This window comes from Mycobacterium sp. 852002-51163_SCH5372311 (assembly GCF_001667115.1).
Lineage (GTDB): Bacteria > Actinomycetota > Actinomycetes > Mycobacteriales > Mycobacteriaceae > Mycobacterium.
The window spans coordinates 1-52,646 of record NZ_LZIJ01000190.1; the positions used below are offsets into that span (position 1 = coordinate 1).

A 52,646-nucleotide genomic window follows, 5' to 3' on the forward strand; every position below is an offset into this window, starting at 1 on the left:
TGCGGTGTTGGGCCGGCTGAATTCCAATGCGCGCGTGGTGCTTTGCGGTGTCATCTCCAGCTACCTGACCGGGGAGCATCCCGGGCCGGCCAACTACGTGAACCTGCTGTCGAAGACGGCTCTGATGCAGGGGTTCAACTCGCTGCACCAGTGGGGCCGCTTCGACGAGGCCTTCGGCAACCTCCGGCAGTGGGAGGCGGAAGGCCGCCTGCGGCATCGGCAGACCATTTTCGAGGGCATCGAATCCTGTGTCGACGCTCTCAACGGATTGTTCACCGGCGCCAACATTGGCAAGACATTGGTCAAGCTGAGCGAACCGGCGACCGGCTAGCCGACGGCGGATCGCCGGTTCTCCTTGAGGTAAGCAGAGCTGCGGGTTACGAACCACGTCGCGAGCGGGCCTACGAGGCGGATGAGTGGCACAAGGACGCCGAAGTCTTTTCTCATGTCTTCCAGTTGCTCGGTGAGTCCTCGGTTCTGGTATCGAAGCAGGCGCTGGCTTTCCTCGGTGTCCACCCAGTCACCGGAGAACCGGGGAGGGTTCCTTCGTACGAAGGCGTCGACCGGAATGGGGCCGATGCCGATGGCGCTCATCAATGCGTTGGTGAAGTCGTGATAGGTCATGCGGCAATTCGGGCCGCCGCCTACGTACAAGGTTTTACAGATCGACCCTTCACAGGCCACCGCGCGAGCGAACGCCGTCCCGGCGTCGGCGGGATGCAGGAACTCGAACCGTGCGTCGGGACTGATCTCGAACATGATGCTGGGGTCCTGCGCCTGCAGGTGGATGGGCGAGACCGCAGCAAGCCGCAAGATGCTCCACTGCAGCCGTGATTGCTGAATTGCCTTCTCGCACGCCACTTTATGGTGCCCGTACTCATCGGTCGGAGAAACGGGCGTGTCGACACACAGCGGCGGCTCGCGATCCTGGATGTCGCCGAAAATGCCCACCGACGACGCGAAGACCAACCGTTTGGCCGTCGGCGATGCCTCCATCTCTTCGATCAGGCTGCGCGTGGCGTCGAGGTTGATTCTGCGGGCGAGTGCCGGCGCTCGTTCGGAGGCGGGCGGGATGATGGCTGCCAGATGGACGACCGCATCGACGGCCTCGAGTGCATGCCGCAGCGATTCCAGAACGGTGATGTCGCCCCAGACGAAGCGTGCTCGTCGGTCGAAGCCGGAGGCCAATTTTCGCGCCCTGCGAGACGCGATGTCGAAGGCGATGACGTCGTGGCCTTCTGAGAGCAACGCATGCAGGGTGTGAAAGCCGATGTTGCCCAGCGCACCTGTCAGCAAGACCTTCATTCTCAACCTCGCTGTGGCTTCGGTGCGGCGAGTTCCCGCAGGGACGACACGAAGAACTCGTCCATCCGCGGGCTCAAATCGGCCAGGGTCGCGGCGCTGGCATGGCCGGCTGAGCCGAAGACGCGGGTGAGCGCGTCGGCTGGGGTGCAGGATCCGATCGTAAGGCACAGGCAGCCAACACCATCCATGCGGAGTTCCTCAATTGCCTTGTGGGCGTCGGCTTCCGCGTAACGTCCTTCGTAGCCGTCGTCGTAGGGAAATCCGTCGGACAGCACGACAAGCAGCCGATTCGGTGTGCCGGCTTCGGTTTTGAGTATTTCGCCCGCGCCGCGAATTCCGGCACCGAGGCGGGTGTAGCCGGAGGGTTGAAGCTGGTTGAGCCGGGCGCGCTCTATGGCGCCGAAGCGTTGTCCGAAAGTCTTGATCGCGGGTAGGTGGACAGCATGTCGGCTGTGTGAGCGGAACGCATACACGGCTACGCGGTCGCCCAGCTCTTCGAGCGTGACGGCCAGTGCGGCTGCCGCCCGCCGCTGGTGGTCGTGGACCGCGAGGCCTTCGGAATCGGTGTCGGTGGCCGAACCGGATGCGTCGAGCAGGATGAGTACGCCGAGATTGCGAGCGAGTTTGCGGCGGTCCAGATAGACGTCTTCCGGCGGTGAATAACCCGATCGCAGATCGATGAACACGTCGATGAGCGCCTCGATGTCGAGCTCGTCACCGTCGGAACGCCCGCGTAACACCTTGGGACCCAGCCCCACCCGGGACAGGCGTCTGCGAAGCACGGCGTCATGGGGAACGCGGGCCGCGGAGATATCAGCGGCAAAGGCCAACGGAAAATCGATGACCCGGCACCACTGTGGCCGATACCGGTGGTGGTGGACATCCCACTCCGGGTAGAGGGCACCGCCTACCCCGCCCGCAACGCCGGGCGTGCCGTCATTTGTGAACTGGATCCGCGTGGGCAGCGGCCGGGCGTGTGGTCCGATCGTGTGTGTTCGCCGACGTGAGCGAACTTGCATCTCTGCCCCGGCGGCGCTGGGTGAAGGCGTACGCGAGTTCCCGAGCAACTTACGGAGGTAGTCCGACAGAGCCCGAGATTTGAAGAGCGGGTTCTCAAACAGCTTGAGGATCTTGCTTTCTCCGAATTGCTCCTGGTCGACATCGCCATCGACATCGCCATCGTCGTCGGCCTCGGGCAGGTCGACGGGATCGAATTCCAGGCGCAGTTGCTTGTCGGTGGCGCGCGCGCCCGGCCCGGCACGCGCTGCCAGCAATCGAGAGGGTCTTATCACGCCGAACCACTGTGGTGGGTCATCGATTCTGACTCGGCCGCATGCCATTTCGAGCGACTCGTCGGCGGTCACAGTACTCGGCTGTCCGTCGGGGCGAAGCGCGGCGGCAAGCGGCATCCGCGTGGCAAGTTCGGTGAGCACCCGGTTCCCCTCCAGCGCCAGATAGCGACGCGCCACCGAGGGCCGTGCCCGTAACGCCTTGACCAGTCGTCGATCAAGACTGCCCGCACCGAGCAGGGCGCTTTGGACCAGCATCTCGCGGCGCTGCCCGGCGACGGAACTGCCGGACGAGACGAATATGACCTGACCGTTCGTGTGCGCAGCCTGGCCTTCCGGCGCCTTGGCCACTGAGACCGATCTGCCGGCGATGCAGGTGGCGAGCAGCCGAAACCTGTCCAGGCTCGCCGAATCGGGAGCCGTCACGTCTGGGGCAGCATGGCATCGACCATTTCGCCCAGCGCGCACACGACATCCCGATCGTCGGAAAGGACTTGGACGATGCTCGATCGCACAGCGCTGCGCAGGCTGAGTCCTTCAGCTACCAGGCTGCCGGCAAGAATCAACATCCGCGTGGAGGACACCTCGCGCAGCGGTGAACCGTCCAGGTTGCGGATGGCGTTGCCGATGTTCACCAGCAAAAGCGCTGTCGCAGAATCGATTCCGGCTTCACGCGCCACCACCTCCGCCTCGATCTCGGCAGGCGGAAAGTCGAGTTCGATGGCGACGAAACGCTGCCGAGTCGACTCCTTGATGTTCTTCAGGACGCTCTGATAGCCGGGATTGTAGGAAATCACCAGCTGGAACCCGGGCGCGGCCGGCAAAGTCGTGGCCATGCGATCGATCGCAAGTTCGCGGCGGTGATCGGCGAGCGGATGGATAACCACCGTGGTGTCCTGCCGCGCCTCTACCACCTCATCGAGATAACAGATGGCGCCCTCGCGCACCGCCCGCGTGAGCGGCCCGTCCACCCAGACGGTTTCGCCGCCTTTGAGCAGGAACCGGCCCACCAGATCCGCCGATGTCATGTCCTCGTGGCCCGCAACGGTGATCAGGCCGCGACCAAGCTCGTGGGCCATGGCCTCCACGAAGCGCGTTTTCCCACAGCCCGTAGGGCCCTTCAACAACACCGGCAGGCCCCGGCGTGCCGCCGCGTGAAAGACCTCGACCTCGTCGCCCACCGCCCGATAAAACGGCGCCTCGGAAGCCGAGCGAATGGCGGCGGGGTGACAGTCCAACATCATTTCCCTCGCTGGAGGGGAACGACCGCCGGTAGCTTGACGCCCTCCGGAAGGACAAGCTTCCCGTCCGGGTTGATGTAGCCGGATCTCTTGCCGGGAACCGGGATTGCCGGATCCGGACAGAGCCGATCTGTCCCGTCGCCACAGATGCCCATGAGGAAATACGAGCGTTTCAGGAGGTCCGCAGGCCAGGGATCTTGGTGCATGGCGAGCCACTGGGCGGGAATGTTGTAGCACACGAAGAAGAACATGCTGCATGCCGCGAAGATCGCCAGGAAGCGGGTGAGCTGCTGCTTCGCAAACCCGCCCTGGACACGTTCCAAACCCCGTTCAACGAATGTCCGGCCGCGGTCGTCGGTGAAGTACCGCAGGGCGCAAAGGCCCGCTTGCACACCGCCCCACATCAGACCTTCGTAGACCGGCCACTGATAATAGGTGCCGGCATTGATCGACAAAGACCTGATCGCACCGGGGTACGTGAATAGTCCCATCGGCATCAGGAACAAGCCTTCGATGACCAAATCGAAGAAAAATGTCCAAACGATCAAAACGCCAATCAACCTGAGATTGCTGATGTTTGGCCATTTTGCTTTGGCTCGGCGCATCACCCAGCAGCCGAGAATCGTGCACAGCAGAACTCCGTACGAATACCCCGGAGCATTCATCAGCAGCGGTTCGGCCATCATGCGGCCCGGCTCGCCGTAGGACTGCCAGCCGGGAATGTGCTGTACCCACGAGCCCCGGTTCCACATCCATGTGTTGTACGTGCTCCAGGTGTTGAAGTAGTTCAGCAGCGGGTCCTGGAAGAACAACAGCCCGCACGCCACCAGGAGCATGCCGTCCGTGGTGATTCGGCGTTCTCGCCGCCAGGGTCTGACGATGAAGTAATAGATGCCGACCGGCAAGCCGGCGATTATGACGGTCGTCCAGGTGATCAGAACCACCTTCATCAACATCGGCGGGTCGCTTGGCCCCTTGGGCACCCGCACGAAGTACGGTCCGGTGATCCAGCGGATCCAGACGTACAACTGGAAAGCCAGGATTACACCGCCGACGATGGCCCAGATCCGGACGGGCTTGGCTGTGGACTGCACTTGAGCACCGAGCGAGGCGGCTTTGCCGAGCGATTCGGTGACCTGGGGCGCATTTTTCCTGTTCGGTAGCACGCTCAACGCACTGTCTCCTTATCCGGCGGGCTTGCTCAGCAGCACAATATACCGATTAGTATCTAAGATACTCAAGAGATTCTTAGATACTGTGCGAGAATCCTGAGATGGAGCAGCGCTGGACGAGGGAGCGGCGGCTTGAGCACACTCGCTCACTCCTGCTCGATGCCGCCGAGAGGGTGTTCGCGGAAAAGGGCTTCATGTCCGCTTCTCTGGATGACATCGCGCATGCGGCCGGCTATACGAAAGGCGCCATCTACAAGCACTTCTCAACGAAGGAAGATTTCTTTTTGGCCGTCAGTGACCGTTACTGGCGCCGTTATTTCGACAACTTCTCCGAAGTGATGTCGACATCGACACGAGTCGGAGCCCGAGAACGCGACGACATTGCCGAGCGGTGGCGCCAATTGAGTCGAGACCGCGGAGCCCAGCACGCGGCTCTGGGCCAAGAGTTCACGTTGTATCTGTTGCGCAATCCCGGAGCGCGGGAAAGGGTGGCAGACAAGAGACGTCAGGTCGCCGAGTCGTTTGCGAAGTACATCGTCCAGGGTGTGGACAGGCTCGGCGGTGCGCTACTGATACCGCCGCTGACATTTGCGCAGCTGCTCATTGCCACGACTGATGCGGTCGTGATCGGAAGTCAACTTGACGACGTCGACCTGTATCGACCGGCCGTTGACATGTACGTCTCGGCGATCAAGTTGCCTTAAGCTCCGGGCGCAATCGTTATGGACTTGGCGTCCAGGTAGCTTTCCAGACCTTCGGGGCCCAGCTCACGGCCGTAGCCGCTGGCCTTGACACCGCCGAACGGCGCGAACGGGTCCATGGTGTAACCCTGGTTGATCCCCAGGGTGCCGGTGCGCACGCGCCCTGCAATCTGCAGAGCTCGGTCGGGGTCAGCGGTCCATACCGATCCCGCCAGGCCGTAATCGGAGTCGTTGGCAATGGCCACCGCGTCGTCTTCGTCGCGATAAGGGATCACGGTGATCACCGGGCCGAAAATTTCTTCGCGCGCAATGCGCATGCCGTTGTCGGCATGGGCGAAAAGAGTTGGCTGCACATAGCATCCGCGGTCGATGCCGTCAGGCATGTCGGTGCCGCCGACGACCAGTCGAGCGCCTTCGCGCTCACCGATCCGGATGTAGTCCAAGACGCGTTCTTGCTGGCGACGGGAGACCAGCGGCCCCAGCTGGGTGTCCGGATCAGTGGGGTCGCCCACCCGCAACCCCGCCATTTCGGAGGCAAGCGCTTCGACGTACTCGTCGTGGCGTCGCAACGGCACCAGAAGACGCGTCAAGGCATTGCAGATCTGGCCGCTGTTGGACAAGCTGGCTGATCGGACCCCGGCGGCGACCTGCTCGGGTACCGCGTCGTCGAGGATGATCGCGGCCGATTTGCCCCCGAGTTCGAGGCTGACTTTGGTGAGATTGGCGGCGCAGGCCGTGGCCACTGCCCGGCCCGCAGCGGTCGAACCGGTGAACGACACCTTGTCCACACCCCGATGGCTCACCAGCAACTGCCCGACGGTGCTGCCGCCGGTCAGGACGCTGACGACACCCGGCGGGAGCTCGGCCTGCTCCAGCATTTCTGCCAAAAGCAGTGCATCCAACGGGGATTCGGCAGCGGGTTTGAGGACCACGGCGCAACCGGCAAGCAGCGCCGGCACCAGTTTGGTGATAATCAGGAACTGCGGCATGTTCCACGGCACGATCGCCGCGACCACCCCGACCGGTTCCTTGCGGATGTGCACGTCCGTCCCGAAGAAACCCGGTCGAGTTTCGTGCCATGGATGCCGTGCGGCCAGGTCGCAAAACGCGCGCATCATCATTGCCGGCAGACCGACCTGTGCACGCCGGGCGAAGGTGATCGGGGCACCGATCTCGGCGGTGATGGTGTCGGCCATCTGTTGTCGCTGTTGGTCGTACACGTCGGCCAATCGGAGCATCATCGCGATGCGCTCCGAGGGCTGGTAATGACTCCATGGCCCCGAATCCAGTGCAGCGCGTGCAGCGTTGACGGCCGCGTCGACATCGGCAGGTCCAGCGGCAGTGACTTCGGCAATAGCTTGACCGGTATGGGGTGACACAACGTGAAAAGTCGTCCCCGATTGCACGCGGTCAGTCACCCGAGCCTCCGATCACACAAATATCTCCGAATATCAACTACTTGTGATTCAGCTGTTGAGCATATACCGTCGGCTTCGACCGACTCCTATGGATCACTGAAGCCGGTGGCTGCCCGGCACCGGGACGGACAGGAGCGCTATGGCTCGATTCCCCAAGCCGCCTGAGGGTAGCTGGACGCAGCACTATCCCGAACTGGGCACCGAGCCGGTGTCCTACGAGGATTCCATCAGCCCGGAGATCTATGCCCTGGAGCGCGAGGCGATCTTCAAGCGGGCGTGGCTCAATGTGGGCCGCGTTGAACAACTTCCACGCAAGGGCAGTTACTTCACCCGGGAGCTCAAGGTGGTCAACACCTCGATCATCCTGGTGCGCACGACATCTGGGGAGATCAAGGCCTACCACAACGTATGTCGCCACCGTGGCAACAAGCTGGTGTGGAACGACATGCCGCTCGAGGAGACCCGCGGCATGTGCCGCCAGTTCACCTGCAAGTACCACGGCTGGCGCTACGACTTGGACGGCAACCTGACGTTCGTGCAGCAGGAAGAGGAGTTCTTCGATCTCGACAAGAGCCGTTACGGGCTGGTGCCGGTGCACTGCGACGTCTGGGAAGGCTTCATCTTCGTCAACTTCGCGAAGCAGCCCGAACAGTCACTGCGCGATTTCCTCGGGCCCATGGTCCTCGCGCTGGAGGGTTATCCGTTCGGCAAGATGACCTCGCGCTGGTACTACCGCTCAACGGTGAAGGCGAACTGGAAGCTGTACATGGACGCGTTCCAGGAGTTCTATCACGCGCCGGTGCTGCACGCGAACCAGTCCCCGACGGCGTATTCGAAGGCGGCGGCCGAGGCGGGTTTCGAGGCTCCGCACTACCGGCTGGAAGGGCCGCATCGGCTGGTCAGTACATCGGGCGTGCGGGCCTGGGAGATGGCGCCCGACATGCGCAAGCCCATCGAGGACATCTGCCAGAGCGGACTGTTCGGGCCGTGGGACAAGCCCGATCTGGGCGAGCTGCCGGCCGGGCTGAATCCGGCGAAATGCGATCCGTGGGGCCTGGATTCGTTCCAGCTGTTTCCCAACTTCGTCATGCTGTTCTGGGGGCAGGGCTGGTACCTGACCTATCACTACTGGCCGACGTCGTACAACAGCCACGTGTTCGAGGGCACGCTGTACTTCCCGCAACCGCGGACCCCGCGCGAACGGGTGGCGCAGGAACTGGCGGCCGTGTCGTTCAAGGAATATGGACTGCAGGACGCCAATACCCTGGAGGCGACCCAGTCGATGATCGAGTCGCGGGTGATCGACCGGTTCGTCCTGAACGACCAGGAAGTCCTGCTGCGTCACCTGCACAAGGAGACCGCGGCTTGGATCGACGATTACCGCCGCACGTCAAAGGCCGGGGTGTGAGCCCAATGCCAATGCTGCCAACGGAATTCGCCGAACTCGAGCCGTTCACGGACTGGTGTCTGCCGTCTGAACCACAGCGCTACGCCAAGCGGCTGGCGAGTTCGATGACGGAGATGAAGGCGTTTTACGACGCGATCACCCCCCGTGCCGAAGAAGCCCTCGCCTTCTGCGACAAGTTCTCTTTGGACGACTTGCCCGAAGATGTCCTCAATCTCATGCACCTGCTGTACTCGATGATCATGGTGTCGTTCCCGGTGGAGTGCTGGAAACAGCCCCGGGTTCCCGACTCAGGGGCTTCCACCTTGGACTGCGTGTCCGAGCCCGTTCCGTGACCGGTACGACCGTCCTGCGCGCGGCCCGATGGGCTGACGCCGACACCGGCGAGGTTCGCTCACCGGCGGTGGTGGTGGTCGACGGTGACCGTATTACCGCGGTCAATCCGGCTGGGCCAGAACCGGATTCGGCCACGGTCATCGACCTCGGAAATGTCACGCTGCTGCCCGGCCTGATGGATATGGAGCTCAACCTGTTCATCGGCGGGCCCGGCGGTCCGGAGGGGCTGCCGGCGCCGATGCACGGCGTCCAGGACGACCCGGCGTACCGCACCCTGCGTGCTGCGGTCAACGCGCGCACCACGCTGCAGGCCGGCTTCACCACGGTGCGCAACCTCGGGCTCATGGTGAAAACGGGTGGCTACCTTCTCGATGTCGCCCTTCAGCGCGCCATCGACCAGGGCTGGCACGACGGGCCGCGAATCTATCCCGCCGGGCATGCCGTCACTCCGTACGGCGGCCATTTGGACCCGACGGTATTTCAGCGGTTGGCTCCCGGGATCATGCCGCTGTCGGTGGCCGAGGGAATCGCCAACGGAGTGCCGGACGTAATCGCCTGTGTCCGCTACCAGATTCGCCACGGCGCCAAGCTGATCAAGGTGTCGGCGTCGGGCGGAGTCATGTCGCACAGCACCGCTCCCGGCTCCCAGCAGTACTCCGACGCGGAGTTTGCCGCGATAGCCGACGAAGCGCATCGGGCAGGGGTGCGAGTGGCCGCCCACGCCGTGGGCGATACCGCGATACAGGCTTGTATCCGCGCTGGTATCGACTGCATCGAACACGGCTTTCTGGCCAGCGACGAGACGATCCAGATGATGGTTGATCACGGCACATTCTTGGTCTCGACCACCTACCTGACCGAGGCGATGGCCATCGACCGAATCGCGCCGGAACTGCGAAAGAAGGCCGAAGATGTCTTCCCGAAGGCAAAGTCCATGCTGCCCAAGGCAATCGCGGCAGGGGTGCGCATTGCCTGTGGCACCGACGCACCGGCCATCCCGCACGGCCAGAACGCCAAGGAACTTCGGGCTCTGGTCGATCGCGGCATGACACCTATGCAGGCGATCCGGGCCGCCACCGTGGTGGCCGCCGAACTGGTCGACGCCGACGACGAACTGGGCCGCCTCGCCCCCGGCTTTCTCGCCGACATCATCGCTGTGCCGGGAAATCCGGCACAGGACATCGCAACCACACTCAACGTCTCGTTCGTGATGAAAAACGGCCGAATCTACAGAAGCCCGACCGAAGGCCCGAGCGAAAGGGTCGAATGATGGCAGAGACCGGCATGGAACTCACCGACCACATCCTGTGGCTGCTCAAGCAGGCCTTCTACCATTCGCTGACCACCATCAATGAAGCGATGCGTGCTCATGGCGTGAGCACGGCGCAGATCGGTGTGCTGCGCCAGCTCGCCAACGAGCCGGGTCTGTCCGGAGCCGATCTCGCCAGGCGGCTGCTGATCAGCCCGCAAGGGGTGCAGGCCGCCCTGACTTCGCTGGAACGACGCGGCCTGGTGGAAAGGAAGAAGGATCCGCAGCATGGGCGCATTCTGCAGTGCTACCTCACCGGAGAAGGCCGCAGCGTGGCCGCGACCGTGGTCAGTAGCGCGCTGTCGGCTCATGAGCAGGTTTTCGGGGTGCTCAGTGCCCAGGAGCAGGAGACCCTGCGCGAACTGCTGGGCCGTGTGGTCGAAAAGGGAACGGGGCACGAGCTTTTCACTGACCACCCCGAAGAGTGACGTCGAGGTTCACCGGCCGTGCCGGGGCGATGTATCTAGTACTTGAGATTAATGACAAGTAGTTGATATCGTTGCCGGGATGCCAGATTCCCCTGCTCTGCCGTACGTCGATTCCGCACGGGCGGACACCGGTGATCTCGACGACGTCGCCACCGCCGAGGTGACGATCGAACTCGGTGGGCGGACCAAGACGGTGACCTACTCGCACGGCGACACGTTGTTGCAGACCGCGCGCATGGCTGGGCTGGCGGCACCGTCGTCATGCGAAGTCGGCAACTGTGGAACATGTATGGCGCGGTTGACCGAAGGCTCCGCGCGGATGCTCAACAACGACGCACTCGACGACGACGAGGTGGCCGAAGGGTGGATCCTGACCTGTCAGGGCCTGCCGACCAGCCGGACCGTGCGGGTGGTCTACGAATGAACAGGACCTGCGATGCCAACTAAGTCTAAAGTCGCGGTGGTGACGGGCGGCGCGTCCGGCATCGGCGAGGCCACCTGCCGGGAACTGGCGCGGCGGGGGCTGAAGGTCGCGGTGCTCGACGTCAACGAGGAAGCGGCGCAACGAGTTACCGACGAACTACGGGCCAACGGAGCTGCGGCTCTTGCGGTCTGCGCCGATGTCACCGACCGCGTCGCCGTCGAGCAGGCGTTCGCCAAAGTTCGCAGCGAACTGGGGCCGGTTTCGGTACTGGTGACCAGCGCCGGGCTGTTCGGCTACTCGGCGTTTACCGACATCACCGCCGAGGCCTGGGCGCGGGTAATCGACGTCAACCTGAACGGCACTTTTCATTGCTGTCAAGTCGCGTTGCCGGACATGTTGACCGCGAAATGGGGCAGGATCGTGTTGATTTCGTCGTCGAGTGCCCAACGCGGATCGCCTTTCGCAGCCCACTATGCGGCGGCCAAGGGCGCGGTGCTCACGCTCGCCAAGTCGCTGGCCCGCGAGTACGCCGCGCAGGGAATCACGGTAAACACCATCCCCCCCTCGGGCATCGAGACGCCGATGCAGCATCAATCACAGGCCGCAGGGTACCTGGGGTCCAATGAACAGATCGCCGCCAATATCCCGGTGGGCTACTTGGGAACTGGAGCCGACATCGCCGCGGCGGTGGGTTTCCTGTGCTCCGACGAGGCCCGATTCATCACGGGTCAGGTCCTGGGCGTCAACGGCGGTGCGGTGCTATGACAGGGAGGTCACGATGACACGATCGGCAAGACCCGCGGAAGGATCGCGGGGATCCTGGACCGAGCACTACCCGGATTTGGGCACCGGCCCAATATCTTTCAAAGACTCCACGTCTGCAGAATTCTTCGAACTCGAACGCGAAGCGGTCTTCAAACGGGCCTGGCTCAACGTGGCCCGGGTTGAGGAACTGCCGCGAACCGGTAGCTATGTGACCAAGGAAATCGAGGTCGCGCGCGTCTCGGTCATCTTGGTCAGAGGCCGAGACGACGGCATTCGTGCGTTCTACAACGTCTGCCGGCACCGGGGAAACAAGTTGGTGTGGAACGACTTTCCCGGTGAGGAAACTCGCGGGACCTGTCGGCAATTCACCTGTAAGTACCACGGTTGGCGCTACGGTCTGGACGGCGCCCTGAACTTCGTGCAGCAGGAGTCCGAGTTCTTCGACCTCGACCCGGCCGACTACGGGTTGCGTCCCGTGCACTGCGACGTCTGGAACGGATTCGTCTTCATCAATTTCGACGAGGAGCCTCGGCAGAACCTCCGCGAGTTCCTGGGCCCGATGATCACCGCGCTGGACGACTACCCATTCGGCAAGTTGACCGAACGCTACGAATGGGTCGCACACAACAACAGCAATTGGAAGATCTTCGCCGATGCGTTCCAGGAGTACTACCACGTGCCCTCGCTGCATCCGCAACAGGTGCCGCCGGAGGTGCGCGACCCGAACGCCGGATTCACCTGCGGGCACTTCCAACTCGACGGCCCGCACCGGCTGGTGTCCACGGCGGGCCGGCGCCGGTGGCTGCTGCCGCCGGAGTACATGTACCCCATCGAGCGGGCCACCCAAAGCGGACTCGTCGGTCCATGGCGCACCCCCGACATCGGTGAGCTGCCGGCCGGGCTCAACCCTGGTGGCATCGAACCGTGGGGGATAAGCAATTTCCAGATCTTCCCCAACACCGAAATCCTGATCTACGGCGGCTGGTACCTGCTTTACCGGTACTGGCCCACCTCGTACAACACGCACCGCTTCGAGGCCTACACCTATTTCCACCCGGCGCGCAGCGTGCGCGAACGCGTCGAACACGAAGTCGCGGCGGTGGTGCTCAAAGAGTTCGCGCTGCAGGACGCCGGCATGCTCGGTGGGACACAGGCCGCACTGGAGTACGGCGTCGTCGACGAGTTCCCGCTCAACGACCAGGAGATTTTGGTGCGCCACCTGCACAAGGTGGTCGTCGACTGGGTCGATGAATACCGGGCGGGGCGCCGCGATAAGGCACCGGTGGGAGTGTGACCATGTCAGATACATTGCTGCCCAGCGCATTTGCCGAACTGGAGGCATATGCCCAAACCTGGTGCCTGCCAACCGAAACCGAACGGTGGAACGCCCGGATGACAAGCACCATGCCCGAGATGCAGGAGTTCTACGACGCGTTCTTCCCGCGACTGGAAGAAGCCATCGAATACTGTGACAAGTTCCCGCTCGACGGTTTGCCTGACGATGCGCTCAACCTGCTGCACCTGATCTATTCGCTGATCATGGTCGCGATGGCGGTGGAGGTCATGCACCAGCCCACCCCGGTCAACGCCGCTGATGCGGTGATGATCCGCACCGTCGAACCAGTGCCGTGAGTCGGCGAACCAGGAAGGCCCGGCCATGAGTCTGCTCACCATCACCAAGCTCACCGAGTCGGTCGGCGCGGAAGTCTCCGGCCTCGATTTGGCCGGTGCTGCCGCAGACGAGTCGATCGGCGCCACGATCCTTGATGCGCTGGAAGCCAACGGAGTCTTGGTTTTTCGCAACCTACAGCTCGATCCTGAGGCGCAGGTCGCCTTCTGCCGCCGCCTCGGCGAGATCGATCACTCCTCCGACGGGCATCATCCGGTTGCCGGAATCTACCCGATCACCCTTGACCCGTCGAAGAATTCGTCGGCAGCCTACTTGAAGGCCACATTTGACTGGCACATCGATGGGTGCACGCCGCTCGGTGAGGAGTATCCGCAAAAAGCCACGGTTCTGTCGGCGGTGCAGGTCGCCGACCGGGGCGGAGAAACCGAATTCGCCAATTCCTACGCGGCGTACGACGCACTGAGCCCAGCGGAAAAAGAGCGGTTTGGTTCACTGCGCGTCGTGCATTCCTTGGAGGCATCACAGCGGCGTGTCACACCCGAACCCACTCCGGAGCAGCTGGCACGATGGCGATCCCGGCCCACGCATGAGCATCCGTTGGTGTGGACCCACCGCAGCGGCCGAAAATCGCTGGTGCTAGGTGCTTCAGCCGACTATGTCGTAGGGATGGACGTCGAAGAGGGCCGCGCCCTACTGTCTGAATTGCTCGAGCGAGCGACCACCCGCGACCGCGTCTACAGCCATGCCTGGTCGGTCGGCGACACGGTCATCTGGGACAACCGCGGGGTCTTGCATCGAGCGGCTCCCTACGACCCGGATTCGCAACGCGAAATGTTGCGGACCACTGTGCTCGGCGACGAACCAATTCAGTAGATGACCAAGAAAGACGAAGAAAGACGAAGATGGCTAAGAGTTTGTTACTGGTCGAAAGCAAGCCCGCCGCAACGGCATCGGCCGAGGAATACCACAAATGGCACGAGCACACTCACATACCTGAGATGCTGAACGTCGAAGGATTCGTCTCTGCCCGCCGCTGGCGTGCCGACAACGGCGAATCGTTCATCACCCTCTACGAGATCGACACGGATGTCGACACTGCTCGCGCCAACCTGAACGCGGCGTTGCGGGACGGGCAGATGTCCAGGCCGGTAGCCGTCGAGACCCAACCGCCTCCGGTGATGCGTTACTTGAGCGCAGTCGGCGACGACGACACGTGCACCCGCAACGGCTAACGCCATTGCTCGGGTAATGGCTGATCTTGCCATGAGGAAGATTCGATGACGAGATCACTCGCCAGATAATTCGACCGCGCCGGCCTGTACCGGTGGACCACGCGGAGCGGTTTCGATGACCGGCGAACGGCCCGGCTGCCCGCACTGATCTGCCGGCGCGCGTGAAATGACGGCATCGCGCGTGAAGTGACGGCGTTCGCTGTGAATGTACGGCGAGGATCGGCGCGAATTTTCGCCCGGAATTCACCCGTGAAGCCCAGGCTTCACACGCAAAGCCCAGGCTTCACAACCAAATGACATCGACCGACGCGGCAGTCAATTCGCCTGCCGTAACGCGCTACATCACGGGCTGATATCGTCCCTTGCTTGTGCCTGTCATCGATCGTCGACGCATGATGCTGGCGACGGGATTTGGGGCTCTGGCGGCACGGCATCGAGGATCTCAACGATCCGATCCGGGAGTGGCCGTTCAACGATCCCGGCTACACGATGTTCCCCGTGCTGAACCTGGCAGTGGGTGGTTCAGGGGGTGGGGACCCGGCGCGGGGGAACTACCCGATGGAGATGCTGGTCGACTGGGTTCGTGTCTTTTGATGCGTACCGGGCTGGCGCGTGGTTTCATAACACCGTTTGCGGAGTTCCGAGTCGGAGGTCCCGATCTAACGATTGGTGGTATTTGAGATGGATCGTCGCCGCATGTTGTTGACGACGGGGCTAGGCATGCTGGCGGCTGCAGCGGCGATGCCCGTGCCCGAAGCCTTGGCGCAGCCGGCGCCGCCGCAAGCGCCCGCCGGCGCCGGTGGGCCCTTCATATTCCAGGACGAGTTCGACGGACCCGCGGGCGCAGGCCCGGATCCGGGGAAGTGGACGGTGCAGACCTGGCAGGACGATGTGTTTCCGCAGGTCGATGGGATCTACCGGGACGATCGCCGAAATGTGTTCCTGGACGGCAACTCCAACCTCGTGCTGCGCGCCACCAATGAGATGGGGCAGTACTACACCGGCAAACTGCGCGGCAACTTTCGCAGCATGATCAACCAGACCTGGGAAGCGCGGATAAAGCTGGACTGCCTGTACCCCGGCCTCTGGGCCGCGTTCTGGGGCGTCAACGAGGATCCGGAACCGGACGGCGAGGTCGACATCTTCGAGTGGTACGGCAACGGCAGCTGGCCCGCGGGAACCACCGTGCACGCCGCGTCCAACGGGAAAACCTGGGAAGGCAAGTCGATTCCCGGTCTGGTCGACGGCGGCTGGCACACCTGGCGAATGCAGTGGGCCCAGGACGGATTCCACTTCTCGCGGGACGGAGCACCGTACTTCAGCGTTCCGCCCAAGCCCATCCACGTCGCCGGCGGCGCTCCCGACGACTTCCGGTGGCCGTTCAACAATCCCGGCTACTGGATGACTCCCATGTTCACGCTCGCGGTCGGTGGGGTCGGTGCCGGCGACCCGGCGCGGGGTACCTACCCCGCGTCCATGCTCGTCGACTACCTCCGTATTTGGTGAGCCGTATCTGGTGAGCCTCAGCGCTCGGCTTTGATCACCTGAACCAGGTTGAACTGCCAGCGCTCGACGAGCCGAAAGCCCACGTCCCGCGGCACCGTGAAGGCCGGTGTCGCGCCGTAGCGCGGGCCCGGCGGAAGCGCCGGCCCCTGCTCGTGGGCGGGCGCCGACTCGTCGGCTTGGGTGATGATCCACACGACGCGGCAGTGGCCCAATGGCCGCGCGACGACCTCCGGAATCAGGTTGGTGTCGAAGACGTCGTTGCGATCTGTTGCTCGTTGCCAAAGGGTGAGGTCGATCAGCTTGCGGTACGCATCGGGGCGCGCCGCCATGAGCGGCCGCATCGGGGCGGGCATGAACGTCACCGTGTCGTTCACCAGCAGGCAATCACCCGGCGCCGCCTTGGTGGTGATCAGATCGGCGACTTGGCTGTAGTCCATTCCGTATTTGGCATACGGGCTGCGTTGCACCCGAACATAATTCGGCGCCGCAGCAACGGCGAACAGGGCAACGAGGGCCATAGCTACCCAGGGCCTGACCGCCACCGCGCCAATACAGACCCCTAGTACCAGCGCCATTGCCGGTGCGGTGAAGCACAGGTAGCGCGGTGTGTAGATCGGGTGAACCAGCGCCGACCAGAGCACGATCAGAATCGTTGGTATCACGAGCCAGGACACCGCCAACGTCAACAGTTGCCCATCCGCGGCTTCCGGCTTCCCGGATGAACGGCGCCACCAGACGATAGCCGCCGTGATCACCAGCGCCGACAACACCGCGAAGAGCGGGTTTCTTTCGAAGTATTGCTGCACCGCCACGTCTTCGATCGTTCGGCGCCCGATCGGGGCTATCCACTTGATCTGCTGAACTTGCCCGACGACCTCGATCACGAACGGCGACACGGCGCAAACCGCCGCAACCGCGGTGACGGCGAACGCGACCAGCACTGGTCGACTTCTTCTGAAGGCACACATGAAAACGACGTGCGCCAGCAAGACGAGGGCCAGGTACATGTCGAGCAGAATCGACAACACCAGCGCGATCCCGTAAAGCAGCCAGAGCCAACGGCTTTCCCGGCGTGCCGCGACAACCAGCAGTACGGTCAGCCACACCGCGGCCATCATCGACATGGCGTAGGGGCGGGCCTCGATGCCTGCCCAGGTCGTCCGGGGTAGGACCGCGCAGAGAACTCCGGCGCTCAAAGCCACAGTGCGCGAAGAGAACTGCTTGCCGAGCACCACAGCCCCAGCTGCGGCCGCCCCAGCGGCCAAACCGCTCGGTGCGCGCGACCAGAATTCCGTCGGCGGAAAGATTTGGAACCACCCGTGCATGATCACGTAGTACAGGCCGTGCACCGCGTCGACGTTTCCCAACATCCGCCACAGTTGCCCGACCGAGCGACTATATGAGGCGGAAATGGTCGCGGCCTCGTCGTACCAGAAAGACGGGCGGCTCGCGCCACAGAGGCTCACCGCGGCAGCAAGCACTCCGACGATCAGCGGGTCCAGCACACCGGGGCGCCACCTGGTACCCAGCCCCGACTGCACCTGGACCATTCTCCACAGTGGCTCATTCGAACGTATGATCGATGAATGGCTCCGCTCGGGTCCATCGGATACAACGGGCAACCGGTCCGCAACCCGTTTCGGGTGGTGCGGCCACCCATCCCGGTGCTGGTTGACCTGACCGTGCTCTTCCCGCGCGAACCGCACCGCTCGGGCCATTACCAGCCCAACGGACTGCAGCTGCACAAGGTCGTCGAGGGGCGACTGAGCTGCTGGGGCATCTGCGAGCAGGGCGACTGGTGGGGATTGGTGACCTACCCGATCGCCTATGGGTCCAAGCGGAAAACCGTCACGCACTGGGTGCCTGCGTGGACCTTGCGCCAGAAACGCTGAAGGGTAGGGCTTCAGCCTTGGAGTTTGCCCGGCGGCGGCTGCAGCCGGCGTCCTTGTACGTAGGTCTCGGCGATGGACGTCTCCCGGGTCCTCATCAGCAACCCGAACAGCGTCTGGTCGCGGGCCATCACCGGGTCGTCTGACCGCACGCCCTGTGTGATCACGGCCTTGAGGGCCGGTGTGCGGGTGGGGTCGACGACGACGAAGTCAGCCTCTTTGCCGACGTCGAAGTTGCCGAACCGATCCTCCATGTCCAGGGCACGCGCTCCGCCGAGTGTTCCGAGGAACAGCATCTCGGCCGGATGCAGGGAAACTCCGGCATCGCCAGGTTCGGAGATGTGCACCTTGAACGCAGCGGCCAGCACCTGCGGTATCGGCCATTCGTCTCCGCCGCCGAAATCCGTTCCGGCGGAGATGTTTACGCCGGATGCCACCGTCCGCAACCACGGCATGGTCCCCGAGCCGAGGAACTGCTGCGAAATGGGGCAGTGGGCAATCGAGGTGCCCGTCTCGGCCATCCGCTGCAACTCCACGTCCTGACAGTGCACGGCGTGCGCCATGATGCTGCGCCGCCCGAGCAACGTTGGTCCGCCCACTTTCGATCCGGGCAGGAATTTGCCGTCGTAAGTGTCCAGGTAGGTGTCGACCTGGTAGGTCTGTTTGGTCTCGTCCACTTCGCCGGTGCCCGGACGGTTGTTCTCGTTGAGATGGGTGTGGAAGTACACGCCGCGGTGGCGTACCGAATCATAAAGCTCGCCAAGGCGTTTCAGCGTCTGCGTTGTCACGGCCAGGGAGAAGCGCGGGACGATCGCGACTTGTAGCAGCGCGGTGTGCGGATCGCCGGTGTCGGCCGCGTGCCACTTGTCGATCTCTTCGCGGGTCAGCCGGATCGCCTCGTCATCCGACGTCATCAACGGCGCCGCCGCCTTGGGCCCGACGGTCTGGATGCCGCGTCCGCTGACGATGCGCAGGCCGCGCCGGCGGGTTTCGGTGAACAACGCATCTTGGGCATGCGGAAACGGGGACCCGAAGACCATGGCCGCAGTAGTTCCCGACGCGACGCGCCGGTCGCAGAACTCGGTCGCCGCCCGCCGAGCGAAGCCCGGGTCGCCGAAGCGGGCTTCCGAGGGATAGATGCAGTCGGTCAGCCACTCCAGCAGCTGTCCGCCGCCGTACGAGTCTCCGGCGAACGTCTGAGGGAAGTGCACATGGGTGTCCACGAACCCGGGGAGCAGAAAGCCTGGCCGGTGATCGGACACCGCCGCGGCGCGGTACTGGAACGGGATGTCGGCGCGTTCGCCGCAGAACGCGATCCGGCCGTCGTCCTCGACAACCAGCGCCCCCTCAGGAATAGACACCAGAGCGTTGGCGGCTTCCGTGATCAGCGGAGCGCCGGCCAGGTGGAAGATGTGCCCGAGATGAATGCGGCTTGCCACTGGGACCTCCCGTTGCGCGCAGTTCGGCTCACCACGCCGGATCATCACACGCGAGGCGGGATTGCGCCACGCGAGCGTCGATCGCGAGCGCGGCGCATCCGGCTCGCGGTGTTGCTCACCGCCGTGGGCGGCGATTCTGCCGCCGCAGGGCCGGTCTCAATGCGATGATTGCTGCCCGTGGCAGGAAGCTGGGGCGCCGTGACGGCCGGGCTCATCTCACTCGGACTGGTCATCTCGCTATCACCGATCACGATCATCCCGGCGGTGCTGGTTTTACAGGGGTCGCGACCGCGGCCGAGCAGTCTGGCCTTCCTGGGAGGTTGGCTGCTGGGCCTGATGGCGCTGACGGCGCTTTCCGTGCTTGCCTCCAGGGCGCTCGGTGGACTGCACAAGTCGCCGCCGCTGTGGGCGTCCTGGCTGCGGGTGGTTTTGGGGTCCGCGCTGATCGTCTTCGGCATCTATCAGTGGCTGACCCGGCATCGCCGAAGCGAATCGCCACGCTGGATGCGCTCATTTGCCAACATCACCCCGGCGCGTGCCGGCATCACGGGGGCGGTGCTCACGGTGGTGCGACCCGATGTCTCGCTCATTTGCGTGGGTGCCGGATTGGCCATCGGCAGCAGCGGGCTCAGCGTCGCCGGGCACTGGGTGGCCGCCGCATTTTTCGTCGCCGTCGCCGTGTCCTCGGTCGCGATCCCGATCTTGGCCTATCTAGCTGCCGGTGACCGCCTGGACGAACCGCTGACCCGGCTCAAAAACTGGATGGAGCAGAATCATGCCGGCCTCATGGCCGCCGTCGCGGTGCTGATCGGTCTGATGGTGCTGTACCACGGGATTCACGCTCTGCAGTAGCGGTCGAGCAAGGCGAACGCGGGCCGCCCGTGCTGGGCGACCGCGAGCAACGTACGCGCGGCCAGGTCTGTCGGCTGCAGCCGGCCCGTGCGCGTCGCCTTCACCGGCAGTTTGACATCGAGGCCGAGTCGCCAGCGCACCGCGTCCAGCATGCGGAACGGGGCCAGCACCGGCGGCTCCCACAGCGGCCAGACGCCGCAGGGTTTTGCGTGCGAATTCGCCGCCTTGAGAATGCCGTTCACCGCCCGCCGCGCGGCCTCGTTGGCGCCTTCCATCGTCGCCAGGTCGGTGTTGGTCTGGACGAAGTCGGAGGCGAGGAAGAAGTTCGGGATCTTGGTGACCGCGTCCGGCCGGTTGGCCCACGAGCCCGCCGTGTTGACCAGCAGCGGCTCGGCGTTGGTCGCCTTGCCCGGGTTGGGCATCTGGATATCCGGGTCGAGGAACCAGGTGACGACGTTCTTCTTTTTCAGCACGCCCTTGTCGATGTGGTCGCGGATCTGCGCCCACACCTCGTCATGAATCTCGGCCTTGGAGCACTCGCGGGCGGGTTTCTTGTTGTGCGTGCCCGGTGTGCACCAGTCCGAGATGTCGACCGACAGGATTCCGCCCACCCGCCCGTTGCCGAGACCGCTGAAATCGATCCCGTGCCAGAACTGCTTCTGCGAAATCGCGGTGAGCGCCCACGCCGAGTCGATGAACAGGATGTGGCCATTGACCAGCGGCACGTCCTCGTGCAGGTACAACATCATCCCGTTCATCCAGCGGATCTGCAGCTTCTTCTCCTTCACGGGGCGCAGCCGCGGCTCGCCCTCGAGCAGTTGGTCGGTCAGCAGCAGTCGCAGCCGCTCGAGGGGCATCGCCGAAACGTAGTAGTCGGCTTTGACCTTTTCCCGGTGAGCACCTCTGCGCACGGTGGCCCCGGTGATACGGCGCCCGTCGCAATGGATCTCCTCGACAGTGCAGCGCTGGTATAGCTCAACGTCGCGGCTGCGCAGATAGCTGACCCACGGATCGATCCACATTTCGCTCGTCGGCCCGGTCAGCACACCGTCGGCATGCTTGCCGGGGATGCTGGTGCAAAACATCAACTGCCACAGAATCGACGCGCCGGTGCGTGCCGACATCTCTTCGGCGCGTGCGGCGACGAGCGTGCGGGTCATGCCGGTGGCGATGAACTTCCTGAAGGCCGGTGACCGGTGCTTGGCGTCGACGAACTCCATCCAGGACATGCGTTCCCACTGCCCGATCCGGCGTTCTTGGCACGAGGCGAGATAGGTCAGCATCTGCTCGAAGAACGCGACCATCTCGTGCGCGGGGATGCCGATTTGGGTTCCGATGGTCCAGATGAAGTTGGCGGTGAGCTTGAGGTCGTCCAGCGATGCGGGCGGCATCATGGGGCCGATGATTTCGTTGCGCCCCTCGGCCTGAGCGATCATCATCAGTTTCGGCGTGTCGAGGTGGTCGTGGACCGTCCCCTGCCCGTCCGGGATGCGGCGCAGCGTGTCGTAGAGGTGCTGATAGAAGCCCGGGAAGAAACGGAAGCCGTGCTCGGCCGGGAGATCCGCACGCCCGGCTTTTCCCGAGCCGGGCACCGGCATCGATCGCGCCTTGCCGCCGAACGCGTCCCGGTGCTCGTAGACCTTGACCTTGAATCCGCGCTCGGCGAGTTCGTGTGCGGCACTGAGTCCGCCGACGCCGCCGCCAAGCACCGCAACGGTCTTCACGGCCGGACGATCACGTTCGGGCGCGTCGCGGCATCACTGCACACGTCGCTGCGATACTTGGCCACATGCCGCCGAACCTTACTCCAGTCGACGACGTCCTCGACGAAATTCGGTCGATCATCAAATGGTGCAAGGAATCTGCGAGCCCACTGGGATATTTCGCCGCGCTGTATCTGCGAGTGACGCTGGCCATCAAGCAAGCAATCCAGGACGACAGATTCGACGACGGCAAGCGGATGGTGGACTTCGACGTGACGTTCGCGCGCCACTACTTCGACGCTTTCTATGCGCACCGCGACGGCAAAAAAGTCCCGCCGCAGGTGTGGCAGGTCGGTTTCGAGGACCACGACGGGAAAGATCCCCTGATCATTCTGCAGCAGCTGATGACCGCGATGAACGCGCACATCGACCTCGATCTGGGCGTCGTCACCGACGAGATTCGCCGCAAGCACCCGAAGGCGTCGGTGCAGTCGCTACACCACGACTTCACCGCGGTCAACACCGTGCTGAGCAGTCAGATCCCGGGTGTTCTCAATGCGATCTGCGGCGTCTCGCCAGGCACCAAGACCTACCGAAAGTGGGCGGGCGACAACTTCGTCAAGGCGGGACTGGGGGTGTTTCGCGAAGATGCCTGGCGGTTCGCCTGCGCGCTGGCCGCTCTGCCGGCGGCGCAACGAAAGAACATGATCGCGCTCCGTGACACCATGTGCGCCCCGTTGGGCAGGTGGTACATCCACCCGGTGCCGTCGGAGTGGATCGTCGACGACATCCGGCAGCAGGAATCCACCGACGTCGCACACATCATCGATGTGCTGGCAAGCAAACCGGCCGTATCGCCGAAGAAGCTGTGGTGATCTGCGACGGCAGTTAGGTTTCCACCCTGGCGCGCGCGATCTCGGCTCGGGCGCGTTTGGCCCACAGCGGAGTTCGCATTTCCTCGAAGGCGCGCAAGGCTTCAGCCAATGTTGCCCTGGCCGTTTCGCGGTTGCCGCGCCGATGCTGCAGCTGTCCCAGCAGTAGCTGAGTTCGGGCCCGTTCGAACGGCATCGGCAGCGACTCGTGAGCGGTCATCGCCTGGTGCGCCATTCGCTCGGCCGCGTCGAGGTCGCCCTGGGCGGCCAGTAACATGCCGCGGCCCCGGGCACCGACCGCCTGCAGCCAGGGTCGGTCGAGCCGGGCACCGTTTTGCTCCAACAGCTCGATCAACGGCACCGCTTCGTCGAGGCGGCCCAGCCCGATCATCGCCTCGATTGCGTCGGGGAGATGCCAGGTCATCATCAGCTCCACGCCGTGCGCCGGGTTGAAACCGGCCAGCAGCGGTTCCAGCATCGTCAGCGCAGCCTGATAATTCTCGAGTGAGACTTCCAGGAAACCCAATGTCTGAGTTGGCCATTCGGCCATCCGCGCCGACTCGCAGCGGTGGGCGCCCGCGATGACGGCACCCGCGTCGGCACGCGCCTCGCCAACCTGGCCGACGTAGGCGTTAACCAACGCCCGAATTGTCAAGGGGATGATCAGGATATCTTCACCGCCGAGTTGCTCGGCGTATTCCACTGCATCCGTGACGTTTTGGATGGCATCGGTGAAGGCGCCGCGCCAAATATCGATCAGCGCAAGGAATCCGGCCACGGCCATCATGTCACGTTCGGCGCCGCGCTCCAGGCAGTGCTGCCGAAGAGCCTGCACGTGGACGCGCCCTTCTTCCAAGCGTCCCGTCCAGGCCAGGATCATGGCGTTGACGAGGCTGGCACGAAAGTAAATCGGTGCATCGACGTCGCGGTCTTCGAGCTCCAGCGCGCGCCGTAGCGCGGCCGGATCCAACCCGGATCCGTGCGAGAAACTCACGAACGCCCAATACGCCAGCGCCTGGCTGGTCAGCGCCGGCACTCCGAGTCGGTCGGCGATAGTCACCGCCTCGCGCGCATGATGGAGCGCCTCGTCGAACTCGCCGGTGTTGACTTCTGCCATCGACAGCATCAGGTCGGTGCGTGCGAGCATCGCCGGATTGTCTTTGGCGTCATCGAGCGCGCGCTTGAGAAGGCTTGCGGCATCGGCAAACCTGTTGTCGTAGATGCGAATGCCGGCAAGAAGGTTGAAGGCCAGCGCCCGTAGCGCTCCCGGCCGCAGCTGGTCCATAACGGACTCGAGCGTGGCACGGGCTTGTTCGGTGTTGCCGGCCTCGAAATGCAGGCCCGCCGAATGTATCCGGCGCGATGGTTTGTCGCCGCCGAGTCCTATTGCCAGATCGAGCAATTCGGCTGCCGCTGCGGGTGCTCCGCGGGCCCGGGCCGCGGCCGCGGCCTCGTCGAGCGTTTGCAGGATCTCGGGGTCGGCGCTCACCGTGGACAGCGCGAGATGTCTGGCCTTCAGCTCGGGCAGCACCACGACCTCGGCGAGCGCGCGATGCATGCGCCGGCGCCTGGCCGGTGTGGCGGCGGTGTACACGCCGCGGGCCAGCAGCGGGTGCGAAAACCGAACCCGGTTGCCGTCGAACGCCACGATGCCGTTGCCTTCGGCTTCCTCGAGCAGCTCCACGGTCTGCTCGACGCTGGACCGGGTGACCTGTGCGAGCAGCTCCACTGTCGGATCGGCGACGCACGCGACCGCCAGCAACACGTCCAGCACGTCGCCTTCGAGGCGACCGATGCGCCGACTTACCAAGTCCGTCAGCGTGCCGGGCAACGCCAGTTCGCCGCTGGGTGAAGTATCGCCGATGGTGCGGGCCAGTTCGATTGCGTAGAAGGGGTTTCCGCCGGAGATCTCGGCAATCCGCACCAAATTCCGTCGTGGCAGGGTGCGGCCGAGCTTGTTACCGATCAGCGTGCGCAGACCGTCCAAACCCATGGGGCGCACCTGAATTCGCTCGATAGCGTCGGCCCGGCCCAGGTCCAGCCAGGGTGCTACGGCATCGTTGTCCGACGCGACGCGCTCGGCTACCAGCACGCCGACCGGGCCTTTCAGTCTGCGGGCCGCAAAGGCCAGCGCCTCTTTGCTGGAGGTATCGAGCCATTGCGCATCGTCGACGGCCACCAGTACCGGTCCGTCGATCGCCACTTTCTCGAGCACCGACAGGAATGCCGCGGCGACCACACGCTGATCGGTGGGGGGCCCAGTACCGTTGGCGCGCAGCAATACTCGATCCAACGCCAGGCGTTGCAGGGCCGGCAGGCCGGTGAAGACGTCAAGTTCGATGTCGGCGATCAGGTCGGCCAGCGACGCGTAGGCCAGCACCGACTCGGTTGCCCCGACCCGCGCCGAGAGCACCCGAAACCCCCGTTCGGCAGCCTCATCCAGCGCCGCCTGCCACAACGTCGTCTTGCCGATGCCCGCCTCGCCGGCGATGACCAACCCCGAGACCCGAGCGCTTGCCGAGGCCAAGAAGTGGGTGACCGCGTGCAACTCGACCGCGCGACTCACCACCCCGGCAGCCGCGAGCTCGATCGCCTCCGAGGGACGTTGCTCGGTTGCCGGGGCGTCGACGTCCTGCCGTTCGCGTCCCGGTGGAGGCCAGTTGATCGTTGCCGCCGGCTGTACCGAGGAAGGGGGCGTGCCGACGGCGTCGCGGGCCGCGCGTGCCAAATCCGTGACGGTCGCGTATCGCTCGTCGGGATCTTTGGCCATGCCTTTGGCGATGACGCCATCGAAGGCCCTGGGTACCGAGCCGATGGTCGACGGCCGCGGCGGTGGACTCGCGAGGTGGCCGGCGAGTTGCTGGTCGACGCTGTCACCGGGAAATGGGCAGCTGCCGGTCAGGCACTCGTGCAGCACGCACGCCAACGAATAGACATCCGAGCGGGTGTCGACCCGGCCATTGGTGAACCGCTCCGGCGCCATGTACTGCACCGTCCCGATCAGGCCGCCGCTGGTCGTCGCGCCCGCCTGGCCGGTGACGCGAGCGATCCCGAAATCGATCAGGTAGGCGAAGTCGTCGTCGGTGACCAGGATGTTCGACGGCTTGACGTCGCGGTGCACCAGGCCGGCGTCGTGGACGGCCTGCAACGCCTTGGCGGTTTGTTCGACGATCAGTACGGCGCGCATCGGGTCCAGCGGGCCGGCCGAAACAAGTGCGTTCAGGTCGCGGCCGTTGATCAGTCGCATGTCGACGAAGAGCCGGCCCTCGATCTCCCCGTACGTGTGGATCGGCAGCACGTGCGGCTCGCTCAGCCTGGCGGCCGCGTGCGCCTCGCGCCGGAAGCGCCTTTTGAACGCGGCGTCCGCCGCAAAGTGTGACGGAAGTAGTTTCAATGCCACGACGCGATCGGTGGCGGTGTCGTACGCGCGCCACACTTCTCCCATGCCGCCGCGGGCGACCATTTCGATCAGCCGGTACTGCCCGAACGGAGTCCCTTTCACAGCGTCTCTTCCAGGTCCTTCCCAGCTAGACCGGCGATCACTACCTTGGCTGAACGATAGACCTCGGTCACCAGCGGCCGCAGCCACTCGCGACGGCTTGCGTCGTCGAGGTTCGTCCGGGTTCGCCGGGACGGAACGCCTTCGCGTGCCGGTTAGGGTGGAGCCGATGAACAGGCCCTGGCGTTCACGCGGCATCGAACAGATCACCCGCGGCCTGGGCTCGCTTGACCGCGAACTGTTCATGGCGATCGCCGACAGCCCAACGCCGTTGCTGGACACCGTGATGCCCCAGCTGACCCGGGCTGCGGACCACTCCAAACTGTGGTTCGCCATTGCCGCGGGTCTGGTGGCCACCAGGCGACCTTCCGCGCGGCGCGGCGCGGTCCGGGGGGTCGCGACGCTGGGAGCCGCCAGCCTCTTCACCAACCAGGTCGCCAAGCGGATCCGTCAGCGGCCCCGTCCCGCCAACGATTCGGTGCCACTGATCAGGCGAGTCCGTCGCCGCCCGACCTCCAACTCGCTGCCGTCCGGGCACTCGGCCAGCGCCACCGCGTTCGCCGTCGGGGTGGGCCTGGAGAATCCGCCGGTGGGTTTCGGACTGGCGTTGCTGGCGGGGCTCGTCGGATTGTCGCGGGTGGCAACCGGCGCGCACTATCCCGGCGATGTGATCGCCGGATTCGGCATCGGGGCCGGCATCGCGGTCCTCGGCGGGCGCCTGGTGCCGCCGCTCACCGCGGCCACCGCGCCGGAGACAGAACCGCTCCGGGTCGAGACACCGGAGCGGCCCGACGGCGACGGGGTAGTCCTGGTCGTCAACCCGGCGTCGGGCAGCGGCACCGGGGCTCGCGTCGCCGAGGAGGTGCGCGCCGAGCTGCCGAAGACAGAGGTCGTGGACATCGGTCCGCACGACGATCCGGAGCAGGTGTTGCGAAGTGCCGCCGCACGCGCCGAGGTGCTAGCGGTGGGAGGTGGCGACGGGACGGTGTCGACCGCCGCCGCGGTGGCCAGCGAGGCGGGGCTGCCGCTGGCTGTTTTTCCCGCCGGGACGTTCAACCACTTCGCGAAGGACATCGGCTGCGACACCGTGGCCCAAACCGTGGCGGCGATCCGGCGCGGCAGCGTGGCCCGCGTCGACCTGGTGTGCCTGAACGAAAGCCGGATGGTGGTCAACAACGCCAGCATCGGCGCGTATCCCAAGTTCGTGCAGCGACGCGAAAAACTGGAGAAACGCATCGGCAAGCCACTGGCGAGCGTCTATGCGATGCTGCAAACCCTGCGCAACGACCAACCCGTGCGGATCCGCTACGACAACAAGACCATTGAGACATCGCTGTTCTTCTTGGGCAACTCGGTATACCTGCCGACCGGATTCGCCCCGTCCCGTCGTACCCGCATGGATGACGGCCTGATCGATGTGCGCATCTTGGAAACCGGCCGCCGCTTCGCCAGGACCAGGATCCTGACCGCGTTGATCTGCGGACGTCTGCCCAGGAGCCCGCTCTACCACGAGATGCAGGTGCCGCAGTTCAGCTTCAGCGCCGTCGACGGTCCCACGGTCATCGCTCATGACGGCGAAGTCGGCGAGAGGTACGACGAGGTGAGCTTCAGTGCGCAGTACCGGGCGCTGCCCGTCTTTCGGCCGCTCCCGGAGCGCTAGCCGGCGATTCGCTTGTGCACCTACGGCTTTGGGCGTGAAACCTGGACGTTGGCGGTGAAGCCAGGGCGGAGATTCGCGCCGATTAGCCGCCCAGGATGCACGCCCAAAGCCGTGGTTTCACACTCGGTGACGCAGGCGGCGAGCAGCTGAGCTACGACGGCTCGCCACCGGGGCGACGGTAGGCCGACGGCGGCCGCCCCCACGCGCTGCGGAATGCGCGGGTAAACGAACTGGCACTGTCGAAGCCGACCCGGGTCGCGACCTGAACAACGCTCAACTGAGGATCGGCGAGCAGCGCCGCGGCCTGCATGAGACGTGCTTGCTGGGTGTAGGCACGCCAGGTCATCTTCAACTCGCGCTCACACAGCCGTCGCAGCGAACGGGCGGACATGCCGGCAGCCGCGGCGGCATCATCAATATTGATGTCGGCCAAGGCATTACGTGTGTGCTTGAGAGCGGCGGCAAGTTGCGGGTGGTGGGTCGTGGGCAGGCTGAACGGACTCTGCGACTCCAGCAGTTCGGCCAGCAGCTCGGCGAAGCACTGGAAGTACGCATCGGCTGTCGAGTCTGACGACTGACGGTCGATGGGCCAGCGGCAGGCGTAGATGATCATCTGCCGGATCAGCGGGGTTACCGCCACGATTCCGGCACCCTGACGGGCCGGTTGCAGAAGGATCGGATGCAGAAAAATCGACACCGAGCGCACTTCGGTGTCGATCGTGCTGATGTGGCCAAGCCCGGCGGGAATCCACGCCGCCTGTCGTTCGGACAAGATGTAGGCGCCCGCGTCCGTCTCGACTTCGAGCACACCTTGGACGACGTACTCCAGCTGGTGCAGATCGTGGGCGTGCCGTGCGGTGGTGACCGGCTCTCCTTCGTAGACGAACGCGCCCGCGGTGGGACGGCCTCCCTGGCGCATGTCGACCATCACCGTCTTGTCCGCTGAGGACAAGGTTGTGGCCGTTTGTGCAGAGACAGTCATCGCTCATCGATGGTACGACTGGGAGTCATGTCAACCCAGTCCTTCACACCGGCCGCGGGTAACCCCAAGTGGACCAGGTACTACGACACCACCGTGGCGCTGCTGACGCGCGAACAGCGCTGGCGCTCGGCGACTGTTCGGCAGCTTCGGCCGGAGCCCGGTGATGTGATCGTCGATGTCGGCTGTGGGACAGCGTCTTTGGCGATCCTGATGAAGAGGTGTCAACCGGGCGCGCGCATCATCGGCGTGGACCCCGACCCCCAGGTGCTCGCCATTGCGCGTGCGAAGGTGCGTAAAGCCGGCCTAGACGTCGAAGCCATCGAAGCCATCGAAGCCATCGAATTCGTCCAGGGCATGGGCGACAAGGCCGCCGAGCTCGTCGGCCCGGGAACCGCGACCAAGACGGTCTCCAGCCTGGTGCTGCACCAGTGTCCGGTGCCGATGAAGCTGGCGATCATCACCAACATGTTCAACTTGTTGCGGCCCGGCGGTGAACTGGTGATCACCGACTTCGGTTTGCAACGCAGCGCCCTGATGCGGCTGGGGTTCCGGATCGTCCAGCGGGTCGACGGAAAGGCGGATACCCAGCCAAATGCGGACGGGATATTGCCAGAACTGATCAAGCGAGCCGGTTTTGTGGACGTCACCGAAGCATCGGTGATTCCCACCGTCTCGGGATCCCTGTCGATCTACCACGCCAGGCGGCCGTCGCAGTGCCAGTGAATTATGAGGTTGTTATGTGTCGCGCAGCGTTGCTGTGAGCCACCCGCGCACCCCGATAGCCTCGCGACATGTTCGCGGTGCAGCCCGCAAAGGTGCTGGCCATCGTCGTCGCGGCCGTCGTCTCCGCGAACGGCTGCAGCAACTCGACGCGCCCACCGGCGTCGAGTCCGAGTGCCGCATCGAACCCGAGCGGCGCGACCCGTTCGCTGTTCACCACCGCCGTGCCGTGGAACGCCGACATCTCCGGCGCCGCCAAGGCCGAGCGATCCGATGCGATCATTCACGCGCTGCGCGCGATGGGCGGATGGGGCACCGGTGGCTTGCACGTCGATTTCTCGATGCCGGTCTTTTTCGCGGACAGTAATGCCCCTCGGGTTCAGGTCGTCGGCACTGACGACTATTGCTACGGCGGCCGGGACTGCGACACTGTACCCGCGCGCATGCCGCTGCCGGCCAACGCCTACTTCGAAGGCTCGTCCGATCTCACCTGCGACACCAGCGGTGCCACCGAAGGCCAGGAAGACTGCCATCTGCTCGTCGTCGATCGCGACCAGCACAAGCTCTACGAGATCTATCACGGTAACAAGTCGGGCGAAAACCTCACGGCGCAAGGGTTTTTCGTGTGGGACCTGGCCAGGCAATACCCCGACACCTTGCGCGGAGACCAGTGCACCAGCGCGGACGCGGCCGGGTTCCCGATCGCCGCGCTGACACCGACCGCGGACGAAGTCGCCTCCGGGACAGTCGATCACGCCATTCGCTTCATCCTGCCGAACAATCGGATGAAGGCGGGCGCCTATGTGCGTCCGGCCACCCACGCGGGCGGTCCGGACAGCGCCGACGCGAATGCGCCGCCATACGGCGTGCGATTTCGGCTGCGACCCGATTTCGACGAGTCGGGCTATTCCAAGCCTGAACGGGTGGTCATCGCGGCTCTCAAGAAGTACGGGATGCTGCTGTCCGACGGTGGGCAGGTTCCACTCACATTCGCCGACGACCGGACGAGCACCAAGAAGTGGGCCGAATTGGGTATCAGCTCCCAGTCGTTCAACCGCATCACGGTCGACCAGTTCGAGGTGGTTCAGCTCGATGCTGAGGTCAAACTCACCTATGACTGCGTCCGCAACCCTTGACCGGTAGGGCAAAGCCGTTGACGCCGAAGCCGAGGCCGACGAATAGGCCGATCCGCGGATAATCAACCGGCTCAACGCGATCGACGCCGACGGCGTGTTCGGGTGACCAGTTGCGCCTGAGGGGAGCGCCTGACGTTCGGGGCGCTTTCGTCAGAAGGCATCAGAAAAGTTGTACGCAACGGCGCACTCTGGCTTAGGCTCCATCCCATCAGGAAGGGCACTCACCATGCGCCAGCTAACAGCCGCGGTCGCCGTTGCCGCGATAGGGATCTTGGTCGCGGGCTGCGGGGGTGGCGACAAGGGCGGATCCGCTTCGTCATCGCCTGCCGGCACAAAGACCACTGCTCCGAGCCCGTCGAAGCCTCCTCTCGCCCAGGCCGCGTTGGCGGGTCTCTTGCTCAATCCAGCCGAGATCGACGCCGCACTGGGTGCTACCGGAGCAAAGCCCACGGAGACCACCGACGCGTTGACAGAAGACAAAACGGCCAGCACCTTTTCTCCGGGGTACAAGTTTCCGCCCGAATGCCTCTACGCCAGCGCCGCGGGCGTGGCCCCGGTCTATGCCGGCAGCGGAAACACCGCGGTTCATCGGGAACGTGACGTGGTGTCCCTTCCCCCGGAATCGAACGATCCTGACCCCCAGGTGAACCAGGTCGTGGTGTTGTTCCCTTCCCCCAAAGAGGCGAAGGCGTTTTTCGAGAACTCCACCAAGGCCTGGCCGGCCTGCGCCAACCGCCAGGACACCGCTCCCGCCGATGCCAACAACCCCGAGATCCATTGGGCGGTGGGACCCGTTTCCTCGGCCAACGGCATGTTGAACACGACCGTTTCCGTGACGGTGAACTCGAATGGCACCAGCACGTCCGCGAGTTGTCAACGGGCCCTGACCGTCCGCAACAACGTCGCGATTGATATCGAGGCGTGCCGCAAGGAACCCGGGGATGTGGCCGTCAACATCGCCAATCAGATCGCCGGCAAAGTGGACAAGCAGTAGTGCCCAGGATCAGTAATCGGCGACCGCCTTCTTCACGACGGCGTCGGCGTCTTCGGTAAGCAAAAACCGCTCAGCGACAAGCGATTCGGCGACTGCGCGAACTGCAGCCGCGTAGTCGTCGCGGGTCGGATACCTTTCGGTCACCGACGGCCGCCCTGGCGGGTAAGCCAACTTGCTGCCGATCCGCTCGTAGAGCACGTCGGGCAGCTCGTCGGCATGCCGCCTGGGATTCCAGCCGGTGTAGGTGGCGAGTGGGGCGGCGACCGCAGGCAGCCGTATGCCGGCAATCTCATTACCGTCCGCGTCGACCGCAGAAACCACGTCGACGTACGTTTCGCCCAGACGCACGGGCCAACGACCAATGCCGCGATCGGCGTCCGGTCCAAGATCGACAGAGCGCGCGTATCTGAGCGAGGCGGGATCCGGCGCTGCGGCGTGGAAGAAACCGGACAGCACTTCCTTGCGGGAGACGGCAGTGCCGTCGCTGGTCCGCGGGACCTGGCTGGGCGGGGGCTCGACGCCGTCGGTGACCCAGTTTTCCAGCGCGACCAGCAGCGCCCGGTTCACCGGCGTGACGTCCAGGCGGTGCACTGGATTGGCGGCCGGCAACGCCGCCTTGATCTGACTGCTTCCGAAGTGGTCACTGCCCGCGATCAGATACGTCCGGACGTCGGGATCCTCCGGCAGGTCCTGGCCGGTGTAGGGGTCCACGTGCAGCAGTGCACCGTCACCGTGCCAGTACTCGGACGCGCTGTTGGTGAAGATCAGCTTCGGCACACAGCCGAGCTCGCGCTGGCGGGCCAGCAGGTCGGCGTGCCCGAAAGGAGTGAGGTTGCCGAAGCCGTTGGATTGCGCGACGGACGGCTGTGCGTAGCGGTGGTTGAACTCCCCGGTGAAGGCGCCGGCGAAGTCGCTGAAGACGCCGTCGAAAACCGGCATGCCGGATTCGTCGATGTTCAGCCCTTCGGATACGAATTGGCGCAGCAGCCGACCCGATTGCGAGACGCCGTAGGCGAAGGTGTGGTCGATGCCGTCGGCTCTCAGATGCGCGACGATGTCGCGGATCGCCAGCAATCCGCAACCGGCGACGGGCGCCAGCGCTGTCCGATACACCAACTCGTACCAATGGAAGGGTTTGAATCCACCGTCAACCGTCAAGTGTGTCTCGTCGGTGAACCGCCAGGCCTGTCGCGGGACCGTCGTGGGCTCGGCGTCCGGTGACGTCCGGACGGTCAGAACGGCTTCGGGGTCGTCGACGTCGACCGTCGGGTAGTCGGTGAAGGTGAACAGCTCCCGGGCTCCGGGCACCGCGTCGAGTTCGGGTGCCGAAAAGCTCAGTGCGTGCACGTCACTCGCCGTGTCGGAGCGCCATTCCAGCCGCATGAAGCCAGGCGGGACGTCTGCTTGCGGAGCGGTCAGGCCCAGGATCGCCGGCCCGCGCTGCACGTCCCACTGCCACCCGCAGGACGCGATCGTCCACCCACGGTCGAGCAGGAATCCGTTCTTGAGCCAAGGCGCGTAGGTGGGCACACCGCGGTTGGGGACGACGAACAGCAGCTTGCCAGAGTCGTTGCCACCGTCGACAGGGCGAAGCAGGCGGAGGTCGGCGTCATAGCGAACCAGCCCGTCGTCGTCGCGAGGCGCGTGGTCCAGGTCGACAATGCGCTTGTTGCAGGGGCTGTCGGGGTCGACCGCGAAGTGGACGGTCGCCTCCACCCACTCGTAGCGGGTGTCGGTGTGCGGGTACACCTTATGGGTGTGAACTGACTCGACGGTCATGTCAGCTCCTTGGCGGTGGGGTCGTATCGGCAGCGCCGCCGTGGTCCCGTCAAGGATCTCGCAGACGTCTTAAAAAATTCTTGGAAACCTTTGTGGTGGTGGACTCAGACGTCGTGCGGCCGTGTCGATTCCGCAGTGTGTTGTGCGAACCGATTGCGCGCGAAGTTATTTGGCGAAGGCGGCCGGGTGGGCATGACCCGCGTGCGGCGCTCGTGAAATGTCGTGCGGCACACGGACGCGCGGGCCGCGGTGGGGCAATCTGTCGGTGCTCACGTGTAAGCGGAGTATCCGGCCGCCGATCTGGACATACGCGCCGGGGCGCCAGGTCGCGGGCTCCCAGGGGGTGAGCCTGGTCCAGCCCCGCTGTGCAGGCTCGCGCATGAAGACCCCATTGGTGGAGTTGCGGTCGATGACGACGACCTCGCTGCCGCCGACCCGGACTTCGATGTGCGCGCGGGACATTTCACCGGCGTGGTCGTCGATGCGGACCGGGCGAAGACCGCGTCGCACCGCATCCGTCCCGTGTGGGGCCCGGCCGATGACGCAGTCCCGGTCGATGTCGAACCGAGAGTTGTCGTCCAGGAAGACCCATCGCTTCGGGCGTGACGACTCGACCATCGGTGCGGCGCAGACGCGCTCGCTGACAGCCGCCACCGGCGCGGCCGGCGTCGACCAGATGACGGCACCCTGCCCGGGCACGGTTCCTCCGCTGAGCCGGTAGACGCCGTGGCCATCAGCCGAGGCCCGCGGCCGCTGGCCCAATTCGTCGACGGTGATGACCGCGGCAACCGCCGGTACCGGTACCGACCGGTGCATCAGGCGGCCGTGGCCGTGCAGCAGGGTCTGCCCGGTCCCGTTGTCGAGCGCAACTGTGACACTGCCGCAAAGCAATACTTCGAGGCCCGCCGGCGTGGGCACGATGATGCCGGCGTCGACCAGGGTGCGCGTCCACGTCGTTTCGCGGGAGAGCCGGGAGAATGCGTCGACCAATCTCTGCGGGTCGGTTCGGCGGACCATTTCGGCCAGCGCCGCCAACTGTTGCGCAGCGACGGACCGCTGCGAGAGCGGCGCCCGATCACGGTGGGCCACAACGATAACGGCGCCGTTGACATTGGCCACCAGGTGCTGACCCGGGATGACCTCGATTTCGCTCGGCGGAATGGCCGGCAGGGGCGCGGCGGGTTCTGCGGCCGCCTGCTCCGCGGGCGCAACCGGCATGTCGTCAGGCGCCGGAGAAACCGCGGCAACGACTTCTGCCTCGGCATCCGCATCGGACGGCGCTTCGCTGATGCCGATGCGGGAGTGCAACCACCGCAGCGGTCGCGGTGCCCACCAGTTGAGGTCGCCGGCGACACGCAGAAACGCCGGTACGACGACGCCGCGAATGATCGTCGCATCGATGACGACGGCCAGCGCGGTGCCGATGCCGAACATCTTCATGAAGGACAGCCCGTTGGCAAACGACAGCAACGTGATCGTCAACAGCAGCGCGGCGCTCGTCACGATCCGGCCCACCCGGCCCAGGCCAATGACCGTCGACGCGTCGTTCGACAACCCCGAGTCGCGGGCTTCCTTGATCCGGCTGAGCAGGAAGATCTCGTAGTCGACGGACAAGCTGAACGCGATGGCACAGAGCAAGACGACCATGGACGGGTTCAGCGGTGTGGGATCGATTCCCAGCAGCGAGGCGCCGTGCCCTTCTTGGAAGATCCAGACCATGACGCCCAGGACCGCGCTCAGGACCAGCAAGTTCAGCAGGAGCGCTTTGATGGGTACCACGACGCTGCCGGTGAACAGGAACAGCAGGATGAACGTCGCCACGGCGATCAGGGCGATCGCCAGCGGAAGCTGGTCGGTGATCGCGGCGCGGCTGTCGATGAGCGTGGCGGTCGGACCGCCCACCTCGACCCGGTGATCGGTGATCTTCCCGCGGATGTCGTGCACAAGGTGCTGAGCCAGGTCCGAATCCGCCCGCACCGACAGGTAGACGACCGCGTAGCTGGCCCCGGACGTCGCGTTCGCCGGGGGCGGCCCGACCTGCTGTCCGTGCTCGAACTTGCCGGTGGGGCCGTTGACTTGGACGACGCCGTCCATGCGCGAGACGTCGGCGGCGAGGTCCCTGAGCACGCCGGCGTCTGCGCGGGTCACCAACGTGATCGCCTGCGACGGGTCCAGCTGAAAGTCTTTCTGCAGTGATTCGGCCACCAGACGCGCATTGGACTCCGTGGGCAGCGCGCGCTCGTCCGGCGTGGCGTATTGGGCGTTGAGGAAGGGAATCCCGAGGCCCAACAACACTGCGACGACTGGCAGCGCGTAGAGCATCGGGCGGCGGGTCACCACCTCGGCGAAACGTCGCCAAAACAGCGAATCGGCCGAAAGCGGCACCTTCCGGCGGATGATCGCGAGCGAGTCGACACGCTTCCCGAGCAGTGTCAGCAGCGCGGGCAGGACGATGATCGCGCTGAACGCCGACAGCAGGACGGTGGCGGTTGCCGCAATGCCGACGGATCGCAAGAAATAAGTGGGGAACACCAGGAGGCTGGTCATGGCCAGGGTGACCGTTGCCGCGCTGAACAGGATCGTCCGGCCGGCGGTGGTGACGGTGGCGACGATGGCCTGGTGGTGGTCTTTCCCGTTGGCGCATTCCTCGCGGAATCGCGACACCATCAGCAAGCCGAAGTCGATGGACAGGCCAAGTCCGAATGCGGTCGCAACCGTCAGGGCGTGCACCGAGACATCGGTGATCGTTGTCATGAGCAGTAGCACCGTCAGGGTGGAGACGATCGAGACGACTCCGACGATCACGGGAAGAGCCGCGGCGATCAGGCCGCCGAAGACGATGACCAGCACCGCCAGCGAGACGGGCACCGCGATGCTCTCGCTGATTTCGAGGTCGTGTTTGACCTTGTCCCGGATCTCTTGCTGCACGCCAAGCGAACCGCCGGCGCGCACGGTGACGTTCGGGTCGACGGGCAGGCTCGCGATGATCCGCTTGGCCGTCTCCGCGGCCTGGTCCGTCGTCCCGCCGACGTGCACGAGCATCAGGCCGGAGCGCCCGTCCTTGCTGCGCAAGTCGGCGGCCCCCTGGTCGCCGAAGGATCTGGTCAGCTGCGCGTTCGACTCGGCACTGATGAGTTGGCGCACCCGATCGCGTATCGCGGCGACCTCCGGGGTGTCGACCGTGCCGTCGCGAGGAAGCAATTGGATGACCAGATTCGAGGTGGTGCCGAAATGCTGGTCCAGAAACTCGTCGGCTTGCGACGATTCCGCGGCCGGATCGGTGTTTCCGCCCGTGCCCAGCTTGTCGGAGACCGAGCCACCGAGCACGATGCTGATGCCGAACAACATCAGGACGGCCGCCAGCACCACTTTGGGGCGCCGCACGGTGTATGCGGCCAGCTGGCTCAACACGTCAGTTGCCTTTCCCAGAGTGCTCGGTGGTCGGTATCTCAGGAGCGCCAGGTCAGTTCTGTGGCTCGCCCGCGAGCCACAGTCGTACCAGGCAGCGCCGGTCCGCCACCTCGGGCGCGTCGACGAAACTGCGCCGGTTGTGCAGTGTCACGTGGTTGTCGGCGAAGAAGACGTCGCCGGGACCGAGCGTGAATTCCGCGTGGTTGGCGGGGTCGTTGAGGATGCCGTCGAAGGCGTCGAGCGCCTCGCGCCGGCGCTGGCTGAGCGGCCGGCCCGCGAGATGGTGGCCCAGTTCGATGAGTAGGCGGTTGTAGCGGATGCGGATGCCGTCGGGGGCGTCGGTGAAGATCGGGCTGACCGAGACCGGGTTCTCGCCCGGCGCGGTCTCCTTCGAGCGGTCGAAGCAGAATTCCCCGTAGAGTTCGTCGACCAGGTCCGGCCGCGTGTCGAGCAGCGTGTTGTAGGCGGTGTGGCCGCTGATAACCAGGGATTCGCCGCCCGACACCGCCTTGCGCAGGCACAGCAGTCCGAGCACGTCCGGGCGGCTGCCGGCATAGGCGGGAGCCGAGTCGGTGTGGAAGATCATGCCCAGGTTCGTCTTGGACCCACGTGCCTCCAGCAGCGATGCGCCGGTGTCCTGGACCAGGTAGACGCGGTCGCCCTGCCGGTTCTGTGGCTGCGGTCCGCCGAGGTAGGTGCCCAGGCCCCAGTAGAGCATCGACGCCTCTTCGTCCGACCATCCCTCGAGGGGCAGTCCGCGCAGCACGCTGAAGCCAGGCCCGGAGCGCAGGCAGTGGTGGATGCCGCGGGCGATTTCCGCGAGCGCGGGCTCACGGAAGTCCGACGGCTCGACGGTGGTGAGTCGCCTGCCGCGACGGCGCAGCCGGTCCCGGATCCGTAGGCAGGCTGCAGCCTGTTGCGGTTCGACGGCGATCATGTAGTCCCACACGCGCAGGCTGGAGTGCTTCCACACCGTCGGTCCGGTGATGGCCGGCGCTCGGTTGCTCGGCTGCTGGGTCTTATTGGCTGACGTGGCGAGCATCCCCCTCGTCCCCTTTCTTCTGGCTGGGTGCGTTTCAGGGAGTGTGACGATTGCGCCTCAATAAATTCTTGGAATCGCGCGCCAGCCTGGCCAGGCGTCTGGCGTTGTCGTCGAACGTGTCCTGACTGCGAAAATCGAGCCGGATTCTCGCAGTGATTACACGCTCGGCGATGGGGCCCAGCGTCAGGCTGCGACAGGGATTCGCTCGACGGTTGCCGGACTCTGCGGCGTGAACCTCAGGAAAAACCGTGCCACAAACGGTGCGGCGAAAAGCATCATCAGAATCCGGATGACTTGGGCCGCCATGACAAACGTGACGTTGGAGCCCGACGCCGCTGCCGTCCCGAGCACCGCGTAGACCCCGCCGGGGCTGGTCGCGAGGTATCCGTCGAGCATGCTCAGGCCGGCCAGGTGGGCGAGCACGACACCAAGACCGGCTGCGGCGAAGTTCAGCACCATGATCAACGCGAATGCCCCGGGCAGGATCCGGCGGATGGACCGAAGCGACTCGCGGTTGAAGGCAAGCACCGTCTGCCAGACGATCAGCATGATGGCGGCCTGGACCAGCAGCATCGGAACCGCGAGACCCGTTACCAGCCCGGAGAGTTCCAGGACGATGGTGATTGCCATCGGACCCAGCAAGCCGGCTCCCGGCAGCCGGACAACGCGGCCGCCCGCGGCGCCCGCGACTACGATGACCGCGATCAGCGGTAGGCCGAAATACAAAGGGAGATAGTGTGTTTCATCTGAATGCGCGGTATGCGCCGCGGAGGCGTGGTAGAAAACCGTCACGACGACGGGCATGGCGGCAGTGATCAGTGCAACGCGGAAGTATTGGACCGCGGCGACGACGCGGTCGTCGGCGCCGAGTTCGCGGGCGATGGCGACCAGTCCGGACGAGCCGCCCGCCACGAGCGCGAGACCGCCCGTCAGCGGACTGATGTCACGGTGCAACCCGAGCAGCGCGCCGCCCGCGACGCTGATGACCAGGGTGCCGGCGGCGACGGCGACGACGATCGTCCAGTGCGAGCCCAGCGCGCCGAACGAGATGCTGCGCACCATCAGCCCGGTGTACACGCCGAGCACGCCTTGGGCCGCCAGGCCTGCTCCTGGTACCGCTCTCGGCGCACGCCGCGACAGCGCCCACGCAAAAACTCCGCAGCCAAAGGCGACGATGACGAGGTCGATCGGGTTCATCATGTGGTCCGTGTTCGTGCGCCCGGGGGCGCTCGGTTAAGTACGGACCGAGTGTTCAATGAGTGCCTTGACGGATTCTTGATACGCAGGTGGTATGCCCGAGCATGGCGTCGGTACGGTTGCCGTCACCGTGAATCGGATAGCGCGGAGGCAAGTTTGGGATCGACATTCGACTATGTGCCCGTCCAGCTGACCAAGGCATTTCGTGATGCGCAATCCGACCCAAACTCATCTCGCTTTATCCGGATGAGCGGGCTGCCTACGATGGCGACGAAAACCTGCACCGCACAATGCGTTACGTCTACTACATGGGCGAGACATTCCGGCGTGCGTTTGAAGGGACCTGGGTAGCACTGCCTCCAACTGACCCGGCAGGATACGAAGCTCCTGCGGCCGGCTATCGATCTGCCGTTCCGTGAGGGCTTTGTCCAACCGATGCTTTTGGTCCGGTTCGCGTTGAATCGACGCAGCGGCGTTGAAATCACGCGCGTTTACGGTCATATGGAGCGGGCGTACGACGAGTGGTTAGCCGCCGGGCGGCCAGAACGCGAATTTCGCGGCACCCTCAGAGAAGGCTAGGCATCAGCGGGTAGGGCCGGGCTGAGTGGGTTGGCCGGATACCGGGCCGCCAGCCGGCGGCGGACCGGTCGGCGCATCCTTGACCCCGGACATCTGAGTGATCGGAGCGGCCGGCACAGCCTCCAGCGGAGCGCCGGCGGCCGCCGGACCGCCAAGCGCGATCAGGGGAGCACCGGCGGGAATCACCGGCGCGACTGGCACCGGAGCACCCGCGGGCACCGGCGGCACGATCGGCAGCGGAGCGCCGAGAGGCCCGGGTACAGCCACCGGAACACCCGCCGGTACCGGCGCGATGCCCGACATGTCAGTGAGAGCAGCCCCGCAGACGTTCGATACTGGTCCGCCGGCGGCTACCGGTCCGGCGGCTATCGGCCCCCCAGCGGCTCCCGGTCCGCCGGCTGCGGGTCCGCCGCCCGCCGCAGGCCCGCCCACGGCCGCCGGCCCGCCGGCGGCTGCTGGTCCTGCCGGGACCTCGCCCGACTGCTGGTGCGTACAGGCGGGGCCGCCCCTGATGAGCGGTGCGGCTACGGCCTGTGGGCTCAACGCAATAGCGGCTCCGCACAACCCAGCGCAGGTGACTGTTTTGATGTTGAACCAATCGACGATCGCCATCTGCGTCGCCTCCTTATTCGCGCTCAGATCTTCCGTAAGTGGTGCAGCAGAACCCATAGCCGTACCGAAGTCGTGTTTCGACCACTCGATTGTCAGCAGCAAAATATGGAGCACCGCCACGCCGCACCGCGGCGTTTCCAAATAGTGACGTGCGGCCGCCGTCGGCGCGTCAAGAGGCGCGCTGGTCGGTTAAGAAAGTGTCACGGGGCAGCTACTCGGCCTGGCTGGACTTTCGACCCCAGACGGCAACCACCAGGCCGCCGCGGTAGAGAAACGAAGGATCTTCCAGAGCGCGTTGCGCGTCCGACACGTCCGACTGCCCGACCACCCCGTTGGCGACCATGGCCTCATCCATGGGCCGGAAGGATTGAATCATCAACTGCGACATCGGGCTGCGACCGGGCCCGACCAACGCAACCGCTTCATTCCCGAGGTCGATCAGGTCCAGCTGCCCCATGTGGACCGGTAGCGTGCGGCCGTAGCGCAGATCCATTACCCCGGCTGCCGACAGGAACTTGATCCGGGCCTGAGCGCAAATGTCAAATCCCGCGGCGAAGGGATGAGCCGGGTCTGCCGCCTCAACCGTGCCGTTGTCGACGTCTTCGATCATCAGCCAGCCACCTGGCTTCAGCGCAGTGGCCAAGCGCCGGAGCACTGATACCGGATCGCGCAGATGCGCCACGACATTTCGAGCATGTACGAGGTCATACGACGACGGTTCGATGGGATCTTGGGTTATGTCGCAGTGACGGACCTCGACGTTTGGTGCGGTGATGTCGCCGAGAAACCGCACATCGAGGTCAGCGGCCACGACTTTCCCGCCGGGACCTACCCGTTGAGAAAGCCAGCGCGTCACGGACCCGGCGCCGGCACCCACCTCGAGGCATCGCCAACCGTCGGCGACACCGATCGCGTCGAGCTGGCGAAGCGTAGACGGGTCGTTGAACTGCTCGATCAGCCGAAGGCGCGTAAGTTCGTCGGCCGCTTCGTGGTCGGTCCAGAAATAGCCGCCGCTCCGGGTGTCTTGTTGGCTCAAGCGAGTCCTCTCAGAACGGCGGTCGGCGTGGTACTGGGCTACGGTATCGCGCGAATCTGCGGATATCAGCCGTTCTCGCTGAGCCGAACCGGCCCGTTGCGCACCGTCATTTGCGCCGAGCAAGGTCGTCCAGTCACCGCCAGGGGAGGTCGGTGTTCTCGCCGCGCCAGCGTGACGGCGGAATCATGGGTGCGCTGGCTAACCCGGATGTTTCCACGTGCCGTAGCGCGGCGTCGAGGTGCTGACGCATGCGGTGTTCGGCTTTCCGCGGGTCTGCGGCGGCGATGGCGTCAGCGATCGCCCGATGCGATCGTGCGGCTTCCTCGCGGTCGTACTGAGTGATGTCTTGTTCGGCGGCCGCCCAGCGGACGGCTTGCTCGACGGCGGCCAGAACCGTTGTGAGAAGGGCGTTTCGACTGGCCCGCACCACGAGTTCATGGAATTCGTGGTAGCCGTGTCCGTCGGGCGTGATGCCGCGCGCGGCGACCTCGGCGATCGCGGCTCGTTCCTCCGGTGACGCGTTCTCGGCGACGAGGGCCGTCGCCGCGGGTTCGAGCATCTTGCGGAACGCGAGCAGATCCCCCCATGTCGCACCCGTCAAAGTCAGCAATTGGACCAGCGAGCGGGCGGCTCGCTCAGGCTCGGGGTGACAGATGCGCACGCCACCACGTCCCTGGCTTGTCTCGGTAAGGCCTTCGGCGTCGAGCAACCGCAACGCAACCCGGACCGTTTCGCGACTGACGCCGAGCTGGCTGACCAGTTCGTTCTCCGCGGGCAGCGAGTCTCCCGGAGAAAGCTCACCGCTGAGGATCCGGCGCCGCAGTGCACCGGCGACAACGTCGGGGGCGCGAGGGGGTTTTGCAACAGTCATAACACTTAGTATACTAAGTCGCCATGGTGAGGATCCCGGAGGCCGCGGTATTGACCGGCGCGTTTCGCCCGATGAGGTTCGAGGCGACCGTCGAGGACTGCGTGACGACGTTCGGGGAGATTCCCCGAGAATTGTCCAGGCGGGTTCTATCGCGTCGGCCCGACGTTCAAACGCCCTACCAAGCAAGGCGGCAACGGGCTGCTCGCCATGGACGGCATGGTGCAAGGCCTCGTTTTCGACAACGGGCGGGCCGACTTTCGCAACCGCTGGGTACGCACGCCCAAGTACCTTCTCGAAGAGCGCCACGGGCGCGGCATGTTCTGCTGGGCCGACGGCGAGTGGAGCGACTGGCGCAACATCGGCTTCGGGCCCGCGATCCACGACGAATACACCCGCGGAATCCCGCAGGGCACCAACAACATCAACTGCTTCCCGTTCGCCGGCGAGCTCCTCGCATCGGGCGAGCAGGGCGGCCCGCCTATCGCGCTGGATCCGATAACCCTCGACACGCGAGGCATCGTCGGCTGGTCCACACAGCTGTCACGCGGCATCTTCGCCCAGGCATGCTTCGGCGACGCAGCGTTCACCGCGCACCCGAAGTGGGACCACGCCACCGGTACGTTGTACGGCTGGTCGTACAGCAACCGGTCGCCCTATGTGACGGTCCATGTGGTGCAGCCGGACGGCACCGTGACCTCACGTGAGCTATGGGACGCGCCGTACTGCTCCGAAGTCCACGACATGTGGTTGACGCCTCAGTGGATGGTGCTGCCGTTCCAGGGGTTCGCGTTCGACCCCGACCGGGTTCACCGCGGACTTTCGGTCCAAGCCTGGGATCCGGAGCTACCCGTCCTTCTGGGACTCGTGCCGCGCTCCGACATCGCGCACGGCGACATTCGTTGGATCACCGCAGAAGTCGAGCCGCAGTATGTGATGCACACGCTGTCTGCCAACGTCGATGGCGACACGCTCACGTTGGACGCACCGATCTTCAAGCGGCCGCCGTTTCCCCTCGACGTCGACCATTTCGAAGGTGAGGATGTGGCGCTGTTCTTCAATCTCGCACGCAGCACGCTGGGCCGCTGGAGCGTCGACTTGCCCAGCGGCACAGTCAAATCCGAGATGCTCAGCGACCGGCCCGCAGAGCTGCCGAAGGTTGACGAGCGACACTACGGACGCGGGCATCGGTGGGGTTACCTCATCGGGGGCGACGCGAAGGGCAACGGGATGCGTATGCACAGCCTCGTGGTGCGCGACCTCCATACCGGCGACGAGCAGGAGTACCGGCTGCGCCACGACCGGCCGTCTTTGGTGATGGAGCCGACGTTCGCCCCGCGCGAGGCCGATGCCGCCGAGGGTGACGGTTACCTCATCGTGCCGGTGTCGAGGTGGACCGAAAACCTCGGCGAATACGTCATTTTCGATACATATGACATCGCCGTCGGGCCGGTGTGCCGCATCGAAATCCCGTTCCTGCTGGGTTTCACGCCCCACGGACATTGGATGGATTTCCGGTGACCGGCACGCTCAGCGCCGCCGAAGAGAGCGAACTGCGCACGTCAGTGCACGGCATCGTCGCGAAGTTCGGCAACGACTACTTCACGCACTGCAGTGAGACCGGCCAACATCCTACCGAGCTGTGGAACGCGCTTGCGGCCGGCGGTTTCGTCGGGGTCAATCTTCCGGAGGAATACGGCGGCGGCGGAATGGGATTGACGGCGTTGAGCATTGTCGCCGAGGAGGCAGCCGTAGCCGGGTGCCCGGAGATCATGCTGATGATCTCGCCGGGCATTGTGGGCAGTCTGCTCACACGGCATGCCACCCCCGAACAGAAGCAGCGGTGGTTGCCGTCGATGGCCGCCGGTACTGCCAAAGTCGCCTTTGCGATCACCGAGCCGGACGCGGGCTCGAACTCCCATCACATCACCACCACCGCGCGTCGCGAGGGCAGCGCCTACCGCATCACCGGACAGAAGACGTTCATCACCGCCATCGACCAGGCCGACGCGGTGCTGGTGGTCGCCCGCACCGGAACGGATTCCGCGGGCCGCGCACAACTTTCACTATTCATGGTCGATCGCGACATGCCGGGGCTCGACATGCACCGCATTCCCATGACGTTCGAAATCACCGACAAGTCATTCGCGGTCTTCTTCGACAATGTCGCGGTGACCGCCGATCACCTTGTCGGCGGTGAAGGCAACGGCCTGCGCGTCGCATTCGACGGAATGAACCCAGAGCGGGTGATCATTGCCTCGATCTGCAATGGGGTCGGCCGCTACGCCATGGACAAGGCGATCGCTTATGCAGGCGAACGACAAGTGTGGGGCGTGCCGATCGGTGCTCACCAAGGCGTCGCACATCCGTTGGCCGAGGCCAAGATCGCGCTCGAAGCGGCCCGGCTGATGACGCGGCACGCCGCCGCCGGGGTGGACTCCGGCGCAGACGCGGGTGAGGCGAGCAACATGGCCAAGTTCTTGGCCGCGGACGCGGCAACTCGATGCGTCGACCAAGCCATCGAGGTGCACGGCGGCAGCGGCTTTACCCGAGAGGTCGCGCTGGCCAATATGTACGAATTCGTGCGGCTGTTCAAAACCGTGCCGATCACCCGCGCGATGGTCCTCAACTACATCGCCCAGCACAGTCTCGGCTTGCCGAGATCGTATTAGGAGGAGCGGCCTACCGGCGTAGCGATGGGTGGCTGACAAGGCTTGGGCGTATCGCTAATGTGAGAACGTGCTTACCGGCCTGGCCCACACTGGTGTGTGCGTGCCGGACTGCGATGCCGCCGTGGCGTTCTATCGGGACGTGCTCGGCATGCGGGTGCTCTCGCCGCCGTACGTGATGGACGGCGACGCGATCCGCGACGACATGGGTCAACTGGTCGCGAACCCCGCGATGAAGGCGGCGATCGTCGGCTTCGACGATGACGGCGACCGGGTGCTCGAGGTGATCGAGTACCTGCGTGCCGAGGGAACCGAGCAGCGGAGCAGCGCGGCACTCACGGACTTCGGCCTGTCGCATGTCGGATTGATTTGCGACGACGTCGAAGCCACCCGGGCGGACTTGGAAAGCAAAGGTGTGCGATTCCTTGTCGACGGCGTCGCCGATGTGGCCCGGGTGCGCACCACATGGTTCGTCGACCCGTGGGGAGTGGTGTTCATTCTTGTGGAGAAGAGCACGCCCGAGCGTCCCTACTTCGCGCAGTGGCCGTAAAACCGAGAGTCGCGATCATCGGCGCGGGCGCCGGTGGCATCGCGATGGGTATCCAGCTCCTCGACGGTGGTTGGGGGGAAGGGGATTTCACGATCTTCGACCGCGCCGACGGGTTCGGTGGGACGTGGCGACACAACACGTTTCCCGGCGCGGCGTGCGATGTGCCGTCACACCTGTACTCGTATTCGTTCGCGCTCAACCCGCGGTGGAGCAAGACGTACGCGAACCAGCCCGAGATTCTGGACTACCTCGAAGCGGTGGCGATCAAAGGCGGGCTTGACCGGCACCTACGCGCCAACACGCGGATCGCCACGATGCAATGGTCGGACCGCGACCAGCACTGGACGCTGACGACCGACGACGCCTGCCAGTACGACTTCGATGTGGTGGTCAGCGCGGTGGGAATGCTTGACGTGCCGAATATTCCAGCGATACCCGACGCGGAAGCGTTCCGTGGTCGCGCATTTCACTCGTCGCGGTGGGACCACAGTCGCTCGACCGCGGGCGAGCGCGTCGCATCGATCGGCACCGGGGCCAGTGCGATCCAGTATGTTCCGGCAATCGCGCCAGAAACCGCGCACCTCACCGTGTTTCAGCGCACCCCGATCTGGGTGGCGCCGCGGTTCGATTTCCCGTACACGCCTGAGCAGCAACAGCTGTTCGAGCGCGACCTGCGCGAGGCGCAGAAAATTCGCGACGAGATCTGGAACGCGTACGAGGCGTCGAGCTTCGACGCCGACGCCGACCAGATCCGCGAAGCCACCGAGCTTGCGTACAGCTACCTGATGCGCAAGGTGGCCGATCCCGTGCTGCGCGCAAAACTCACACCGGACTATCCGGCGGGGTGCAAGCGGCCGTTGATGTCACGCGAGTGGTTCCCCACCTTCGCGCTGCCGAACGTGCATCTGGAGACGTCGCCGATAGTCCGGTTCACTGAGCACGGGCTGCTGACCGCCGACGGCAACGAGCATCGGGTCGACACAGTCATCTACGGCACCGGTTTCAAGGCCGCCGACTACCTCAGCAGCCTCGACGTCTACGGCAGCGGCGGCCGACGGCTCCGCGACGATTGGCGCGAGGGCGCCGAGGCGTACCTGGGCACGCTCGTCGCCGGGTACCCGAATTTGTTCGTTCTGTACGGTCCAAACACCAACGGCGTCAACTCAATTCTGTATATCCACGAGGTGCAGTCCGATTTGGTCCGGCGCCTGCTGGACTTGATGGCGCAGCGGCGAGCCGGCGCGATCGAAGTGAAACGCGAAGCGCAGGACGCGTACAACGCCGAGCTCCAAGCGGCGATGCAGGGCAAGGTCTGGCTGGCGTGCGACAACTATTTTCGCCATCCGAGCGGCAAGGTCGTCACTCAGTTGCCGTTCTCCGGCGCGGAATTCGCCGGTCGTGCCCGCAAAGTGGTTGTCGAGGACTTCCACCTGCGCTGACGTTTCGCTGGCGACGGCCCGCGAAAAAGTTTGCTGTAACGCCCGTCGGACGTGCCATCGCGCGTAGACTCCGTGGTCCATGTATCAAGGGCCGGCGACATTGTTGCAAAACCAATCCCAGACCCGACGGGTGTTCTGGTTCGTCGGCGGCGGCATATTGCTGCTGACCGTTGTGGCGCTGCTCTTGGTCCCCGCGGGTTACAAGCGCTACGCCGCATACGCTGGCGCGGGCGCGATGTTGGCTCTGTACCCGGCGGCGTTGTCGCGCTCGTTCAAGCCGAAGCTCGTTCCCGTCAACCTGTACGTCGACCAGACCGGCATCTACGTCGACAACGCCCCGCTGGCGCGGCGCGAGGACATCACCCAGGCGTACATCAGGCCCGCTTTCGACAAGAAGACGCACCGCTACTCGGGCGGTTACGGATCGTCAATGGGTCCGTACCGCTTCAACATCACGACGCCGGCGTACCCTCTGACGCTCGAAATGTTGACTCGCAGCGGCCAGCTGAACATCGACCCGGGCGGCGAGGGCCCCGCCGGCGAAATACTGACTGCTCTCGGTATTCCCGTGACGACGTGCGCTCCGGACTACCGACCCCAGCCAAGCCGGAGTAGCTGGGTGGCCACGGCCGTCATCATCGGGCTGTTCCTGGCAGCGTTTGTCGGCTACTACTTCTTCATGGTGCACAAAACGATGCACCGCCACTGAGCTGAGAAACGCTGGCTCTTAAAAATTTTCGACCTCGAACCACCCGATCGCAGTTCAGGTCGGCTGTGAGCCCGATTCGCGCACTCGTGCGCATTAAGGGAGCATTGCTGGACGTCTCCACCGCAGCGACAAAATCGCGACATGTCCCGCACCGAGACCAAAGCGGTTAGCCACGAAACAGGAGCAGACTGATGTTCGACGATCCGGCGCGCCTTGCCAAGTTATTCACTCGTGCCAATGCGGTTATTCGACCTTTGCTTAAATCGCCGTTTCACTCGATCGTCAGCGGTCGCTTGATGCTCCTGAGCTACACGGGCGGTAAGACGGGCAAGCGGTACACCTTCGCGACCGGCTATTTCCCCTGGGATGACGGCGACTTAATCATTTTGAGCTCCGCCAACTGGCCCAAGACGATCGGCAGCGCCCGAAATGTGCAGGTACTCATCAAGCGCCGCTGGTTCGCTGCTCAGCCCACCGTAATCGGTCAACTCGAGCAGAAGGCAGACATTCTCGGTGAGTTCGCGAAGCGCAATGGGCCGCGAGCCGCAGGAGGACTGATGCTAGGCCTGCCGGCAGATCGTCAGCCAGACCGGCAAGAGCTGCTCGATGCGGCAGCCAAGACGACGATCGTCCGCTTCGCGTTAACGGGCTAGCGGGACAACGCCCACCTGATCAATACCGACGACCACACGGGAAGCATGGCCGCGCTGGGCGCGTTGAGGAGCGGGCCGACGCCGAGTCACGGCGGAAATGTTGTGCCGCTTGTGGGTTAGGCTCTGGTTGGTGTAGTGACCCGGTAGACCTCGACTCCTTCGGGCAGGCCCTTAAGGAGTTGTGGGCCAAGGCTTTCGAAGCACAGGCCCGAGCCCGCTGACAAATCTCGCACTGTCCGGCTCGTGAGCACCTCGCCTGCGCCCGCCAGCGCTCCAATGCGAGCGCCGGTGTGCACGGCCATTCCGCTCCATTCATCGCCGCGGCGTTCGCATTCACCGGTGTGCACGCCCGCGCGGATCGTGATGCCGCGCGCCGCGAGCGCGGGGACCAAATCCAACGCGCAGCGAGCCGCCTTGGTCGGCCCATCGAAAAGCGCGAACACCCCGTCGCCCGTGTGCTTCGCCCGGTGGCCGCCGTGCTTCGCCAACAGCAAGTCGACGACCTTGTCGTGAGCGTCGAGCTGGCGACGCCAGCGAGCATCACCGGTCGCACTGAGTTGCTCGGTGGAGCCGACGATATCGGTGAACAGCACGGTCTTCAGAATTCGCTCGTCGGCACTTTCGCTCGGCTTCTCGCAGACGAACTCCACAATCAACGCTGCTACCTGGGCGACGATGTCAAAGGGGCCGTGTGGTCCCGGCGGCAGTCGCACACGGACAACATGGCCGCACTCGGCGCGCTGGCGACCCCAACGCCGACTTACGGCGGCAACGTGATACCGCTACACGGCTAGGCGCTGGCCTGCCTGGGCGCCCGAAGTTGTGGCAGCATTCGACACTCAGCTTTGCGGCCTGGCTCCCAGAACATCCTCGAAGAGGGCTTTGCGCAGGGCGGACTCTCGCGGGTCTATCGCGTGGAATCCCAACTTGTTCATCGCGTAGCAGTACCCGATCCCGGTGTCTGGATCGGCGAACCCAAAGGAGCCGCCGAGCCCCGGCGTTCCGAACGCTTTATCCGAGGAACCAAAGGCAAGCTTCTCTGGGATGGGCCTGGCAAAGCCGAGGGAGTACGAGGTGTCGACGAGGAAGACCTTGTCGCGCAATCCGCGTGTAGGCGATATCGGGGGCATTGTCAGTGCGTCCAGGATGCCCGGAGTCAACCCGATGTCAGCACCCCCGGTGGCGGCGCTCCCGTAAAGCTTCGCGATCGAACGGGCGGTGCCGATGCCTCCCCCGGAGGGAATTTCGAGTACCCGCACTTCCTCGCGGTTGAAGTCTTGCGGAACTCTGAACCCTTTGGCGATGCGGCACGACCGGGCCGGCAGCCCCAACGGATTCAGCAGTCCCGAAAGCACGAAAGCCGGCGACATCGTGTCGAGGTGCAGCAGCATCTTGTACGGGGACCACATATGCAAGTGCGCTACGCGGTCGCGGTCCACTGAGGCCGGCAGCCCGATGCAGAAGTCCAGCCCCAGCGGTCCGGCGATCTCCTCGGAGAAGAACCGGCCCAGGGTGCGGCCCGCCGGGTCGACTCGGCGGATAAGTTCGGCTTCATACCAGCCGAGCGTCCAGCCGTGGTAGCCGTGCCTTGTCCCCGGGGTCCACGCGGGCGCCTGGGCTGCGAGCTTGGGCGACATCCTCGTCGGCTCTGCCAAGTCGGTCAGGGTGAGTGGCGGCTTGATCGCGGACAGTCCGGCTTGATGTGACAGCAGTTGCCGCACCGTGACCCTGTCCTTGCCGGCCTGCGCGAACTCCGGCCAGTAGTCGGCAACTTTGGCGTCGTAGGAGAGCAGCCCGCGCGAGGCGGCCAGCGCAACGGCAAGCGCCGCAACACCTTTCGTGGTGGAGAACACGTTGACCACGGTGTCGTGCTGCCACGGCGCCATGGTGACCCCATTGCGGAATCCGCCCCACAGATCAACGACTTTGCGCCCGTCGCGATAGACGGCGAAGGCGGCCCCGACCTCTTGGCCGCTGCTTAGGTTGCGACGAAAGGCGTCGGCCACCTTGCCGTATCGCTCGTCCACGTCTCCACTCATCAGATCGGGCGAGACCTTCACCTTTGGGACCATCTTTGCTCCATTGGCCTGGCTGAATGGGGTGGCGAGACTGCTATCGCTTGTAGTGGATGGTATTTGCGCGGTCATCGACACGTGGCAAAACGACAGACGCCGAGAAACAGCCCCGTAGACCGGGAACAGCAGGGACAGTTAGGGGACCGGCGCCCCTGTGCCCTGAAACAGACGGGCGAAACCCCTGGTCGCAGTGGAGCCGATGACGGGAATCGAACCCGCGTATTCAGCTTGGGAATTCTAGCCGTCTCTCGGACGCAAAAATGGTTCGGCCCGATTATTGCCCGGGGGCAGGGCACGCCAATTGGGCGACGACACCGAAATGATCGCTGGGCCAGACACCGCGGCGCGGCGCGTCGCATACGATGGCCGCGTCGAGCACCTTGCCCGCGCCGTCAGCGGTGGGCACGCCTACGAAGATGTAGTCGATGCGCTGCTCCGGTGTCGGGTCCTGCGCCGTGTACGGGTTGGTGTTGTTCCAGGTGAAGCCAAGCTCACCAGGATGGGTCACCTCGAAGGCGTCGAACAAGTGAAGACTGTGACCGTCCGATTCGTGCAGGCCAACGATGAATAGCACCTCGGTCGATTCCGGGCGGGCGTTGAAGTCGCCACAGACCATCGGGGGGAAATCGCCAGAGCCAGTCCCGACGAAGTCGACGAGCTGACGGACCTGTGCCTCGCGCACCCAGCCCTCGTCGAACCGGTGAGACAAGTGGGTTGAGGTGACCGACACCAGACGGTTGCGAACGCGGACATCGACGGTCAGCGCGCCGCGAGGCTCGATATTTGACCCCGCTAGGGTCAGCTGGAGCGCCCGCGAGTCGACGATCGGCCAGCGGCTCAGGACCGCGTTGCCGAAATCGCTGCGGCCGGAGCGAACGTACGCGGCGGCGTACACCGCGTCCATCCCGGTCTGCTCGGCCAGCCACGTCGCCTGACACAATTCCGGTGACCGAGTCGCCTCCTGCAACGCGACCACATCAGGGCGAATCTCGGTGAACCAGTCGACGAGCGCCTGCTTGCGCTCCTCCCAAAGGTGATCGCCCCAAATGTTCAACGTCATCACCGTCAGCACATCGTTCTGATCGGGTGACTTCACACCTCGATCCTATGAGGCACGATTTCTACGCAGAGATGTTCGCGTCCCGGCAACGGTCAGCGCCTGACGGGGCATGGCCCGTAGGGATGATCCCTGGCAGCGGCCACTCGAGATACGTTGAGAACATGAGTGCTGCCGGCATCGTCCTCGTAGCACTCGCGATCGCCGTCGGAATTATCGGCATCGTGGTGCCACTAGTGCCGGGCACGCTGCTGGTTTTTGTCGCGATCGTGGTGTGGGCCGTCGTCGAGAACAACATCACCGCGTGGGTGACACTCGGCGTGGTGGGCGCGCTGCTCGGCGTGGCGACATTGATCAAATACACCTGGCCTGTGAAGCGGATGCGAGCCGCCGACGTGCGCACGCTGAGTCTGGTAGCGGGCGCGATTGTGGGCATCATTGGTTTCTTCGTAATCCCGGTGATCGGCCTGGTGATCGGCTTCGTGCTGGGTGTCTACGTGGCGGAGCTGGCCGCCCGCGGAGACCAGCGGCTGGCATGGACCTCGACGAAGCACGCCGTGAAAGGTGTCGCGTTGTCGGTGGGTGTCGAGTTGGCTGCCGCACTGCTCGCCACCGCCGCGTGGGTGGCCGGGGTGTACCTAACCCAGTAGGCGCCTCGCTGAGAGCGTTGTACCCCGAATGGTTTCCAACGACTTCGTGCTCTCCTCGGCGACCAGGCCGGTGACGATCTGTTCGATGGGCAGCGCGTATTTAGTGATTCCCCAGGTGTCCTTGTGGTTGATTGCGGGATCGATCTAGACAGGTCGGGCCAGCAAACAGGTTCGGTGTGAGCATCTGACGGACCGACGGTCAAGGCGCTTTATCGCGAACTGATGGAGTACGGGTTTATAGCCGCTGAACTGCTCTTTCGTGGAGCCGATGACGGGAATCGAACCCGCGTATTCAGCTTGGGAAGCTGCTCTGAGCGTTCCTAAATGCTTTGCGGCGGGTTGCGTCCAGCAGAGTGGTGTACGAGTCGGGGCCCTGATCATCGGTACCGGCGTGTCGTAGCCGAGTGATTGAA

45 protein-coding genes, 1 tRNA gene and 4 pseudogenes are annotated in these 52,646 nt (G+C 64.7%); 29 read left to right on the forward strand and 21 right to left on the reverse strand.

Features of this window, described 5'->3' with window-relative positions; all coding sequences use genetic code 11:
• A pseudogene (locus tag A5791_RS22875) lies at window positions 1-331 on the forward strand (NADP-dependent oxidoreductase); the annotation flags it as partial.
• On the opposite strand, the gene A5791_RS22880 reads toward A5791_RS22875, so the two are convergent.
• From A5791_RS22880 to A5791_RS22895, 4 genes are read right to left on the reverse strand one after another with little or no spacing between them, the layout of a single operon-like run.
• Window positions 328-1,305, reverse strand: a complete 978-nt coding sequence (locus A5791_RS22880) for an NAD(P)-dependent oxidoreductase (protein ID WP_067241805.1) — start codon at window positions 1,303-1,305, stop codon at window positions 328-330. The pseudogene A5791_RS22875 and the gene A5791_RS22880 sit on opposite strands and share 4 nt — an antisense overlap.
• 2 nt (window positions 1,306-1,307) lie before the next feature.
• Window positions 1,308-3,020 carry a nitric oxide reductase activation protein NorD gene (locus tag A5791_RS22885; protein WP_067241807.1) on the reverse strand — a complete coding sequence of 571 codons (1,713 nt, stop codon included), beginning with the start codon at window positions 3,018-3,020 and terminating at the stop codon, window positions 1,308-1,310.
• Window positions 3,017-3,835, reverse strand: a complete 819-nt coding sequence (locus A5791_RS22890; protein ID WP_156661564.1) for a CbbQ/NirQ/NorQ/GpvN family protein — start codon at window positions 3,833-3,835, stop codon at window positions 3,017-3,019. Before A5791_RS22890 ends, A5791_RS22885 begins: the two co-directional genes overlap by 4 nt.
• A complete protein-coding gene (locus A5791_RS22895) occupies window positions 3,835-4,779 on the reverse strand; it encodes a spirocyclase AveC family protein (protein WP_369828121.1) in 945 nt (314 codons plus the stop codon). Before A5791_RS22895 ends, A5791_RS22890 begins: the two co-directional genes overlap by 1 nt.
• Between A5791_RS22895 and A5791_RS27800 the strand changes: the two genes are divergently transcribed.
• Both A5791_RS27800 and A5791_RS22900 read left to right on the forward strand, forming a co-directional pair.
• Window positions 4,766-4,933, forward strand: a complete 168-nt coding sequence (locus A5791_RS27800) for a hypothetical protein (protein ID WP_369828122.1) — start codon at window positions 4,766-4,768, stop codon at window positions 4,931-4,933. The two genes, A5791_RS22895 and A5791_RS27800, sit on opposite strands and share 14 nt — an antisense overlap.
• 175 nt (window positions 4,934-5,108) lie before the next feature.
• The gene (locus A5791_RS22900; RefSeq protein WP_067241814.1) at window positions 5,109-5,711 is read left to right on the forward strand and encodes a TetR/AcrR family transcriptional regulator; all 603 of its coding nucleotides are present in this window, start codon (window positions 5,109-5,111) and stop codon (window positions 5,709-5,711) included.
• Here the strand turns inward: A5791_RS22900 and A5791_RS22905 are convergent.
• Window positions 5,708-7,126, reverse strand: coding sequence for an aldehyde dehydrogenase (locus A5791_RS22905; RefSeq protein WP_067241817.1), 1,419 nt, complete (start codon window positions 7,124-7,126; stop codon window positions 5,708-5,710). The genes A5791_RS22900 and A5791_RS22905 overlap by 4 nt on opposite strands.
• A gap of 139 nt (window positions 7,127-7,265) precedes the next feature.
• Here A5791_RS22905 and A5791_RS22910 point away from each other — a divergent pair, with 139 nt between their 5' ends.
• The 12 genes and pseudogenes from A5791_RS22910 (at window position 7,266) to A5791_RS22965 (ending at window position 16,161) form a co-directional block, all read left to right on the forward strand.
• Window positions 7,266-8,534: an aromatic ring-hydroxylating dioxygenase subunit alpha gene (locus tag A5791_RS22910; RefSeq protein ID WP_067241819.1), complete on the forward strand. Its 1,269-nt coding sequence runs from the start codon at window positions 7,266-7,268 to the stop codon at window positions 8,532-8,534.
• Window positions 8,531-8,866: a hypothetical protein gene (locus tag A5791_RS22915; protein WP_197504761.1), complete on the forward strand. Its 336-nt coding sequence runs from the start codon at window positions 8,531-8,533 to the stop codon at window positions 8,864-8,866. The genes A5791_RS22910 and A5791_RS22915 overlap by 4 nt, the downstream gene beginning before the upstream one ends.
• Complete coding sequence (locus tag A5791_RS22920) at window positions 8,863-10,137, forward strand: amidohydrolase family protein (RefSeq protein WP_067241821.1); 1,275 nt, start codon at window positions 8,863-8,865, stop codon at window positions 10,135-10,137. Before A5791_RS22915 ends, A5791_RS22920 begins: the two co-directional genes overlap by 4 nt.
• A 14-nt stretch (window positions 10,138-10,151) precedes the next feature.
• Window positions 10,152-10,604, forward strand: coding sequence for a MarR family winged helix-turn-helix transcriptional regulator (locus tag A5791_RS22925; RefSeq protein WP_067241887.1), 453 nt, complete (start codon window positions 10,152-10,154; stop codon window positions 10,602-10,604).
• 145 nt (window positions 10,605-10,749) lie between these two features.
• A pseudogene (locus A5791_RS22930) lies at window positions 10,750-11,028 on the forward strand (2Fe-2S iron-sulfur cluster-binding protein); the annotation flags it as partial.
• 12 nt (window positions 11,029-11,040) lie between these two features.
• Window positions 11,041-11,793 (forward strand): SDR family NAD(P)-dependent oxidoreductase, encoded by a 753-nt coding sequence (locus A5791_RS22935; RefSeq protein WP_067241823.1) that lies wholly within the window; start codon window positions 11,041-11,043, stop codon window positions 11,791-11,793.
• 13 nt (window positions 11,794-11,806) lie between these two features.
• Complete coding sequence (locus tag A5791_RS22940; RefSeq protein ID WP_067241826.1) at window positions 11,807-13,087, forward strand: aromatic ring-hydroxylating dioxygenase subunit alpha; 1,281 nt, start codon at window positions 11,807-11,809, stop codon at window positions 13,085-13,087.
• 2 nt (window positions 13,088-13,089) lie between these two features.
• Window positions 13,090-13,425 carry a hypothetical protein gene (locus A5791_RS22945; protein WP_156661561.1) on the forward strand — a complete coding sequence of 112 codons (336 nt, stop codon included), beginning with the start codon at window positions 13,090-13,092 and terminating at the stop codon, window positions 13,423-13,425.
• A 25-nt stretch (window positions 13,426-13,450) separates the two neighbouring features.
• Complete coding sequence (locus A5791_RS22950) at window positions 13,451-14,296, forward strand: TauD/TfdA family dioxygenase (RefSeq protein WP_067241831.1); 846 nt, start codon at window positions 13,451-13,453, stop codon at window positions 14,294-14,296.
• A gap of 29 nt (window positions 14,297-14,325) precedes the next feature.
• Complete coding sequence (locus tag A5791_RS22955; protein ID WP_067241834.1) at window positions 14,326-14,655, forward strand: DUF4286 family protein; 330 nt, start codon at window positions 14,326-14,328, stop codon at window positions 14,653-14,655.
• A 429-nt stretch (window positions 14,656-15,084) separates the two neighbouring features.
• Window positions 15,085-15,249, forward strand: a pseudogene (locus A5791_RS22960) (1,3-beta-glucanase); the annotation flags it as partial.
• Window positions 15,250-15,336: 87 nt separating this feature from the next.
• Window positions 15,337-16,161 carry a family 16 glycosylhydrolase gene (locus A5791_RS22965; protein ID WP_067241838.1) on the forward strand — a complete coding sequence of 275 codons (825 nt, stop codon included), beginning with the start codon at window positions 15,337-15,339 and terminating at the stop codon, window positions 16,159-16,161.
• Window positions 16,162-16,178: 17 nt separating this feature from the next.
• Here the strand turns inward: A5791_RS22965 and A5791_RS22970 are convergent, their stop codons facing one another.
• A complete protein-coding gene (locus A5791_RS22970; RefSeq protein WP_082967085.1) occupies window positions 16,179-17,711 on the reverse strand; it encodes a glycosyltransferase family 39 protein in 1,533 nt (510 codons plus the stop codon).
• Between the two features lie 36 nt (window positions 17,712-17,747).
• Here A5791_RS22970 and A5791_RS22975 point away from each other — a divergent pair, with 36 nt between their 5' ends.
• Window positions 17,748-18,053 carry a hypothetical protein gene (locus A5791_RS22975; RefSeq protein ID WP_067241840.1) on the forward strand — a complete coding sequence of 102 codons (306 nt, stop codon included), beginning with the start codon at window positions 17,748-17,750 and terminating at the stop codon, window positions 18,051-18,053.
• Between the two features lie 11 nt (window positions 18,054-18,064).
• On the opposite strand, the gene A5791_RS22980 is transcribed toward A5791_RS22975, so the two are convergent.
• Window positions 18,065-19,489 (reverse strand): amidohydrolase family protein, encoded by a 1,425-nt coding sequence (locus A5791_RS22980; RefSeq protein ID WP_156661562.1) that lies wholly within the window; start codon window positions 19,487-19,489, stop codon window positions 18,065-18,067.
• Between the two features lie 177 nt (window positions 19,490-19,666).
• On the opposite strand from A5791_RS22980, the gene A5791_RS22985 reads away from it, so the two are divergent.
• Entirely contained in the window at window positions 19,667-20,341 is a 675-nt protein-coding gene (locus A5791_RS22985; protein ID WP_067241844.1) for a GAP family protein, read from the forward strand.
• Here A5791_RS22985 and A5791_RS22990 read toward each other — a convergent pair.
• Window positions 20,326-22,065 (reverse strand): FAD-dependent oxidoreductase, encoded by a 1,740-nt coding sequence (locus A5791_RS22990; protein WP_067241845.1) that lies wholly within the window; start codon window positions 22,063-22,065, stop codon window positions 20,326-20,328. The genes A5791_RS22985 and A5791_RS22990 overlap by 16 nt on opposite strands.
• 65 nt (window positions 22,066-22,130) lie before the next feature.
• Between A5791_RS22990 and A5791_RS22995 the strand changes: the two genes are divergently transcribed.
• On the forward strand, window positions 22,131-22,919 hold the full coding sequence (locus tag A5791_RS22995; RefSeq protein ID WP_067241847.1) for a DUF5995 family protein: 789 nt from the start codon (window positions 22,131-22,133) through the stop codon (window positions 22,917-22,919).
• Between the two features lie 13 nt (window positions 22,920-22,932).
• Here A5791_RS22995 and A5791_RS23000 read toward each other — a convergent pair whose 3' ends face one another.
• The gene (locus A5791_RS23000) at window positions 22,933-26,418 is read right to left on the reverse strand and encodes a serine/threonine-protein kinase (RefSeq protein ID WP_067241849.1); all 3,486 of its coding nucleotides are present in this window, start codon (window positions 26,416-26,418) and stop codon (window positions 22,933-22,935) included.
• A gap of 166 nt (window positions 26,419-26,584) precedes the next feature.
• On the opposite strand from A5791_RS23000, the gene A5791_RS23005 reads away from it, so the two are divergent.
• Window positions 26,585-28,075 (forward strand): bifunctional phosphatase PAP2/diacylglycerol kinase family protein, encoded by a 1,491-nt coding sequence (locus tag A5791_RS23005; protein ID WP_067241893.1) that lies wholly within the window; start codon window positions 26,585-26,587, stop codon window positions 28,073-28,075.
• 151 nt (window positions 28,076-28,226) lie between these two features.
• On the opposite strand, the gene A5791_RS23010 is transcribed toward A5791_RS23005, so the two are convergent.
• On the reverse strand, window positions 28,227-29,057 hold the full coding sequence (locus A5791_RS23010) for an AraC family transcriptional regulator (protein WP_067241851.1): 831 nt from the start codon (window positions 29,055-29,057) through the stop codon (window positions 28,227-28,229).
• 27 nt (window positions 29,058-29,084) lie between these two features.
• Between A5791_RS23010 and A5791_RS23015 the strand changes: the two genes are divergently transcribed.
• From A5791_RS23015 to A5791_RS23025, 3 genes are all read left to right on the forward strand, one after another.
• Complete coding sequence (locus A5791_RS23015) at window positions 29,085-29,780, forward strand: class I SAM-dependent methyltransferase (RefSeq protein WP_067241853.1); 696 nt, start codon at window positions 29,085-29,087, stop codon at window positions 29,778-29,780.
• Between the two features lie 68 nt (window positions 29,781-29,848).
• Window positions 29,849-30,913 carry a hypothetical protein gene (locus A5791_RS23020; RefSeq protein ID WP_067241855.1) on the forward strand — a complete coding sequence of 355 codons (1,065 nt, stop codon included), beginning with the start codon at window positions 29,849-29,851 and terminating at the stop codon, window positions 30,911-30,913.
• 226 nt (window positions 30,914-31,139) lie between these two features.
• Window positions 31,140-31,907, forward strand: a complete 768-nt coding sequence (locus A5791_RS23025; protein ID WP_067241857.1) for a sensor domain-containing protein — start codon at window positions 31,140-31,142, stop codon at window positions 31,905-31,907.
• A gap of 9 nt (window positions 31,908-31,916) precedes the next feature.
• Here A5791_RS23025 and A5791_RS23030 read toward each other — a convergent pair whose 3' ends face one another.
• The 7 genes from A5791_RS23030 to A5791_RS23065 form a co-directional block, all read right to left on the reverse strand.
• Window positions 31,917-33,686 carry an alpha/beta hydrolase domain-containing protein gene (locus A5791_RS23030; RefSeq protein WP_067241859.1) on the reverse strand — a complete coding sequence of 590 codons (1,770 nt, stop codon included), beginning with the start codon at window positions 33,684-33,686 and terminating at the stop codon, window positions 31,917-31,919.
• A gap of 165 nt (window positions 33,687-33,851) precedes the next feature.
• Entirely contained in the window at window positions 33,852-37,097 is a 3,246-nt protein-coding gene (locus A5791_RS23035) for an MMPL family transporter (protein WP_231995987.1), read from the reverse strand.
• Between the two features lie 52 nt (window positions 37,098-37,149).
• Window positions 37,150-38,139: a TauD/TfdA family dioxygenase gene (locus A5791_RS23040; RefSeq protein ID WP_067241863.1), complete on the reverse strand. Its 990-nt coding sequence runs from the start codon at window positions 38,137-38,139 to the stop codon at window positions 37,150-37,152.
• A 183-nt stretch (window positions 38,140-38,322) separates the two neighbouring features.
• On the reverse strand, window positions 38,323-39,336 hold the full coding sequence (locus A5791_RS23045; protein ID WP_082967090.1) for an AbrB family transcriptional regulator: 1,014 nt from the start codon (window positions 39,334-39,336) through the stop codon (window positions 38,323-38,325).
• Window positions 39,337-39,918: 582 nt separating this feature from the next.
• A complete protein-coding gene (locus tag A5791_RS23055) occupies window positions 39,919-40,527 on the reverse strand; it encodes a hypothetical protein (protein ID WP_067241895.1) in 609 nt (202 codons plus the stop codon).
• A 211-nt stretch (window positions 40,528-40,738) separates the two neighbouring features.
• Window positions 40,739-41,563 (reverse strand): class I SAM-dependent methyltransferase, encoded by an 825-nt coding sequence (locus tag A5791_RS23060; protein ID WP_067241867.1) that lies wholly within the window; start codon window positions 41,561-41,563, stop codon window positions 40,739-40,741.
• A 133-nt stretch (window positions 41,564-41,696) separates the two neighbouring features.
• Complete coding sequence (locus A5791_RS23065) at window positions 41,697-42,434, reverse strand: FadR/GntR family transcriptional regulator (RefSeq protein ID WP_067241869.1); 738 nt, start codon at window positions 42,432-42,434, stop codon at window positions 41,697-41,699.
• A 171-nt stretch (window positions 42,435-42,605) separates the two neighbouring features.
• Between A5791_RS23065 and A5791_RS23070 the strand changes: the two are divergent.
• From A5791_RS23070 to A5791_RS23095, 6 genes and pseudogenes are all read left to right on the forward strand, one after another.
• Window positions 42,606-43,952: pseudogene (locus A5791_RS23070) on the forward strand (carotenoid oxygenase family protein); the annotation flags it as partial.
• Window positions 43,949-45,103: an acyl-CoA dehydrogenase family protein gene (locus A5791_RS23075; protein ID WP_067241871.1), complete on the forward strand. Its 1,155-nt coding sequence runs from the start codon at window positions 43,949-43,951 to the stop codon at window positions 45,101-45,103. The pseudogene A5791_RS23070 and the gene A5791_RS23075, both read left to right, overlap by 4 nt.
• Window positions 45,104-45,170: 67 nt before the next feature.
• On the forward strand, window positions 45,171-45,650 hold the full coding sequence (locus tag A5791_RS23080; protein ID WP_067241873.1) for a VOC family protein: 480 nt from the start codon (window positions 45,171-45,173) through the stop codon (window positions 45,648-45,650).
• On the forward strand, window positions 45,641-47,089 hold the full coding sequence (locus A5791_RS23085; protein WP_067241875.1) for an NAD(P)/FAD-dependent oxidoreductase: 1,449 nt from the start codon (window positions 45,641-45,643) through the stop codon (window positions 47,087-47,089). The genes A5791_RS23080 and A5791_RS23085 overlap by 10 nt, the downstream gene beginning before the upstream one ends.
• A 79-nt stretch (window positions 47,090-47,168) precedes the next feature.
• A complete protein-coding gene (locus tag A5791_RS23090) occupies window positions 47,169-47,798 on the forward strand; it encodes a hypothetical protein (RefSeq protein ID WP_156661563.1) in 630 nt (209 codons plus the stop codon).
• Window positions 47,799-47,989: 191 nt separating this feature from the next.
• A complete protein-coding gene (locus A5791_RS23095; RefSeq protein ID WP_067241880.1) occupies window positions 47,990-48,451 on the forward strand; it encodes a hypothetical protein in 462 nt (153 codons plus the stop codon).
• A 116-nt stretch (window positions 48,452-48,567) separates the two neighbouring features.
• On the opposite strand, the gene A5791_RS23100 is transcribed toward A5791_RS23095, so the two are convergent.
• The 3 genes from A5791_RS23100 to A5791_RS23110 form a co-directional block, all read right to left on the reverse strand.
• Window positions 48,568-49,164, reverse strand: a complete 597-nt coding sequence (locus A5791_RS23100; protein ID WP_082967087.1) for an adenylate/guanylate cyclase domain-containing protein — start codon at window positions 49,162-49,164, stop codon at window positions 48,568-48,570.
• A 126-nt stretch (window positions 49,165-49,290) separates the two neighbouring features.
• A complete protein-coding gene (locus A5791_RS23105; protein ID WP_067241881.1) occupies window positions 49,291-50,523 on the reverse strand; it encodes a serine hydrolase domain-containing protein in 1,233 nt (410 codons plus the stop codon).
• A 277-nt stretch (window positions 50,524-50,800) separates the two neighbouring features.
• Window positions 50,801-51,622: an endonuclease/exonuclease/phosphatase family protein gene (locus A5791_RS23110; RefSeq protein WP_082967088.1), complete on the reverse strand. Its 822-nt coding sequence runs from the start codon at window positions 51,620-51,622 to the stop codon at window positions 50,801-50,803.
• A 125-nt stretch (window positions 51,623-51,747) separates the two neighbouring features.
• Between A5791_RS23110 and A5791_RS23115 the strand changes: the two genes are divergently transcribed.
• Window positions 51,748-52,233 (forward strand): DUF456 domain-containing protein, encoded by a 486-nt coding sequence (locus A5791_RS23115; protein ID WP_067241883.1) that lies wholly within the window; start codon window positions 51,748-51,750, stop codon window positions 52,231-52,233.
• Window positions 52,234-52,493: 260 nt separating this feature from the next.
• On the opposite strand, the gene A5791_RS26610 is transcribed toward A5791_RS23115, so the two are convergent.
• Window positions 52,494-52,569: transfer RNA gene (locus A5791_RS26610), tRNA-Gly, on the reverse strand.
• Window positions 52,570-52,646: the final 77 nt, after the last annotated feature.

Excerpts from the sequence above, each read along its gene's own strand:
- A5791_RS23095 (WP_067241880.1), top strand. The coding sequence starts at position 47,990 with ATGTTCGACGATCCGGCGCGCCTTGCCAAGTTATTCACTCGTGCCAAT.
- A5791_RS23025 (WP_067241857.1), top strand. The coding sequence starts at position 31,140 with ATGCGCCAGCTAACAGCCGCGGTCGCCGTTGCCGCGATAGGGATCTTG.
- A5791_RS22910 (WP_067241819.1), top strand. The coding sequence starts at position 7,266 with ATGGCTCGATTCCCCAAGCCGCCTGAGGGTAGCTGGACGCAGCACTAT.
- A5791_RS22880 (WP_067241805.1), bottom strand. The coding sequence starts at position 1,305 with ATGAAGGTCTTGCTGACAGGTGCGCTGGGCAACATCGGCTTTCACACC.
- A5791_RS23115 (WP_067241883.1), top strand. The coding sequence starts at position 51,748 with ATGAGTGCTGCCGGCATCGTCCTCGTAGCACTCGCGATCGCCGTCGGA.
- A5791_RS22945 (WP_156661561.1), top strand. The coding sequence starts at position 13,090 with ATGTCAGATACATTGCTGCCCAGCGCATTTGCCGAACTGGAGGCATAT.
- A5791_RS23055 (WP_067241895.1), bottom strand. The coding sequence starts at position 40,527 with ATGGCGATCGTCGATTGGTTCAACATCAAAACAGTCACCTGCGCTGGG.
- A5791_RS23040 (WP_067241863.1), bottom strand. The coding sequence starts at position 38,139 with ATGCTCGCCACGTCAGCCAATAAGACCCAGCAGCCGAGCAACCGAGCG.
- A5791_RS22900 (WP_067241814.1), top strand. The coding sequence starts at position 5,109 with ATGGAGCAGCGCTGGACGAGGGAGCGGCGGCTTGAGCACACTCGCTCA.
- A5791_RS22950 (WP_067241831.1), top strand. The coding sequence starts at position 13,451 with ATGAGTCTGCTCACCATCACCAAGCTCACCGAGTCGGTCGGCGCGGAA.
- A5791_RS22890 (WP_156661564.1), bottom strand. The coding sequence starts at position 3,835 with ATGTTGGACTGTCACCCCGCCGCCATTCGCTCGGCTTCCGAGGCGCCG.
- A5791_RS22935 (WP_067241823.1), top strand. The coding sequence starts at position 11,041 with ATGCCAACTAAGTCTAAAGTCGCGGTGGTGACGGGCGGCGCGTCCGGC.
- A5791_RS23020 (WP_067241855.1), top strand. The coding sequence starts at position 29,849 with ATGTTCGCGGTGCAGCCCGCAAAGGTGCTGGCCATCGTCGTCGCGGCC.
- A5791_RS23045 (WP_082967090.1), bottom strand. The coding sequence starts at position 39,336 with ATGAACCCGATCGACCTCGTCATCGTCGCCTTTGGCTGCGGAGTTTTT.
- A5791_RS23090 (WP_156661563.1), top strand. The coding sequence starts at position 47,169 with ATGTATCAAGGGCCGGCGACATTGTTGCAAAACCAATCCCAGACCCGA.
- A5791_RS22995 (WP_067241847.1), top strand. The coding sequence starts at position 22,131 with ATGCCGCCGAACCTTACTCCAGTCGACGACGTCCTCGACGAAATTCGG.
- A5791_RS22975 (WP_067241840.1), top strand. The coding sequence starts at position 17,748 with ATGGCTCCGCTCGGGTCCATCGGATACAACGGGCAACCGGTCCGCAAC.
- A5791_RS23005 (WP_067241893.1), top strand. The coding sequence starts at position 26,585 with ATGAACAGGCCCTGGCGTTCACGCGGCATCGAACAGATCACCCGCGGC.
- A5791_RS23065 (WP_067241869.1), bottom strand. The coding sequence starts at position 42,434 with ATGACTGTTGCAAAACCCCCTCGCGCCCCCGACGTTGTCGCCGGTGCA.
- A5791_RS22925 (WP_067241887.1), top strand. The coding sequence starts at position 10,152 with ATGGAACTCACCGACCACATCCTGTGGCTGCTCAAGCAGGCCTTCTAC.
- A5791_RS23030 (WP_067241859.1), bottom strand. The coding sequence starts at position 33,686 with ATGACCGTCGAGTCAGTTCACACCCATAAGGTGTACCCGCACACCGAC.
- A5791_RS22955 (WP_067241834.1), top strand. The coding sequence starts at position 14,326 with ATGGCTAAGAGTTTGTTACTGGTCGAAAGCAAGCCCGCCGCAACGGCA.
- A5791_RS23015 (WP_067241853.1), top strand. The coding sequence starts at position 29,085 with ATGTCAACCCAGTCCTTCACACCGGCCGCGGGTAACCCCAAGTGGACC.
- A5791_RS23010 (WP_067241851.1), bottom strand. The coding sequence starts at position 29,057 with ATGACTGTCTCTGCACAAACGGCCACAACCTTGTCCTCAGCGGACAAG.
- A5791_RS22965 (WP_067241838.1), top strand. The coding sequence starts at position 15,337 with ATGGATCGTCGCCGCATGTTGTTGACGACGGGGCTAGGCATGCTGGCG.
- A5791_RS22940 (WP_067241826.1), top strand. The coding sequence starts at position 11,807 with ATGACACGATCGGCAAGACCCGCGGAAGGATCGCGGGGATCCTGGACC.
- A5791_RS23105 (WP_067241881.1), bottom strand. The coding sequence starts at position 50,523 with ATGGTCCCAAAGGTGAAGGTCTCGCCCGATCTGATGAGTGGAGACGTG.
- A5791_RS22970 (WP_082967085.1), bottom strand. The coding sequence starts at position 17,711 with ATGGTCCAGGTGCAGTCGGGGCTGGGTACCAGGTGGCGCCCCGGTGTG.